Annotated in this window: 45 protein-coding genes, 2 rRNA genes and 1 pseudogene (2 of these 48 only partly in view); 13 read left to right on the top strand and 35 right to left on the bottom strand. The window is 73.5% G+C overall.

Annotation, left to right across the window (positions count from 1 at the left end):
* A protein-coding gene (locus FHX73_RS19350) for a GNAT family N-acetyltransferase (RefSeq protein WP_145906190.1) crosses the window boundary here: on the top strand, nucleotides 1–177 show its 3' portion. The gene continues 1083 nt to the left of window position 1, outside the view; only the last 177 of its 1260 coding nucleotides appear in the window; the start codon falls outside the window, past its left edge; it ends in the stop codon at nucleotides 175–177.
* Nucleotides 178–216: 39 nt separating this feature from the next.
* Here the strand turns inward: FHX73_RS19350 and FHX73_RS19345 are convergent, their stop codons facing one another.
* Nucleotides 217–702: a ribose-5-phosphate isomerase gene (locus FHX73_RS19345; protein WP_145906189.1), complete on the bottom strand. Its 486-nt coding sequence runs from the start codon at nucleotides 700–702 to the stop codon at nucleotides 217–219.
* Nucleotides 703–749: 47 nt separating this feature from the next.
* Complete coding sequence (locus FHX73_RS19340; RefSeq protein WP_145906188.1) at nucleotides 750–1349, bottom strand: biotin transporter BioY; 600 nt, start codon at nucleotides 1347–1349, stop codon at nucleotides 750–752.
* A gap of 255 nt (nucleotides 1350–1604) precedes the next feature.
* Between FHX73_RS19340 and FHX73_RS19335 the strand changes: the two genes are divergently transcribed.
* Together FHX73_RS19335 and pepN are read left to right on the top strand one after the other, a co-directional pair.
* On the top strand, nucleotides 1605–3002 hold the full coding sequence (locus tag FHX73_RS19335; protein WP_145906187.1) for an amino acid permease: 1398 nt from the start codon (nucleotides 1605–1607) through the stop codon (nucleotides 3000–3002).
* 73 nt (nucleotides 3003–3075) lie between these two features.
* On the top strand, nucleotides 3076–5646 hold the full coding sequence (gene pepN / locus FHX73_RS19330; protein ID WP_145906186.1) for an aminopeptidase N: 2571 nt from the start codon (nucleotides 3076–3078) through the stop codon (nucleotides 5644–5646).
* A gap of 72 nt (nucleotides 5647–5718) precedes the next feature.
* Here the strand turns inward: pepN and FHX73_RS19325 are convergent, their stop codons facing one another.
* The 5 genes from FHX73_RS19325 to acnA all read right to left on the bottom strand — a co-directional run bounded on the left by FHX73_RS19325 (nucleotide 5719) and on the right by acnA (nucleotide 12895).
* Complete coding sequence (locus FHX73_RS19325) at nucleotides 5719–6672, bottom strand: carbohydrate ABC transporter permease (RefSeq protein ID WP_145906185.1); 954 nt, start codon at nucleotides 6670–6672, stop codon at nucleotides 5719–5721.
* A 13-nt stretch (nucleotides 6673–6685) separates the two neighbouring features.
* Nucleotides 6686–7618: a carbohydrate ABC transporter permease gene (locus tag FHX73_RS19320; protein WP_145906184.1), complete on the bottom strand. Its 933-nt coding sequence runs from the start codon at nucleotides 7616–7618 to the stop codon at nucleotides 6686–6688.
* Between the two features lie 79 nt (nucleotides 7619–7697).
* Complete coding sequence (gene ngcE / locus FHX73_RS19315; protein ID WP_145906183.1) at nucleotides 7698–9092, bottom strand: N-acetylglucosamine/diacetylchitobiose ABC transporter substrate-binding protein; 1395 nt, start codon at nucleotides 9090–9092, stop codon at nucleotides 7698–7700.
* A 444-nt stretch (nucleotides 9093–9536) separates the two neighbouring features.
* Nucleotides 9537–10178 (bottom strand): maleylpyruvate isomerase family mycothiol-dependent enzyme, encoded by a 642-nt coding sequence (locus FHX73_RS19310; RefSeq protein ID WP_145906182.1) that lies wholly within the window; start codon nucleotides 10176–10178, stop codon nucleotides 9537–9539.
* 71 nt (nucleotides 10179–10249) lie between these two features.
* Nucleotides 10250–12895 (bottom strand): aconitate hydratase AcnA, encoded by a 2646-nt coding sequence (acnA, locus tag FHX73_RS19305; protein ID WP_145906181.1) that lies wholly within the window; start codon nucleotides 12893–12895, stop codon nucleotides 10250–10252.
* 280 nt (nucleotides 12896–13175) lie between these two features.
* On the opposite strand from acnA, the gene FHX73_RS19300 reads away from it, so the two are divergent.
* From FHX73_RS19300 to FHX73_RS19290, 3 genes are all read left to right on the top strand, one after another.
* Complete coding sequence (locus tag FHX73_RS19300) at nucleotides 13176–13694, top strand: SigE family RNA polymerase sigma factor (protein WP_145906180.1); 519 nt, start codon at nucleotides 13176–13178, stop codon at nucleotides 13692–13694.
* A gap of 56 nt (nucleotides 13695–13750) precedes the next feature.
* Complete coding sequence (locus FHX73_RS19295; RefSeq protein WP_145906179.1) at nucleotides 13751–14935, top strand: hypothetical protein; 1185 nt, start codon at nucleotides 13751–13753, stop codon at nucleotides 14933–14935.
* A 276-nt stretch (nucleotides 14936–15211) separates the two neighbouring features.
* Complete coding sequence (locus FHX73_RS19290) at nucleotides 15212–15769, top strand: superoxide dismutase family protein (protein ID WP_145906178.1); 558 nt, start codon at nucleotides 15212–15214, stop codon at nucleotides 15767–15769.
* A gap of 18 nt (nucleotides 15770–15787) precedes the next feature.
* On the opposite strand, the gene argF is transcribed toward FHX73_RS19290, so the two are convergent.
* From argF to FHX73_RS19275, 3 genes are all read right to left on the bottom strand, one after another.
* Nucleotides 15788–16789 carry an ornithine carbamoyltransferase gene (gene argF, locus FHX73_RS19285; protein ID WP_145906177.1) on the bottom strand — a complete coding sequence of 334 codons (1002 nt, stop codon included), beginning with the start codon at nucleotides 16787–16789 and terminating at the stop codon, nucleotides 15788–15790.
* 128 nt (nucleotides 16790–16917) lie between these two features.
* Complete coding sequence (locus FHX73_RS19280) at nucleotides 16918–19629, bottom strand: polynucleotide kinase-phosphatase (protein WP_145906176.1); 2712 nt, start codon at nucleotides 19627–19629, stop codon at nucleotides 16918–16920.
* 12 nt (nucleotides 19630–19641) lie between these two features.
* Nucleotides 19642–21189, bottom strand: coding sequence for a 3' terminal RNA ribose 2'-O-methyltransferase Hen1 (locus tag FHX73_RS19275; protein ID WP_145906175.1), 1548 nt, complete (start codon nucleotides 21187–21189; stop codon nucleotides 19642–19644).
* Nucleotides 21190–21312: 123 nt separating this feature from the next.
* Here FHX73_RS19275 and dapD point away from each other — a divergent pair, with 123 nt between their 5' ends.
* Both dapD and FHX73_RS19265 read left to right on the top strand, forming a co-directional pair.
* Nucleotides 21313–22299, top strand: coding sequence for a 2,3,4,5-tetrahydropyridine-2,6-dicarboxylate N-succinyltransferase (gene dapD / locus FHX73_RS19270; RefSeq protein ID WP_145906174.1), 987 nt, complete (start codon nucleotides 21313–21315; stop codon nucleotides 22297–22299).
* Nucleotides 22300–22600: 301 nt separating this feature from the next.
* Nucleotides 22601–22804: a hypothetical protein gene (locus FHX73_RS19265; protein ID WP_145906173.1), complete on the top strand. Its 204-nt coding sequence runs from the start codon at nucleotides 22601–22603 to the stop codon at nucleotides 22802–22804.
* A gap of 80 nt (nucleotides 22805–22884) precedes the next feature.
* On the opposite strand, the pseudogene FHX73_RS47660 reads toward FHX73_RS19265, so the two are convergent.
* The 7 genes and pseudogenes from FHX73_RS47660 to FHX73_RS19235 all read right to left on the bottom strand — a co-directional run.
* Nucleotides 22885–23286, bottom strand: a pseudogene (locus FHX73_RS47660) (DUF6099 family protein); the annotation flags it as partial.
* Between the two features lie 186 nt (nucleotides 23287–23472).
* Complete coding sequence (locus FHX73_RS19260; RefSeq protein ID WP_145906172.1) at nucleotides 23473–23799, bottom strand: nucleotide pyrophosphohydrolase; 327 nt, start codon at nucleotides 23797–23799, stop codon at nucleotides 23473–23475.
* Nucleotides 23796–25100, bottom strand: coding sequence for an AAA family ATPase (locus FHX73_RS19255; RefSeq protein WP_145906171.1), 1305 nt, complete (start codon nucleotides 25098–25100; stop codon nucleotides 23796–23798). Before FHX73_RS19255 ends, FHX73_RS19260 begins: the two co-directional genes overlap by 4 nt.
* Before the next feature lie 84 nt (nucleotides 25101–25184).
* Nucleotides 25185–26021 (bottom strand): putative RNA methyltransferase, encoded by an 837-nt coding sequence (locus FHX73_RS19250; protein ID WP_145906170.1) that lies wholly within the window; start codon nucleotides 26019–26021, stop codon nucleotides 25185–25187.
* A gap of 72 nt (nucleotides 26022–26093) precedes the next feature.
* Entirely contained in the window at nucleotides 26094–26531 is a 438-nt protein-coding gene (locus tag FHX73_RS19245) for a fic family toxin-antitoxin system, toxin component (protein WP_145906169.1), read from the bottom strand.
* The gene (locus FHX73_RS19240; RefSeq protein ID WP_145906168.1) at nucleotides 26528–26773 is read right to left on the bottom strand and encodes a toxin-antitoxin system HicB family antitoxin; all 246 of its coding nucleotides are present in this window, start codon (nucleotides 26771–26773) and stop codon (nucleotides 26528–26530) included. Before FHX73_RS19240 ends, FHX73_RS19245 begins: the two co-directional genes overlap by 4 nt.
* Before the next feature lie 76 nt (nucleotides 26774–26849).
* On the bottom strand, nucleotides 26850–27785 hold the full coding sequence (locus FHX73_RS19235; protein WP_145906167.1) for an EamA family transporter: 936 nt from the start codon (nucleotides 27783–27785) through the stop codon (nucleotides 26850–26852).
* A gap of 102 nt (nucleotides 27786–27887) precedes the next feature.
* Between FHX73_RS19235 and FHX73_RS19230 the strand changes: the two genes are divergently transcribed.
* Nucleotides 27888–28418: a MarR family winged helix-turn-helix transcriptional regulator gene (locus FHX73_RS19230; RefSeq protein ID WP_145906166.1), complete on the top strand. Its 531-nt coding sequence runs from the start codon at nucleotides 27888–27890 to the stop codon at nucleotides 28416–28418.
* 62 nt (nucleotides 28419–28480) lie between these two features.
* Here FHX73_RS19230 and FHX73_RS19225 read toward each other — a convergent pair whose 3' ends face one another.
* From FHX73_RS19225 to nirB, 3 genes are read right to left on the bottom strand one after another with little or no spacing between them, the layout of a single operon-like run.
* Complete coding sequence (locus FHX73_RS19225) at nucleotides 28481–29845, bottom strand: MFS transporter (RefSeq protein ID WP_145906165.1); 1365 nt, start codon at nucleotides 29843–29845, stop codon at nucleotides 28481–28483.
* Nucleotides 29842–30195 (bottom strand): nitrite reductase small subunit NirD, encoded by a 354-nt coding sequence (nirD, locus tag FHX73_RS19220; RefSeq protein ID WP_145906164.1) that lies wholly within the window; start codon nucleotides 30193–30195, stop codon nucleotides 29842–29844. The genes FHX73_RS19225 and nirD overlap by 4 nt, the downstream gene beginning before the upstream one ends.
* Nucleotides 30192–32753 (bottom strand): nitrite reductase large subunit NirB, encoded by a 2562-nt coding sequence (gene nirB, locus FHX73_RS19215; RefSeq protein WP_145906163.1) that lies wholly within the window; start codon nucleotides 32751–32753, stop codon nucleotides 30192–30194. The genes nirD and nirB overlap by 4 nt, the downstream gene beginning before the upstream one ends.
* Before the next feature lie 222 nt (nucleotides 32754–32975).
* On the opposite strand from nirB, the gene FHX73_RS19210 reads away from it, so the two are divergent.
* Nucleotides 32976–34103 carry a uroporphyrinogen-III synthase gene (locus tag FHX73_RS19210; protein WP_145906162.1) on the top strand — a complete coding sequence of 376 codons (1128 nt, stop codon included), beginning with the start codon at nucleotides 32976–32978 and terminating at the stop codon, nucleotides 34101–34103.
* On the top strand, nucleotides 34100–34777 hold the full coding sequence (locus tag FHX73_RS19205) for a sirohydrochlorin chelatase (RefSeq protein ID WP_145906161.1): 678 nt from the start codon (nucleotides 34100–34102) through the stop codon (nucleotides 34775–34777). The genes FHX73_RS19210 and FHX73_RS19205 overlap by 4 nt, the downstream gene beginning before the upstream one ends.
* Nucleotides 34778–34807: 30 nt before the next feature.
* Here FHX73_RS19205 and FHX73_RS19200 read toward each other — a convergent pair whose 3' ends face one another.
* Together FHX73_RS19200 and FHX73_RS19195 are read right to left on the bottom strand one after the other, a co-directional pair.
* Complete coding sequence (locus tag FHX73_RS19200; protein WP_145908391.1) at nucleotides 34808–36106, bottom strand: class I SAM-dependent RNA methyltransferase; 1299 nt, start codon at nucleotides 36104–36106, stop codon at nucleotides 34808–34810.
* Between the two features lie 347 nt (nucleotides 36107–36453).
* On the bottom strand, nucleotides 36454–38529 hold the full coding sequence (locus tag FHX73_RS19195) for an APC family permease (protein ID WP_170304961.1): 2076 nt from the start codon (nucleotides 38527–38529) through the stop codon (nucleotides 36454–36456).
* 245 nt (nucleotides 38530–38774) lie between these two features.
* On the opposite strand from FHX73_RS19195, the gene FHX73_RS19190 reads away from it, so the two are divergent.
* Nucleotides 38775–39440: a potassium channel family protein gene (locus tag FHX73_RS19190; protein WP_145906159.1), complete on the top strand. Its 666-nt coding sequence runs from the start codon at nucleotides 38775–38777 to the stop codon at nucleotides 39438–39440.
* Complete coding sequence (locus FHX73_RS19185; protein WP_145906158.1) at nucleotides 39440–40111, top strand: potassium channel family protein; 672 nt, start codon at nucleotides 39440–39442, stop codon at nucleotides 40109–40111. The genes FHX73_RS19190 and FHX73_RS19185 overlap by 1 nt, the downstream gene beginning before the upstream one ends.
* A 58-nt stretch (nucleotides 40112–40169) precedes the next feature.
* Here the strand turns inward: FHX73_RS19185 and FHX73_RS19180 are convergent, their stop codons facing one another.
* The 13 genes from FHX73_RS19180 to FHX73_RS19120 all read right to left on the bottom strand — a co-directional run.
* Nucleotides 40170–40901: a DUF3159 domain-containing protein gene (locus FHX73_RS19180; protein ID WP_342795308.1), complete on the bottom strand. Its 732-nt coding sequence runs from the start codon at nucleotides 40899–40901 to the stop codon at nucleotides 40170–40172.
* Nucleotides 40898–41305: an OB-fold nucleic acid binding domain-containing protein gene (locus FHX73_RS19175; protein ID WP_145906157.1), complete on the bottom strand. Its 408-nt coding sequence runs from the start codon at nucleotides 41303–41305 to the stop codon at nucleotides 40898–40900. The genes FHX73_RS19180 and FHX73_RS19175 overlap by 4 nt, the downstream gene beginning before the upstream one ends.
* A 54-nt stretch (nucleotides 41306–41359) precedes the next feature.
* The gene (locus tag FHX73_RS19170) at nucleotides 41360–42040 is read right to left on the bottom strand and encodes a response regulator (protein WP_145906156.1); all 681 of its coding nucleotides are present in this window, start codon (nucleotides 42038–42040) and stop codon (nucleotides 41360–41362) included.
* Nucleotides 42037–44664: a sensor histidine kinase gene (locus FHX73_RS19165; protein ID WP_145906155.1), complete on the bottom strand. Its 2628-nt coding sequence runs from the start codon at nucleotides 44662–44664 to the stop codon at nucleotides 42037–42039. The genes FHX73_RS19170 and FHX73_RS19165 overlap by 4 nt, the downstream gene beginning before the upstream one ends.
* Nucleotides 44665–44894: 230 nt before the next feature.
* A complete protein-coding gene (locus FHX73_RS19160; RefSeq protein ID WP_145906154.1) occupies nucleotides 44895–45509 on the bottom strand; it encodes an LppU/SCO3897 family protein in 615 nt (204 codons plus the stop codon).
* 166 nt (nucleotides 45510–45675) lie between these two features.
* The gene (locus tag FHX73_RS19155) at nucleotides 45676–46341 is read right to left on the bottom strand and encodes an ABC transporter ATP-binding protein (protein WP_425461444.1); all 666 of its coding nucleotides are present in this window, start codon (nucleotides 46339–46341) and stop codon (nucleotides 45676–45678) included.
* Between the two features lie 44 nt (nucleotides 46342–46385).
* Nucleotides 46386–47384: an ABC transporter ATP-binding protein gene (locus tag FHX73_RS19150; protein WP_425461400.1), complete on the bottom strand. Its 999-nt coding sequence runs from the start codon at nucleotides 47382–47384 to the stop codon at nucleotides 46386–46388.
* A gap of 62 nt (nucleotides 47385–47446) precedes the next feature.
* On the bottom strand, nucleotides 47447–50200 hold the full coding sequence (locus FHX73_RS19145; RefSeq protein WP_145906152.1) for a hypothetical protein: 2754 nt from the start codon (nucleotides 50198–50200) through the stop codon (nucleotides 47447–47449).
* Between the two features lie 37 nt (nucleotides 50201–50237).
* Nucleotides 50238–53636, bottom strand: a complete 3399-nt coding sequence (locus FHX73_RS19140; RefSeq protein ID WP_145906151.1) for an FtsX-like permease family protein — start codon at nucleotides 53634–53636, stop codon at nucleotides 50238–50240.
* A gap of 138 nt (nucleotides 53637–53774) precedes the next feature.
* Nucleotides 53775–54716, bottom strand: coding sequence for a hypothetical protein (locus tag FHX73_RS19135; RefSeq protein ID WP_145906150.1), 942 nt, complete (start codon nucleotides 54714–54716; stop codon nucleotides 53775–53777).
* Nucleotides 54709–55413, bottom strand: a complete 705-nt coding sequence (locus FHX73_RS19130) for a SigE family RNA polymerase sigma factor (protein ID WP_342795307.1) — start codon at nucleotides 55411–55413, stop codon at nucleotides 54709–54711. Before FHX73_RS19130 ends, FHX73_RS19135 begins: the two co-directional genes overlap by 8 nt.
* 162 nt (nucleotides 55414–55575) lie before the next feature.
* Nucleotides 55576–55692 (bottom strand): 5S ribosomal RNA (gene rrf / locus FHX73_RS19125).
* A gap of 84 nt (nucleotides 55693–55776) precedes the next feature.
* A 23S ribosomal RNA gene (locus FHX73_RS19120) occupies nucleotides 55777–57671 on the bottom strand; it runs 1225 nt beyond the window's last position.

Genomic DNA, 57671 nt, shown 5'->3' with positions numbered 1-57671 from the left:
GACGCGGCCGACCTGGCGCTGTCGGTGCGCGAGTTGGGGGCCGCCTACCTGGGCGGCTGCACGCTGGCGGCGCAGGCGGCGGCCGGGCTGGTCCGCGAGCTGCGCCCGGGCGCGCTGGCCCGGGCGTCGGCCGCCTTCGGCTGGCCGGTCGCCCCCTGGCTGCCGCACGGCTTCTGACGGGCCGTGCGGCGGCGGGGCGACGGAGGTGACGCAGAATCAGCCCTGCGGGTGGTGGGCCGGGATGGCGGGCAGCTCACCGGTGGTCTCGTAGGCGCTGAGCATCTCGATCCGGCGGGTGTGCCGGGGCTCGCCGCTGTACGGGGTGGCCAGGAAGATCTCGACGAACTTGGTCGCCTCCTCCTGGGTGTGCATCCGGCCGCCGATGCTGACCACGTTGGCGTTGTTGTGCTCGCGGCCGAGCGCGGCGGTCTGCTCGCTCCAGGCCAGCGCGGCCCGCACGCCCTTCACCTTGTTGGCGGCGATCTGCTCGCCGTTGCCCGAGCCGCCGATCACGATGCCCAGCGCCTCGGGGTCGGCGGCGGTGCGCTCGGCGGCGCGCAGGCAGAACGGCGGGTAGTCGTCCTCGGCGTCGTAGATGTGCGGGCCGCAGTCGATCGGCTCGTGGCCGGCCGCGGTGAGCCACTCGACGAGGTGGTTCTTCAGTTCGTATCCGGCATGGTCGGAACCCAGGTAAACGCGCATGGCAGGAAGTCTGGCATGCCGCTCCCCCGCCCCCGTGAAGGACCGGGTCAGACCCGGCCGCGCAGCAGCTTCCAGGTCAGCGGCAGGGCGCCCATCGCCACCGCGGTCTTCAACGCGTCGCCCACCAGGTAGGGGTAGAGCCCCAGGTGGGCCGCCTTGGCCAGCGACACGTGCAGCGAGGCGGCCAGGTAGGGCACGCCGACCGCGTAGATCGCCAGGTTGCCCAGCACCATGGCGGCGGCGGTGCGCAGCGGGCCGCGGTCGGCGCCGCGCCGGGCCAGCAGGCCGGTGACGGCGGCGGCCAGCACGAAGCCGAGCACGTAGCCGAAGCTCGGCATCGACCAGCCGGCCGAGCCCTGGGCGAACCAGGGCAGCCCGGCCGCGCCGGCCAGCAGGTAGAGGCCGAGCGCGGCGACGCCCCGGCGGGCGCCGAGCGCGGTGCCGACCAGCAGCGCGGCGAAGGTCTGGCCGGTCACCGGCACCGGCGAGCCGGGCACCGCCACCGACCACTGCGCAGCCAGGCCGGTGAGCGCGGCGCCGCCGCCGACCAGGGCCAGTTCGCGCAGGGCGGCCCCGGTCCGGCTGCCGGCCGCGGGCAGCAGGTCGGCCAGCACGGGGCGGGACGGGAGCGGGGCGGCAAGGGCCATCGGAGCCTCCGGGAAAGGGATCTGAGTGAACGTTCGTGAACTTACGCTCCTCGTCCCACGCTTTCGATGTCACGACCGACAAACCGTCACCGCCTTCACTTGTGGGGTTCGTCGCCGGTTCTCACCCTGGGACGACCGATCGACTACCCTCCGTACCCAGCCGGTCCGGATCCTGGTCAGGGCCGTGCGGCACCCCGCCGGTCCCCGCATATTGGGACGGGTCGTCCGATTTACGAACCGTCTGGATAACCCCGCATGACCGCGACCACCGCTCCTCCCGAGGCCCCCGAGGCCCCCGAGGCCCAGGCCACGCCCCAGCTGAGCCACGGCCTGAAGCAGCGCCACCTCTCGATGATCGCGCTCGGCGGGGTGATCGGCGCCGGCCTCTTCGTCGGCTCCGGCGCGGGCATCGCGGCGGCCGGACCCGGCATCATCCTGGCCTTCACCGCGGCGGGCCTGCTGGTGATGCTGATCATGCGGATGCTCGGTGAGATGTCCGCCGCGCACCCGGCCTCGGGCTCGTTCTCGGTGCACGCCGAGCGGGAGATCGGGCCGTGGGCCGGGCTGACCGCCGGCTGGATGTACTGGGTGATGCTCTGCTGCGGGGTCGCGGCGGAGGCCACCGCGGCCGGCTCGATCATGAACTCCTGGCTCCCGGGGGTGCCGGGCTGGGGCTGGGTCGCCGTCTTCATGGCGTTCTTCTGCGCCAGCAACCTGACCGCGGTGAAGAACTTCGGCGAGTTCGAGTTCTGGTTCGCGGCGGTCAAGATCACCGCGATCGTCGCCTTCCTGGTGCTCGGCGTGCTCGGCGTCACCGGCGTGCTGCACGCGGCCCCCGGCACCGGCAACCTGACCGGCCACGGCGGCTTCCTGCCGCACGGCACCAGCGGCCTGATCACCGGTCTGCTGGCCTCGGTCTTCGCCTACGGCGGCCTGGAGACCGTCACCATCGCGGCGGCCGAGTCCGACGACCCGCGCCGCAACGTGGCCAACGCGGTGCGCACCGCGGTCTGGCGGATCGCCGTCTTCTACATCGGCTCGATGGCGCTGGTGGTCACCCTGGTGCCGTGGAACGACCCGGACGTGGTCAAGCTGGGCCCCTACGTGACGGTGCTGCGGTTCCTGCACATCCCGGGCGCCGCCCAGGTGATGCAGGCCGTGGTGCTGATCGCCCTGCTGAGCGCGATGAACGCCAACATCTACGGCTCCTCCCGGATGGCGTACTCGCTGGTCTCCCGCGGCCAGGGCCCGAAGGCGCTGGCCCGGGTCAGCGGCGGGGTCCCGCGGCTGGCCGTGCTCGCCTCCTGCGCCTTCGGCTTCGGGGCGGTGCTGGCCGGCTACTGGTGGCCCGACACCGTCTTCACCTGGCTGATGAACACCACCGGCGTGGCGATCCTGGTCGTCTGGCTCTTCATCGGCGTCTCGCAGCTGCGGATGCGCCGCCGTCTGGAGCGCGAGGCCCCCGAGCAGCTGGTGGTCCGGATGTGGGCCTACCCGTACCTGACCTGGGTGGCCATCGCCGGGGTGGTCGCACTGCTCGCCCTGATGACCACCACGGCCGGCAACCGCGACCAGCTGTACGCGGCCGCGGTGCTGGTCGCGGCGCTCGGCGCGGTCGGGTACTGGCGCCAACGACGCGTTCGGGGTGCGTGAAAGGATGCGGGCGGGCAGGACCTGCCCACACAACCTGCACAGCACCGTGCGAGCCGGACAAAGGAGTACCGCAGTGCCGGGCAAGAACCTCAGCCGCGACGAAGCTCAGCAGCGCGCCGGCCTCCTCAGCGTGATCGGTTACGAGGTGCACCTCGACGTCACCAGCGCGCCGGAGGCCGACGCGGCCACCTTCCGCTCCGTGACCACCATCCGCTTCCGCTGCGCCGAACCGGGCGCGAGCAGCTTCGCCGACCTGCTGGCCCCGGCCGTGCGGGCGGTCACCCTGAACGGCCGCGCGCTCGACCCGGCCCAGGTCTTCGACGGCGCCCGGGTGGCCCTGGACGACCTGGCCGCGGAGAACGTCCTGGTGGTGGACGCCGACTGCGCGTACAGCCGCACCGGCGAGGGCATGCACCGGTTCACCGACCCGGTGGACGGCGAGACCTACCTCTACACGCACTTCGAACCGGCCGACGCCCGCCGGGTGTTCGCCAACTTCGAGCAGCCCGACCTGAAGGCGCCCTACCGGTTCACCGTCACCGCGCCGGCCGCCTGGGACGTCTACGGCAACGCCGCCGAGGAGTCCGTCGCCGCCGAGGGCACCGCCCGCACCTGGACCTTCCTGCCGACCCGGCCGATCTCCACCTACCTGACCGCCGTGGTCGCCGGGCCGTACCACGTGGCCCGGGACTCCTGGGCCGGCGAACTGCCGGACGGCAGCACGCTGGAGATCCCGCTCGCCGCCACCTGCCGCAAGTCGCTGGCGCCGTACTTCGACGCCGAGGAGATCTTCGAGGTCACCAAGCAGGGCCTGGACTTCTTCCACCGCGAGTTCGACTACCCGTACCCGTTCGGCAAGTACGACCAGCTCTTCGTGCCGGAGTACAACATCGGCGCGATGGAGAACCCGGGCTGCGTCACCTTCCGCGAGGAGTACGTCTTCCGCTCCAAGGTGACCGAGGCCTCGTACCAGGGCCGGGCCAACACCATCCTGCACGAGATGGCGCACATGTGGTTCGGCGACCTGGTCACCATGAAGTGGTGGGACGACCTGTGGCTGAAGGAGTCCTTCGCCGACTTCATGGGCTCGTTCGGCCTGCAGGAGGCCACCAAGTACCAGTCCGCCTGGGTCACCTTCGCCAACCAGCGCAAGGCCTGGGCCTACCGGCAGGACCAGTACCCGACCACCCACCCGATCACCGCGGACATCCGGGACGTCGAGGACGCCAAGCTCAACTTCGACGGCATCACCTACGCCAAGGGCGCCGCGGTGCTCAAGCAGCTGGTCGCCTACGTCGGGCGGGACGCGTTCTTCGACGGCGCCCGGCAGTACTTCAAGCGGCACGCCTTCGGCAACACGGTGCTCGGCGACCTGCTGGAGGTGCTGGCCGAGACCTCCGGGCGCGGCGCCGCGGCGATGGCCGACTGGTCGGCGGCCTGGCTGGAGACCTCGGGCGTCAACACGCTCACCCCGGTCGTCACGGTCGACGCCGAGGACCGGATCGCCGAACTGATGATCATTCAGGACGGCGAGACGACCCGCCCGCACCGGATCGCCGTCGGCCTCTACGACCGGGAGCCGGACGGCGCCCTGGTGCGCAGCGCCCGGGTGGAGGTGGACATCACCGGCAACTGGACCGCGGTCGAGGAGGTGGTCGGCCGGCCCCGCCCGGCCCTGGTCCTGGTCAACGACGACGACCTGACGTACTGCAAGATCCGGTTCGACGACGACTCGCTGGCCACCCTGCGCGAGTCGCTCGGCGACATCCGGGACACCCTGGCCCGCGCCCTCGCCTGGTCGGCCTGCTGGAACCTGACCCGGGACGGGCTGCTGCCGGCCCGCGACTACCTGGACCTGGTGCTGGAGTTCGCCGGCGCGGAGTCCGACATCGGCGTGCTGCAGACCCTGCACGCCCAGGCGCACGTCGCGCTCGACGTCTTCGTGGACCCGTCCTACCGGGCCGAGGGCGGCCGGCTGATCGCCGACGCCGCGCTGCGCGAGCTGCGCGCCGCCGCGCCCGGCAGCGACCACCAGCTGGCCTGGGCCCGGTTCCTGGCGTCGAGCGCCGACTCCGCCGAGCACCTGCAGCTGCTGGAGGGCCTGCTGGCCGGCACCGCCCGGATCGACGGCCTGGAGGTGGACCAGGACCTGCGCTGGCTGCTCTGGACCGCGCTGGCCGCCGCCGGTCGGGCCGACCAGGCCCAGCTGGACGCCGAGCTGGCCCGGGACAACACCGCCAGCGGCAGCCAGAAGCGCACCCAGGCGCTGGCCGCCCGGCCGACCGCCGAGGCCAAGGCGGCGGCCTGGTCGGCCGTGGTCGACTCGGACGAGCTGCCGAACGCGATGGTCGGCGCGCAGACCGCCGGCTTCCAGCAGGCCGGCCAGCGCGAGCTGACCGCGCCGTACGTCGCGCGCTACTTCGAGCTGCTGGAGACCATCTGGGCCGAGCGCAGCATCGAGATCGCGATCCGCTTCGTCGGCGGCTTCTTCCCGCGGCTGCAGACCGACCAGGCCACCCTGGACGCCACCGGCGCCTGGCTGACCGAGCACCCGCAGGCCGCGCCGGCGCTGCGCCGGCTGGTGCTGGAGTGCCAGGACGAGCTGGCCCGGGCGCTGCAGGCCCAGCAGGCCGACCGCGGCTGACCGGGCGTCACGTCGAACGGCCCGCCCCCACTGCTCGGGGGGCGGGCCGTTCGTGCTGACGGGGCGTTACTCCTACTTCAGGGTGGCCGAGGTCAGACCGGCCTGCACCTGCTTCTGGAAGGACAGGTAGACCACCAGCACCGGCAGCATCGCGATCGTCATGCCGGCGAACAGGCCGGGGAAGTCGCTCGCGTAGCCGCTCTGCACCGCCAGGTTCATCAGGCCCTGGGCGAGCATCGAGCGGTCCGGGTCGGAGCCGCTCTGCTGCTGCATCAGGGTGACCGGCAGCAGGTACTGGTTCCACTGGCCGAGCACGTTGAAGATGAAGACGCTGATCAGACCGGACTTCGCCATCGGCACCATGACCTGGAAGAAGGCCCGGGTGTGCGAGCAGCCGTCGATCATCGCCGCCTCGTGCACCGCGGTCGGCAGCGAGCGGAAGAAGGCGTAGAGGAAGAAGACGGTGAACGGCAGCGAGTAGGCCGTGTAGACCAGGATCAGGCCGAGGTAGCTGTTCAGGCCGAGCAGCGGGCTGATCTGGCCGAGGTTCTTCACCATGAAGAAGAGCGGGACCAGGGCGAGGTAGACCGGGAACATCGCGCCGGCCACGAAGAAGTAGTAGATCGTCCGGTTGCCCCGGAACTCGTAGCGGGCCAGCACGTAGGCCGCCATCGCGCCGAGCAGCATGGTCAGGGTGAGGGAACCCGCCAGCACGATCAGGGTGTTGGCGAAGAATCCGCCGATGCCCTTGTCCCAGGCCCGGGAGAACGCGTCGAAGTGCCAGCTGGTCGGCCAGGACCAGGCGCTGCCGCCGATCTGCGCGTTGCTCTTGAAGGAGCCGAGCACGATCCAGATCAGCGGGCCGATGATCATCACGGCCCAGAGCACCAGGAAGCCGTGCGAGAAGACGTTCAGGATGCCGCCGCCGTCGCCGAACCGCTGGGCGGCGGTGGGCTTGCGCGAGGCGCTCGCCCCGCCCTCGCGCGGCGCCGGGACCGTGGTGGTCGCGTCGGTGTGGGTACTCATGCCGGGGCCCCGCTCAGAACTCGATCTGCTCGCGCCGGGTGACCCGGAGCGAGATCACGGACAGGATGAGGGTGATGAAGAAGATCACCACACCCATGGCGCAGGCGTAGCCGGCCTTGCCGTAGGTGATGAAGTTGCGCATCAGCAGGGTCGCCAGGATCTCGCTGTGGTGGTCCGGACCGCCGCCGTAGTACGACCCGGGGGTCATCGTGGAGACCAGCGCGAAGCAGTCCATCGCGGCGATCGCCAGGTAGACCCAGGCGGTCTGGATGGTCTCCCAGAGCAGCGGCAGGGTGATCTTGAAGAAGGTCTGACCGCGCCCGGCGCCGTCCAGCAGGGCCGCCTCGTAGATGTCCTTCGGCACCGCCTGCATGGCGGCCGAGAACAGCACCAGGTAGAACCCGACGCCGGACCAGATCAGCACGCCGATCACGCACCACAGGCCCCAGTTGGGGTCGGCCAGCCACTGCAGCGGCTTGTTCGGGTCCTCCAGGCCGAGCTTGACCAGCACGCCGTTGAGCAGACCGCCCTGGTCGGTCCGGTAGACGCCCTGGAAGAGCACCGACAGGATCGCCACCGAGAGCACCTGCGGGAAGAAGAAGACCACCTTGTAGAAGCCCGCGCCGCGCACGCCCTTCACCCCGCCGGTGCCGCCCCGGCCACCGACGTTGAGCATGAAGGCGAAGAACAGCGCCAGCAGGATGGTGGCCAGCGGCAGCACGATCAGCAGCAGCAGGTTGTGCTCCAGCGCGGTGACGAAGACGCTGTCGCCGAACAGGCTGGTGTAGTTGCGCAGCCCGATGAAGTTCATCTGCTGCGAGGCCCCGGACCAGTCGGTCAGCGAGTACCCGAAGGTCTGCACGTACGGCCAGATCACCAGCAGCACGTAGAGCGCCACCGGGACGATGAGGAACCCCACGATGAAGGGGTATTTCTTGTGACGCATCAACTGCTCCTGTCGCGGCGGGACACCGGGACCCGCGGGGCCCCGGTGTCCGGTCGGTCCTGCACCCTCTGAGGCCGGGTCAGACCTTCTTGGAGGTGGCGGCCTTCGCCCGGGCCACCCACTCCTGCGGGGTGATCCGGCTGTTGACCAGCTCGTTGGTGGCGTTCTGCAGCTCGGTGTCGAAGGCGGTCTGCAGGTCCGGGTAGGAGTAGTTGAAGGTGTTGCTGCCGGCCGCGGTGACCGCCACCGAGGAGGACTTGGTGCCGGGCTTGAGCACCACGTCCGGGCCGATGCCGTCCTTCAGCACGGAGAGCGAGTTGGCGGCCGCGGCGAACTTGCCGGAGCCCTCCTTGGTCAGCATGATCCGCAGGAACTCCAGGCCGCCGGCCTGGTTCTTCGCCTTGGTCGGCACCACGAAGGGCTCACCGGCGCCGGCCCGCACGGCGGTCTGCGGCAGCTTGTCGCCGGCCAGCGACGGGATCGGCAGGAAGGCCATGTCGAAGTCGGCCGGGGTGACCTTGATCATCTCGTTCTCCAGCCAGGAGCCGGACGGGATGAAGGCGGCCTTGCCCTGGCACCAGGCGGTCTGCGACTCGGTGTGGGTCATGCCGTTGGTGCCGGGCAGCAGGTAGTCGCCCTGCATGATCTTGAAGAACGCGGAGACGCCGGCCAGCACCGCCGGGTCGTCGAAGGCGGTCGGGTCGAGCGCGTCGATCCGGGTCACCAGGTCGGTGCCGCCCTGCTTGGCGATCAGGTCCAGGATCACGTAGTTGGCGTAGTAGGGGTACTTGCCCTGGTGCGCGAACGGGGCGATGCCCGAGGACTTGATGGTGGCGCAGAGGGCGATGAAGTCGTCCCAGGTCTTCGGCGGGGCCCAGCCCTTGTCGGTGAAGAGCTTGTTGGAGTACCAGAGCCCATAGACGGTGTAGACGTAGTTCAGCGAGTACATCTTGCCGTCGATGGTGCCCTGCTCGATGGTGCCGGGCAGCAGCACGTCGCGGATCTTCTTGGTCGGGTCGTCCAGGTACGGCGCGTCGAGCAGCACGCTCAGGTCGGTCAGCTGGCCGGCCTTCTCCAGCACGTCGATCTTCAGCTGCTGGGCGCCCGAGTCGTCGATGACGTCCGGCGGGTTGCCCGCGTTGAAGCGGGGCTGGAGCTTGGGGCTGATGTCCTGGGTGGCCAGGTGGCTGATGTTGGCCCCGCTGTACTTCTGCTTGTACATGGCCTCGAAGGCCTTGGCGTAGCCGTCGCCGTAGCCGCCGTTGAAGATCACCACGTCCAGCGGGTCGTTCGGCTTCACGCCGAACGGGTTGGCCGCGTTGCCGGTGCTGCCCGGCGCGGAGGTCTTGCCGTCACTGCTGCCGCCGCCGGCGGCGCAGGCCGCGAGGAACGAACTGCCGCCCGCGGCCAGCACGGTGACGGCGGCCGCGCGCTTGAAGACGTCACGGCGGTTGAACTCAGTCGCAGAGCCCATCGGTGCCCTTACCCCTCAGTGTCCAGTGATGCGGAGGTGAACCGGCGTCCGCCTCGGAAGTCGTGCTTGACGACCCGTCAACTCCCTTCCCTCAGCCGGGGCTTCAACCGGACAACGGAGCCGGTCAGAGGGGGTTTCGGTCGATGGGCAAAGGTATAGTCCACTGTTCATCCGGCGGCAATAGTCTCCCCACCGGTAACGGCCCTTGGCACTCAAAGCGTTGTCGGCGGTGCAGCATGTGCAATGTTCAGGGAGCCTGCGTATTTCTGCGCGACACCTGGGCGTTGCCTGTGTGCGAGGACGATAGCGTGCGATTGATCGCCTGAACATAGAAATGAGCAGGTTCGTGCAGTTTTGCGCGGATCGCACCGAACTGCTCACAGAGGTGAACGGGAGGCGCCCAACCGGGGTCGGTGCGCCGGGTGGGGAGCCCCTGACGCAGGCTCAGTGCTGCGGCATCCGGTCGGCCAGGACGTCCGCCCCCTCGCCCTCCAGCGCCGCCAACCCGGCCGGGCGACCGGTGATCGCCAGCAGCAGGTCGAGCATCGGACCGCGCACCTCGGGCCCCTCCTCCCCCGCCGTCCAGTCGGCGTCGGTCGCGGCGAACCGCAGGCCGGCCGAGCGCCGCTTGCCGCCGATCAGCAGGTTGGAGCCGCGGTAGAAGTCCGCGCAGGTGGTCAGCGCCGCCACCGGGTACTCGTGCGCGATGCCCAGCGGGCGGCGGATGTCCTCGGCGTGCACCACGGTCTCGCCGAGCCAGCTGGGGTCGGGGCCGGGCGGGTGGGTCACCGAGTCCAGCTCCGCCTCGAAGGCGGTCAGCGTGGCGCTCGGGCGGCCCCGGGTCAGCTCGTGGATGTCCCGGTCGGTCATCCGCTGGAAGTCGAAGCGGGCCCGGGCCAGCTTCCGGAAGAAGCTCCCGGGCGTCATCCGGGCGGTCGCCGTCAGGTGGGCCAGGACGTCACGGACGGTGCGCCCCTCGCAGAGCGAGAAGACCGTCCACTGGGCGGGGGCCAGCTGGCGCACGTCGGCGAGCAGCGCACGCCGCTCGGCGTGGATCAGCGGCCAGAGGTCGGCTGGCGTCTCCATCTCTCCGGCATAGCACAGACCGCGCTCCCCCACCTGGGGGAGCGCGGTCCGGGCGCTACGGGCGTGCTCGATCAGCCGATGAGGCTGCGCAGCACGTACTGCAGGATGCCGCCGTTGCGGTAGTAGTCCGCCTCGCCGGGGGTGTCGATGCGCACGACGGCGTCGAACTCCACGTCACCGGCCTTGACCTTGACGGTCTTCGGGGTGCGGCCCTCGTTCAGCTCGGTCACACCGGTGAACTCGAAGGTCTCCTCACCGGTCAGGCCCAGGCTGTCGGCGTTCTGGCCCTCGGGAAACTGCAGCGGCAGCACGCCCATGCCGATCAGGTTCGAGCGGTGGATGCGCTCGTAGGACTCGGCGATGACGGCCTTGACGCCGAGCAGCGCGGTGCCCTTGGCCGCCCAGTCGCGGGACGAGCCGGAGCCGTACTCCTTGCCCGCCAGGACCACCAGCGGGATGCCCGCGGCCTGGTAGTTCTGCGAGGCGTCGTAGATGAACGACACCGGCGCGTCGGCCTGGGTGAAGTCGCGGGTGTAGCCGCCCTCGGTGCCCGGCGCGATCTGGTTGCGCAGGCGGATGTTGGCGAAGGTGCCGCGGATCATCACCTCGTGGTTGCCGCGGCGCGAGCCGTAGGAGTTGAAGTCGCGCTTCTCCACGCCGTGCTCGGTCAGGTACTGCGCGGCCGGGGTGCCGGCCTTGATGTTGCCCGCCGGGGAGATGTGGTCGGTGGTGACCGAGTCGCCCAGCTTGGCCAGCACCCGGGCGCCGGCGATGTCGGTCACCGGGCTCGGGGTCTTGGCCATGCCCTCGAAGTACGGGGGCTTGCGGACGTAGGTGGACTCGGCGTCCCACTCGAAGGTGTTGCCGGTCGGCACCGGGAGCGACTGCCAGCGCTGGTCGCCGGCGAAGACGTCCTGGTAGCCCTTGTCGAACATGGCCTCGTCGATGGAGCCGGCGACGGTGTCGGCGACCTCCTGCTCGGACGGCCAGATGTCGGCGAGGAAGACGTCGTTGCCGTCGGCGTCCTGGCCCAGGGCGTCACGGGTGATGTCGATGTTCATGTTGCCGGCCAGCGCGTAGGCGACCACCAGCGGCGGGGAGGCCAGGTAGTTCATCTTCACGTCCGGGTTGATCCGGCCCTCGAAGTTGCGGTTGCCGGAGAGCACCGAGACGACCGCGAGGTCGGCCTCGTTGACCGCGGCGGAGACCTCCTCGGGCAGCGGGCCCGAGTTGCCGATGCAGGTCACGCAGCCGTAGCCGACCAGGTTGAAGCCCAGCTTCTCCATGTAGGGGAGCAGGCCGGCCTTCTCGTAGTAGTCCATGACGACCTTGGACCCGGGGGCCAGGGTGGTCTTGACCCAGGGCTTGACGTGCAGGCCCTTCTCCACGGCCTTCTTCGCCAGCAGGGCGGCGCCCAGCATGACGGAGGGGTTGGAGGTGTTGGTGCAGGAGGTGATCGAGGCGATCACGACCGCGCCGTTGTCGATCTGGTACGACGAACCGTCAGGAGCGGTGACGGTGGTCGGCTTCGAGGCCTCGGCCGAGTAGGTCGGCAGCGCCTCGGCGAACTTGGCGGCGGCCTCGGCCAGGATCACGCGGTCCTGCGGGCGCTTCGGGCCGGAGATCGACGGGACGACGGTGGAGACGTCCAGCTCCAGGTACTCGGAGTAGACCGGCTCGACCGACGGGTCGTGCCACAGGCCCTGCTCCTTGGCGTACGCCTCGACCAGCGCGAGCTGCTGCTCGCTGCGGCCGGTGAGCTTCAGGTAGTTGATGGTCTCGGCGTCGATCGGGAAGATCGCGCAGGTCGAGCCGAACTCCGGCGACATGTTGCCGATGGTGGCGCGGTTCGCCAGCGGGATCGCGGTGACGCCCTCGCCGTAGAACTCGACGAACTTGCCGACCACACCGTGCTTGCGCAGCATCTCGGTGATGGTCAGGACCAGGTCGGTCGCGGTGGTGCCGGCCGGCAGCTGGCCGTTCAGCTTGAAGCCGACCACCCGCGGGATGAGCATCGAGACCGGCTGGCCGAGCATCGCGGCCTCGGCCTCGATGCCGCCGACGCCCCAGCCCAGCACGCCCAGGCCGTTGACCATGGTGGTGTGCGAGTCGGTGCCGACGCAGGTGTCGGGGTAGGCCTGGCCGCCGCGGACCATGATGGTGCGGGCCAGGTGCTCGATGTTCACCTGGTGGACGATGCCGGTGCCCGGCGGGACGACCTTGAACTCGTCGAAGGCGGTCTGGCCCCAGCGCAGGAACTGGTAGCGCTCCTTGTTGCGGCCGTACTCGATCTCGACGTTCTGGGTGAAGGCGTCCTTGGTGCCGAACTTGTCGGCGATGACGGAGTGGTCGATGACCAGCTCGGCCGGGGCCAGCGGGTTGATCTTGGCCGGGTCGCCGCCCAGCTCCTTGACCGCCTCGCGCATGGTGGCCAGGTCGACCACGCAGGGCACGCCGGTGAAGTCCTGCATGATCACGCGGGCCGGCGTGAACTGGATCTCCTGGCTGGGGGCGGCGCTCGGGTCCCACTCGCCGAGGGCACGGATGTGGTCCTCGGTGATGTTGGCGCCGTCCTCGGTGCGGAGCAGGTTCTCCAGCAGCACCTTGAGGCTGTAGGGCAGCCGCTCGGAACCCTCGACGGCGGAGAGCTTGAAGATCTCGTACGACTCGTCGCCCACCTGCAGCGAGCTGCGGGCGTCGAAGCTGTTCGCGGACACGACTGACTCCTTCTAGGTACTTCGTGCGGCACGTGGGGTTTCGGCTGCCCACACGAGGAAGCCTGGGGGATCGCCTCTCGGCAAGTATCTTGATGTCGAGATAAATCATAGCTTCGAGTTATCTCGATGTCGAGATAAACCATAGTGCACGGGTGGACCCGGAGTGACCTCGGGCACCCCTCCGGCGCGCCCCGCGCAAGTTCCTCCGGACGGCCCGTAACGCGGCCCCCGGGCTCAGGCGTCCTTACCGGGCGAGAGCGACGACAGCGAGGGGGGACGAGTGGTCGGAAAGCCATGGGGCGGCGGAGATCGCGCCGGCTTCGAGGAGTTCGCACACGCCCGGGGACGGCACCTGTTCCGGACGGCACTTCTACTCTGCGGGGACTGGCACCTCGCCGAGGATCTGACCCAGACCACCCTGGCCAAGCTCTTCGCGGCCTGGAGCAGAGTGCAACGGGCCGATCACCCCGACGCGTACGCGCGCACCGTCCTGGTGCGCACGTACCTCTCCCACCACCGGCTGCGCAGAACGTCGGAGCAGCCGGCACCGGGCGGGTTACCGGAGGAGATCGCCCTGGACGGTGACCCGGCACTGCGGGTCACCCTGCTCGCGGCCCTGGGCGAACTGACGCCCCGGGACCGGGCCGTACTGGTGCTGCGGTACTGGGAGGACCGCAGCGTCGAGGAGACCGCCGCCGAGCTGCGCACCAGCTCCGGCGTCGTGCGCAGCCAGAGCCTGCGGGCGCTGGGCCGACTGCGCAAGGTGCTGGGACCGCAGGCCGACCTGCTGCTCAGCTAGTCGCCGGTCTCCGGCTGGCACTTCGTTGAATCGTGGGACGGCGTGGAAGGGCGGTCATGCACGAATCGGACTGGACGGACAGAGCAGTGGAAGGGGACGGCGACCGGTTGTCGGGCGCGTTCCAACGCACCGTCGGCGGGCTGGAGCCCGACCTCGGCGGGCTGATCGCGGGCGCCGCCCACGAGGGGCGCGCGCTGCGCCGGCGGCGGCGCGGCGCGGCGCTCGGCGCGGTCGCGGTGGTGGTGGCCCTGGCGGCGGGGGCGGCGCAGCTCGCCACCGGCGGCGGGGCGCACAGCACCGTCGCGGCCGGCGGCTCCGCGGGGGGCTCGCCCGCCCCGGTGCTGCCGACGCTGAACGGCAAGCCGGCGCTGACCGGGCAGGACCTGCTCTTCGCCGCGCTGCACGCGATGCCGCAGGGCGTCGAGATGGGCGGGGCCGCGGGGCAGACCACCGCCTTCACGGTGAGCGGCACGGACACCCCGCAGCTGCACGTCGAGGCGATGGCCACGGGGCCGAGCGACCTGCTGGGGACCCAGTTCCTGGCGCTCAGCTACGACAGCGACCTCCCCGGGTACCTGAAGCAGCCCCACGGCTACGACGAGACCGGGCTGGCCGGGCCCGACGGCAAGCTGGCCTGCTCCAACGCCAAGCCCCACCCCGGCAACGACGAGCAGGTGCACTGCACGACGACCGGCGTGATCGGCTCCGGCGAGCTCTACACGGTCACCAGGACCAGCTCGTCGAACCTGATCGTGCAGGCGGTCTACCAGCTGGCCGACGGCTCGGTGGTCTCGGCGACGGAGGACCGGGAGAACCCGGTGCCCGGCATGCCGGGCACCGGGTCGGGCGGGCGCGCCGGGCAGCTGGTGCCCCCGTCGCTCACCATCGACGTCCTCACCGCCATGGTGGAGAACCCGGAGGTGCAGGCCTGGGTGACGCCGCAGTTCCGGGCGGCGGCCGAGGCGACGGTGCGGCCGTACGTGGACAACGGGGCGCCGTCGTGCCCGGCCGGCCCCGACGGCGGGCTGACGGTCATGCCCACGCCGCGGCCCACCTCGGCGCCGGCCTCGACGCCGTACCCGACCACCTACCCGGTGCCGAGCGGGTCGCCGCAGGCCGGCGCGACCGGGGCGGCGGGGGCCAAGGCCTCGCCCTCCGGGTGCCCGTCGCCGAGCCCCTGGCACAGCGGCTCGGGCGGGGGGATGGTGACCGAGACCGCGCCGGTCTGGCCGGCCAACTGACGGCTGACGGCTGACGGCTGACGGCTGACGGCTGACGGCTGACGGCTGACGGCTGACGGCGCATTGGACCCCGACGGGGTGGCACCGCATACACGGGGATGCGGAGCCACCCCGTCGGCGTGTTCAGCGTGTCCGGCGCATCCGGCACCTCCGGCGCGTCCGGCGGTTCCGTACGGGTGACTCCGGGTGGCTCCCCGGCCGGTCGGCCGCGGCGCGCGGGGGCCGGGCGGGACGGTGGGGCTGACGTGTCACCAGCTGACGAAAGGTCCGCCCGCCATGCGTGCTCCGCTCCTCACCGGCTCCGCCGTAGCCGCCGCCCTGGCCCTGGTCGCACTGGGCTCGCCCGGGGCCGGCGCGGCCGAACCCGTCACCGTGGCGGGCGGCGCGTTCGCGCCGGCGGCGGCCGCGCCCGGGCCGACCGCGCTGAGCTTCGCGCCCGACCTGGTGCCGCTCGGTGCGGGGGCCCGGGTGCTGGCGGTCGCCGAGGGCGGGCGCACCCGGCTGACCCTCTCGGTGCGCGGGCTGGCCCCCGACCACGACTACCCGGCGCACGTGCACACCCGCTCCTGCGGCAGTGCGCCCGCCGACTCCGGGCCGCACTACCAGGACCGGGTGGACCCGGTGCAGCCGTCGACCGACCCGGCGTACGCCAACGACCGCAACGAGCTGCACCTGCTGCTGCACACCGACGCCGACGGCAACGGCGAGGCCACCGCCGAGGTGGCCTGGACCTTCCGGCCCGGCGGCGCGAACTCCCTGGTGCTGCACGCCGGTCCGGACGCCGCCGGGCACGCGCCGACGGACCGGGTGGGGTGCGTCAACGCGGCCTTCTGAGCAGCCTGCCGAGCCCGGTCAGCTGCCGAGGGTGGCGACCAGCACCGCCTTGATGGTGTGCAGGCGGTTCTCCGCCTGGTCGAAGACCACCGAGTGCGCCGACTCGAAGAGCTCGTCGGTGCACTCCAGCTCGGCCAGCCCGGTGCTCTCGTGCAGCTGGCGGGCGACGGCCGTGCCCAGGTCGTGGAAGGCCGGCAGGCAGTGCAGGAACTTGACGCCCGGGTTGCCGGTGGCCCGCACCGTGTCCATCGAGACCTGGTAGGGCAGCAGCTCGGCGATCCGCTCGGCCCAGACCTCCTTGGGCTCGCCCATCGAGACCCAGACGTCCGTGTAGAGGAAGTCGGCGCCGGCCACGCCCTCGGCCACGTCCTCGGTCAGCGTGATCCGGGCGCCGCTGGTGCCGGCCAGCTGCTCGGCGGCCTTGCGCACCTCCTCCTGCGGCCAGTACTTGGCCGGCGCCACGATCCGCACGTCCAGCCCGAGCAGTGCGCAGGTGATCAGCAGGGAGTTGCCCATGTTGTAGCGGGCGTCGCCCAGGTAGGCGAGGGTCACCTGGTCCAGCGGCTTGTCGCAGTGCTCCTGGACGGTGAGCAGGTCGGCCAGCATCTGGGTGGGGTGCCACTCGTCGGTGAGCCCGTTCCACACCGGCACGCCCGCGTACTCGGCCAGCTCCTCGACGATCGCCTGGCCGTGCCCCCGGTACTGGATGCCGTCGAACATCCGGCCCAGCACCCGGGCGGTGTCCTTCACCGACTCCTTGTGGCCGATCTGCGAGGCGGACGGGTCGAGGTAGGTGGTGTGCGCGCCCTGGTCGTGGGCGGCCACCTCGAAGGCGCACCTGGTGCGGGTGGAGGTCTTCTCGAAGACCAGCGCGATGTTCTTGCCGCGCAGCCGGGGCTGCTCGGTGCCCGCCGCCTTGGCGGCCTTGAGCTGGGCGGACAGCTCAAGCAGGAAGCGGAACTCCTGGGCCGTGAAGTCGAGCTCCTTGAGGAAGTGCCGGTTCCTGAGGTTGAACGCCATGCCGGGCTCCATGGGTGACGGGGATCGGTCCGGCAATAGTATACGGGTGAAGGAATGAATATGCAGGACCCCTCTCAGTCCGTGGACCGCCCGGTGCGGCGGGGCCGCCCCCGCCGCACCGGCCCTCGTCAGAGCCGCGGGTCCACCGGCTCCGACTCCAGCGCGAGCACGGCGAAGACCGGCTCGTGCACCCGCCACAGCGGCTCGCCCGCGGCCAGCCGGTCCAGCGCCTCCAGACCCAGCGCGTACTCGCGCAGCGCCAGCGAGCGCTTGTGGCCCAGCGCGCGGCCGCGCAGCGCCGGCAGGTGCTCGGTGTACTCCGGGCCGTAGATGATCCGCAGGTACTCCCGCCCGCGGACCTTGAGGCCCGGCTGGACCAGCCCGCCGGGCCGGCCCTCCCCCGCCAGCCCGCGCACCAGCGAGGCCAGCGGCTTGACCACCATGCCCTCGCCGCCGGCCGCGGTCAGCTCCTCCCACCAGTCGGTGGCGGCCCGCACCGAGGCCTCGTCACCGGTGTCCACCAGCAGCCGGCCGGTGGACCGCAGCAGCGGCTGCTCCGGGTGCGCGGCCAGGTCGGCCGCGACCAGCCGGTCGATCCACTCCAGGTGCGCGTCGTGCGGGCGGACCGCCAGGTTCGCCCCCTCGGCGGCGAGCACCTGGAACGGCGCCACCCGAACGCCCGTCAGCCCCTCGGTCGGCCAGCAGTACCGGCGGTACGCCGCGCCGAAGGCCTCGGCGTCGGCATGGCGCTGCTGCTGACGGTCGGTCAGCCCGGCCAGCTCCGGCACGCCCCGGCCGGCGGCCTGCCGCAGCGCGGCGAGCACCTCCGGCAGCACCGCGCCGGCGGCCGCGCCGACCGCCGCGTACTGACGGCGCAGCAGCTCCACCGCCTTGACCGACCAGGGCAGCAGCTCGGCGTCGAGCAGCAGCCAGTCGCTGGCCAGCTCGGCGAAGAGGCCGGCCGCCTCGGCGGCCGCCCGGACCCGGTCGAGCAGGGCGTCGGTCAGCTCCCGGTCGTCCAGGAAGGCGCGGCCGGTCCTGGTCCAGATCGCCCCCGGTCCGGCCAGGCCGAACCGGCGCTCCAGCGCCGCCGCGTCCCGGGCCACCAGCAGCACCGCCCGGGAGCCCATGTGCTTCTCCTGGCAGACCACCTGCGCCACGCCGTCGGCGCGGTAGGCGGCGAAGGCCTCCTCGGGGTGCTCCAGGTAGCCCTCCCGCTGGGTGGTCGGGCTCGGCGCCATGGTCGGCGGCAGCCAGGCGAGCAGCCGCGGGTCCAGCGCGAACCGGCTCATCACCTCCAGCGCGGCGGCGGCGTTCTCCTCCCGCACCGCGACCCGGCCGTGCTGCGCGGTCTCCACGACCCGGCGGCCGGCCACGTCCGCGAGGTCGAGCGGGCGGCCCTCCCGGGCGCCCGGGGCGTCGGCCACCACCCGGCGCACCGGGGCGTACCACTCCTGCTCGGCCTGCACCGAGACCAGCTCCCGCTCGGGGTAGCGCAGCGCGGTCAGGCTGCCGCCGAAGACCGCGCCGGTGTCCAGGCAGACGGTGTTGTTGAGGAAGCTCGGCACCGGCACCGGGGTGTGGCCGTAGACCACCAGCGCCTTGCCCCGGTACTCCTCGGCCCACGGGTAGCGGACCGGCAGGCCGTACTCGTCGGTCTCGCCGGTGGTGTCGCCGTAGAGCGCGTGCGAGCGGACCCGGCCGGAGGTGCGGCCGTGGTAGCGCTCCGGCAGACCGGCGTGGCTGACCACCAGCCTGCCCTGGTCCAGCAGGAAGTGGCTGACCAGGCCGTCGATGAACGCCCGCACCTCGGCGACGAACTCGGGCGGCTCGGCGGCCAGCTGGTCCAGCGACTCGCGCAGGCCGTGCGAGACCGTCACCTGACGGCCCGCCAGCGCCCGGGCCAGCTTGTTCTCGTGGTTGCCCGGCACGCAGAGCGCGTGGCCGGCCGCGACCATGCCCATCACCAGGCGCAGCACGCCCGGGGTGTCGGGGCCGCGGTCCACCAGGTCGCCCAGGAAGACGGCGGTGCGGCCGGCCGGCGGCACCGCGTCCACCGGGCGGCCCAGCGCGTCCCGGACCAGGGCGTAGCCCAGCTCGGTGAGCAGGGCCTCCAGCTCGGCGCGGCAGCCGTGCACGTCACCCACCACGTCGAACGGGCCGGTGCGCTCGCGCAGGTCGTTCCAGCGCTTCTCCAGCACGATCCGGGCCGCCGCGATCTCGGCCGGGCCGCGCAGGTGGTGCACCCGGCGGAAGCCCTCGCGCTGCAGGCCGCTCAGCGAGCGGCGCAGCTCGCGGTTCTGCCGCGGGATCACGTGCGCGCCGAAGTCGCGGTCCGCGCGGGACCGGTTGCGCTCGGCGCAGATGCCGGGCGGCACGTCCAGCACCACGGCGACCGGGAGCACGTCGTGCCGGCGGGCCAGCGCGACCAGCTGCTTGCGGGCGGCGGACTGCACGTTGGTGGCGTCCACCACGGTGAGCCGGCCGGCGGCGAGGCGCTTGCCGACGATGTGGTGCAGCAGCTCGAAGGCCTCGGCGGAGGCGGACTGGTCGTTCTCGTCGTCCGAGACCAGTCCGCGGCAGAAGTCGGAGGAGATCACCTGGGTGGGCTTGAAGTGGGTGCGGGCGAAGGTGGACTTGCCCGCACCGCTGGTGCCGACCAGCACGACCAGCGCGAGGTCGGGGATCCCGTAGGCGCGCGGGGCGGCCCCGTCGGGGACGGCCGGGTCGGAGGCGTCGGTCAGCGTGTCGTCGGTCGGCGCAGCAGCGTCGGTCGGCTCGGCGGCGTCAGTCGGCGCAGCGGCGTCGGCCGCCGCGGCGGAGGTGGTGTCATCGGTCATCGCGGGCTCCTCTCAGCGGGTCGGGGTGGTCAGGCGGAAGGTGGCGAGCTGGGTGGGCGGGCCGACCTCGGCGTCGTCGGGGCCGACCGGGCGGTACGAGACGGTGTAGCCGTGCTCGGCCGCGACCCGCTCGGCCCAGGCCCGGAACTCGGCCCGGGTCCACTCGAAGCGGTGGTCCGAGTGCCGGAACCGGCCGGCCGGCAGGCTCTCCCAGCGGACGTTGTACTCGGCGTTCGGCGTGGTCACCACGACGGTGGCCGGCCGGGCCGCGCCGAACACGGTGTGCTCCATGGCCGGCAGCCGGTCCGGATCGAGGTGCTCGACCACCTCGCAGAGCACGGCGGCGTCGTAGCCCCGGAGCCGGTCGTCGGTGTAGGTCAACGCGCCCTGGACCAGCCGGACTCGGGCGGCCTGACGCTCCGGCAGCCGGTCCAGCCGCAGCTTGCGGGCCGCGATGGCCAGCGCCCGGGCCGACACGTCCACCCCGAGCACCTCGGCGAACTGCCGCTCCTTCAGCAGCGCGCCGACCAGCTCGCCCTCGCCGCAGCCCAGGTCGAGCACCCGCGCGGCGCCCGCGGCGCGCAGCTCGTCGATGATCGCCGAGCGCCGCTGGACGGCCAGCGGCACCGGACGCTCCGGCCCGGGCGCCGGCGCCGCTGACGCCGCGTCAGCCGCGCCGACCGGTTCGGCCCCGTCGACCGGCTCGGCCTCGGCCGCCAGGTCGGCGACCGCGTTGTCCACCTCCTCGGCCTCCTGCCCCTCGGCCTCGGCCAGCCGGACCAGCTCCAGCCGGCGCAGCGCCTCGTTCGCCAGCGTGCGGCGGCGCTGCAGGTAGCGGTGGGTGATCAGGCCGCGCTCCGGGTGCTCGGCCAGCCAGCCGGCACCGGCGGCCAGCAGCTTCTCCACCTCGTCCGGCGCGACCCAGTAGTGCTTCGCCCCGTCCAGCGCCGGCAGCAGCACGTAGAGCTGCTGCAGCGCGTCGGCCAGCCGCAGCGTGCCGGTCAGCTCCAGCCGCAGGTAGCGGGAGTCGCCCCACTCCGGGAAGGCCGGGTCCAGCGGGATCGGCTCGGCCGCCACCCGCCAGCCGAGCGGTTCGAAGAGCCGCTCGGCCAGCGAGCGCTCCCCCGCTGCCGCCGGCTGCCCGCCGCTCGCGACGGCGGGCAGCCGCACGGTCAGCGGGCGGGGCAGCTCGGCCAGGCCGGGCTTCTTCTCGCAGACGCCCTTCATGGCGCTGCGGAAGACGGTGCGCAGCGCTACCGCGAGCAGCGAGGAGGCGGCGTACGGGCGGTCGTTGACGTACTGGGCCAGCGCGGCCGCGCCGGTGGACCCGCCCGGTGCGGTCGGCGCCCGGCCGCGGGCCCGGCGGACCAGTGCGACCGGGTCCACTTCGAGCAACAGGGCGGCCGTGCAGCGCCGCTCGTCGGCCTCGGGGTAGAAGACGTGCGCCTCGCCCTGCGCGGTGCTGAAGCGCTGCGCCTTCTCGGGGTGCTTGTGCAGCAGGAAGCCCAGGTCAGTGGCGGGACGGGTGGAGTCACCTGTGGTGGAGATCGTCATGAACACCCGGTCGAGTATCGCTGGCCCGGCGGCCGCGGAGCATCCGGTTTTGTCCCCGCCCGACGCCGCGTCAGTCCGATCCCCGAGCCGCTTCGGCACCCCGCGGGCGAATTGGTTACGGTTCACGATGTGACTGAAACGACCTCCTCCGCCCCCCGCGGCGCCGTGGCCGCGGGCCTCGCGACCATCGCCGCCGACGGCACCGTGCTCGACACCTGGTACCCCTCCCCCGCGCTGACCGCCGAGGCCGGCCCGTCCGGCACCGTGCGGCTCACGGCCGAGCAGGCCGAGGCCGAGCTCGGGGCCGGCGCCGCGCAGGCGCTGCGCGCCGACGCCCGGCGCGGCGTCGAGGTGGTCGCGGTGCGCACCACCATCGGCTCGCTGGACGAGAAGCCGCTGGACACCCACGACGTCTACCTGCGCCTGCACCTGCTGAGCCACCGTCTGGTGCAGCCGCACGGGCAGAACCTGGACGGCCTCTTCGGCCTGCTGGCCAACGTCGCCTGGACCAGCATCGGCCCGGTGCCGGTGGAGCTGGTCGAGCAGGCCCGGCTGGCCGTCCGCATCGAGGGCGGCGTGCTCGCCGTCTACGGGATCGACAAGTTCCCGCGGATGACCGACTACGTCGCCCCCACCGGCGTCCGGATCGCGCACGCCGACCGGGTCCGGCTCGGCGCCCACCTGGCCGCCGGCACCACCGTGATGCACGAGGGCTTCGTCAACTTCAACGCCGGCACGCTGGGCACCTCGATGGTCGAGGGCCGGATCAGCGCCGGTGTGGTGGTCGGCGACCACAGCGACATCGGCGGCGGCGCCTCGATCATGGGCACCCTCTCCGGTGGCGGCAAGCAGGTCGTCTCGGTGGGCCAGCGCTGCCTGCTCGGCGCCAACGCGGGCATCGGCATCTCGCTGGGCAGCGACTGCGTGGTCGAGGCCGGCCTGTACGTCACCGCCGGCACCCGGGTCACCACCCCGGACGGCGCGGTGGCCAAGGCGGTCGAGCTGTCCGGCCAGGACAACCTGCTGTTCCGCCGCAACTCGCAGTCCGGCGCGGTCGAGGTGATCGCCCGCTCCGGCTCCTGGGGCGGCCTGAACGCCGACCTGCACGCCAACTGACGCCGCGCTGACCGACGCCGGGTCGGCTGACTCCGAGTCGGCTGACTTCGAGTCGGCTGACTTCGAGTCGGCTGACCGGGCGTCAACCTCCGGCTCCCCGGGCCCCGGCCGCGCACCCGCGCCGCCGGGGCCCGTCGCATGCGGTGGATCACCCGGTGGGCTGAGCCGCCCCGGACAGCGGTGACCAGGCCTGACGGCGGTTCGTTGGAGCACCGGGGCCACGGCCCCAGCGGTGCCGACCGGACGAGCGGTGCCGTCGTCCGAGCGCGTCCGAGCGCTCCCGAGCCGGAAGGCCCCGAGCATGTCCGATCCCTCGCAGCAGGCCCCCGCAGCCCCCGTGTCAACAGCCCCGGCCCCGGCCGGCAAGAGCCTGCTGGAGCAGATGCAGGAGCTGCTCGCCTCGGTCAACGCCGACCTGGCCGACCTCGACTCGGACCTGCAGGCGGCGGGCACCCGTGCGGCCGAGCCCCGCGAGCCGGCCGAGGGCACGGGCGGCGCCTGGTAGCGGCCCCCGGACGCGGCGGGCGGCGCGGGCCCGGGCGGCGGCTCGGCCGGGCCGGCCGCGCGCAGCACCCGGAGGAGTTCGCCGACCAGCTCGCGGCACTCGGTGCTGGCGTCCACCCCCTCGACGCTCGCCCAGTAGGCACGCCGGTCGGGCGGGTCGTCGCCGACCGCGACCAGCGCCTGCGCCGCGTTGCCGAGCAACTGCCGCAGCTGTTCCAGCGCGGTCTCGGGGTCGGCCACCCCGCTGAGCCGCTCGGCCCGGCCGGGCGGCAGGGCCTCCACCGCCTCGGCCAGCCGGCCGGCGGTCTGCCGCCCCGCCGAGGCGATCAGCTCCCCGAGGGCGGCCGGCTCGCCCTCCCACTCCCGGCCCAGCCGGTCGCCCACCGCCTCGGTGAGCGCCCCGACCTGCCAGGCCTCGGCCAGCACCTGCTCGCCGGAGCGCGCCTCGGCCAGCCGCTGCCGGGTGATCTTGATCAGTCGCACCGCGTCCACTGCCGTACTCCCGCCCTGCTCGGTCCCCGGGCCGGCCGGTCGGCCGCCCCGCAGGACCGAGCTTGCGCCCGGGCCGGGCGGACCGGGCGGAACACTTCGGTTCCTGTGGACAACCCGGCCCCTGTGGACAACTCGGGCACGGACAGTGCGCTCAGGCCCGGGTCAGCGGCGGCGCGCTCAGCCCTCCGGCAGCGGGAAGCGCGACTCGTTGCGCTCGATCTTGGCCACCAGCGCGGCCAGCGGATCCACCCCCAGCACCGCGCAGAACTGCAGCAGGTAGGCGAGCACATCGGCGACCTCGTCCTCCACCCGGTGCGCGCGCTCCGGGTCGGACATCACCTCGGCGGCCTGCTCCGGGGTCAGCCACTGGAACACCTCCAGCAGCTCACCCGCCTCCACCGTCAACGCCGCGGCCAGGTTCTTCGGGGTGTGGTAGGGCTGCCAGCGGCGGGCGGCCGCGAACTCGGTCAGCCGCTCGGTCAGTTCGTCGATGTTCAAGGTCACGGCTCCCGGTCTACACCATCCGCCGCCCCGCCCTGCTCAGGCACCCTGGGCAGCGGCGGCTCCAGTACGCTGCGCCCGGTCCGCGGGTCCCGCCGGCAGCCGACCAGCACCGCGCCGGGCACCTGCCGGGCCGGCTCCGGATCCTGCACCGCGGCCAGCACCCGGACGGTGTCGGTCGCGCACACCTCCTGGGCCACCCGTAGCAGCGCCGCGGTCTGGTCGGCCGCCAGACCGGCCCCGAGATCCTCCGCCAGCACCGTCAACTGGCGCCGCGCCCACGGCACTTCGGCCGCCGGATCGACCTCCAGCACACCCGCGCCGGTGAGCAGCACGGCGGCGTGCGCGAGCAGCCGGAGCATCCCGTCGGAGGCCTGGTCGGCCCGGGTGCGCCCGAGCACGCCCTCGTCGAAGACGGCCAGCACCCGCTCCTGCGCCGCGACCGTGCGCCGGTCCACGTCCAGCCCGAGCAGCGGGTGCGGCGCCGCGCCCTGCACCGCCTTGAGCAGCCGCCCGTACCGCCGGGAGCACTCGCCCTGCAGCCGGGCCAGCACGGCCGAGACGTTGGCCGCCGTCGGCAGCAGCCGGGCCGCCGGGTCGGCCGGCGCCCACCCCCGCATCAGCGCTGGCACCGGGTGCACGGGGAAGACCTCGCGCAGCGCGGTGAGCAGTTGCTCGGTGGCGGCCAGCACCTTGCGCTCGCCGGGCGAGGCGCCGGCGACCCGCAGCGGGAGCTGGGTGGTGATCAGCGTGCCGCTGGGGAACGGCGCCCGGATGTCGCCCTGCCGGGTGTCGTTGTGCCAGCTGACGTTGACCCGGCCGCCGGCCACGTCCTGCTCGCCGGTCTCCACCAGGGTCTGCCCGGCCAGCACCAGCCACTCCCGGGCCACCCGGACCGGGCCGTCGGTGCGGATCACCAGCTCCAGCCGGATCGGCCCGGCGCAGGAGCGCACGCTGCAGCCGAGGATGACCGCGTTGCGCCCGTGCGGCACGCACCCGAGCAGCCCGCCGCGGATCGGCTGGGCCAGCGGACCGGTCCCGCCGCCGTCGAGCGAGGGCCCGATCTCCTCGCCGAGGGCCAGCCGGGAGAGCACCGCGAGGGCGTCCAGCGCGTTGGACTTGCCGACCCCGGAAGGTCCGTGCAGCACGGTGAGCGGGGCGAGCGGCAGGGTGGTGCGGCGGTAGGACTTGAACGAGGTGAGCCGCAGCTCCTCCACGGTGGGCCGGACGGCGGGGCGGGCCCTGGCGGACGCCCCCGCGGAGGCCGGCACGGGAACGGGGCGCACGACGACTTCGCTGGTCACACGAGGTGACGCTACTGACACCCCGTCGGCTGACGCTCCGCAGAAACGTGACTGCGTGTCGGCATTCATCCCAAAGAGGGGGACCTACCGCCGGTACACCCCGATCCGCACCGAACCCGTCACGCTCACCGGTTCGGGCAGCCGGCCCAGCGCCTCGGCGAGCGCGTCCGGGTCGGTGTGCCAGGCGTTCGGGCCCATGCCGACCACGGCGGCGGCGTCCCGGTGCCCGAGCCGCAGCTCGAACTCCACCTCCTGGCGCCCCTCGGCGGTCAGCCACGGTCCGAGCTTCTCCTCGATCCGCCGGTCCTTCTCCTCGTCGACCGCCAACAGCCCGAGCGTGCCCACCAGTTCGCGCAGGTGCCGGGTGGTCGGCGAGACCACCAGGAGCCGGCCGCCGGGCCGCAGCACCCGCTGGATCTCGGGCCCGTTGCGCGGCGCGAAGACGTTCAGCACCAGGTCGGCGCAGCCGTCGGCGAGCGGCAGCGGGCGCCAGGCGTCGCAGACCACCGCCCCCGCCCTCGGGTGCGCCTTGGCGGCCCGGCGCAGCGCGAACTTGGAGAGGTCGAGCGCGGCGCCGGCCGCCTCGGGCAGCGCGTCCAGCACCCCGGCCAGGTAGTGCCCGGTGCCGGCCCCGAGGTCGGCCACCAGCCGGGCGCCGGGCTCGGCCGCCGCGGCGCCCGCCAGGGCGTCGGCGATCGGCGCGTAGTGGCCGGCGGCCAGGAAGTCGGCGCGGGCGGCGACCATGTCGGCGGTGTCCCCGGTGCCGGGGTTCCCGCCGGCGGGCAGCAGGCTGACGTAGCCCTGCCGGGCCACGTCGAAGGCGTGCCCGGCGGGGCAGCGCAGGGTGCGCCCGGTCGCCTCCAGGGCGAGGCCGAGCGCACAGTGCGGGCAGGTCAGGTACTGCTCGATGTCGCGGAGCACCGACCAACCATACGGGCTGCGACCGGCGCCGGAGCCAGGGCCGGGGCCGCGGCCGGGGCCGGCGCGGGACGGTCAGTCGCCCTCGCCGTCGCTCTCCTCCGGTCCGTCCTCCCCCGCGACGCCCTCCCCCTCGGCCTCGTCCACGATCCACGTGCCGAGCCGCTCGGCGATGCCGTCCACGGCGATCTTGCCCTCCCGGATCGCCCGGGCCAGGCTGCGCACCTCGCGCGCGGTGGTGGCCACGTTGCAGCCGCCGGCCACCAGGTAGGCGTAGGCGACGGCGGTCGCGTAGAGCTCGTTCGAACGCTCCAGCGCGGGCACCCGGATGAGCTGCTGCATCAGCGCGGCGGCCCGGTCCTGCGGCTCGGGGTAGACCGCGATGTCGAAGATCCGTGCCTGGTGCCGGGTGATCGCCGCGAGCAGCGACCCGTAGTCGGTCACCGTGGGATCGCCGGGGGTGTACTGCTCCGCGGTCATGAGCAGCCAGGAGAGGTCGATCTCCAGGTTCAACGGCGTGCGCCCTGTCGGTCGCCGGCCGGGACCGCCTCGCCGAACTCGGCCAGGAAGTCGCTCTCGTACTCCTTCATGAACTGCGCCGCCGCGTCCACGAAACGCCGGCCGGCCTCGCCCATGTCCTGCTGGACGAGCCGCTCGATGTACTGGTTCATGCTGATCCCCTGCTGCTCCGCCCGTTCCCGGGCCATTTCAGCGGTGGTGGCGTCCACCCGCACGTTGAGCTGCTTCTTACCCATGCATTGAAGCTAGCGCTCACCTGCTAGCAGGACAAGGGCGCGAACCGGAGCACTTCGTGCGCCCCGGTTCACCTGTTCACTCCGCCCGGTTCGCCGTCGGTTCACGTCGCAGGTCGGCCGCCGGTCCGATCGGCGGCCGGGGCGCCGGCGTCCGCCCGGGGCGCGGTTGCATCAGCAGCACCGCGCCGAGGATCACCGCGATGCCGAACAGCTGCGGCACCGAGAGCGTCTCGCCCCGGAACACGAACCCGAGGACGGTCGCGACGATCGGACTGCACAGCGCGAGGAACGAGACCGCCGAGGCCGGCAGCATCGAGATCCCGCGGAACCAGAGCGCGTAACTGACCACCGCACCAAAGAGGATCAGGTAGAGGAAGCCCGCGATGTTCTTGCCGCTGACCGAGCCGGGCAGCCCCTCCACGCCGAGCATGAAGGGCAGCGAGACCAGGCCGCCGGCCGCCAGCTGCCAGCCCGTCGCCGAGAGCAGGCCGACGCCCGCCGGGCGCCCCCACCGCTTGGTCAGCGTGATGCCGAAGGCCAGGCAGACCGAGGCGCCCAGCGAGGCCGCGACCCCGAGGCCGTCCAGGGCGACCCGGCCCTTCAGGACCACCAGCGCGACCCCGACCACGGCCAGCAGGCAGGCCGCCAGGTGGGGCGGCCGGATCCGGTCCTTGAAGAACAGCACGGAGAGCACCAGGACGATCATCGGCTGCACGGTCATGATCATCGCGGCGACGCCGCCGGGCAGCCGCTCGGCCGCCACGAACAGCAGGAAGTTGAACGCTGCGATGTTGAGCGCGCCGAGCACCAGGGCGCGCCAGATCCACTGCCCCTTGGGGAGTTGACGGGTGAGGGCGAGCAGGATCAGGCCGGCCGGAAGGGTGCGCACGGTGCTGGCCAGCAGCGGGCGGTCCGGCGGCATCCAGTCCTCGGAGACCAGGTAGACGCTCCCCCAGAGCGTCGGGGCGATCGCAGTGAGGCCCGAGGTGAGGAGGAACCGGCCGCCCCTCATGGCGCGCCGTACGATCGGCTCGCGAAGGTCACCGGTGCCGGGAGGCCTAAGATAGTTTCCATGGAAGAGATATTAGTTTCCACAGAAGGGACCGTCAACTCCATGCCCCAGCACGCCGATTCCGCCCCCGCCGCCACCACGGCCGACGAGCCCGACGCGGTCGACCAGCTGGTCGGCCAGTGGCGCCGCGAGCGCCCCGACCTCGACCCCGCACCGGTGCAGGTGATCGGCCGGATCACCCGGCTGCACTGGGCGCTGGACGAGCGGCTGAACCGGGTCTTCGGCGCCCACGACCTCGGGCGCGGGGAGTTCGACGTGCTCGGCACGCTGCGCCGCTCCGGCGCCCCCTTCGAACTGACGGCGGGTGAGCTGAGCGCCTCGATGATGGTCACCTCGGGGGCCGCCACCAAGCGGGTGGACCGGCTGGAGCGGGCCGGCCTGGTCCAGCGCCGGGCCGCCGCGGACGACGGGCGCGGGCGGCTGATCCGCCTCACCGACCGGGGCCTGGAGCTGATCGACCGGGTCGTCGAGGAACACCTGCGCAACGAGGACCGGTTGCTGCGCGGGCTCAGCACCGCCGAGCGGGAGACCCTGGCCGGCCTGCTGCGCAAGCTGGGCCGGACGCTCCCCTAGCCCCCGAACCCGCCCTGGACGGCCGGAGGGGCCGCACCGTCGCCGGGCGACCCCTCCGTCGCTCAGACGCCCGCCGGCCGCCCGGCCCGGCGCCGCAGGTAGACCGCCCAGGTCAGCACCAGGCAGAGCGCGTAGTAGCCGAGGAAGGCCAGGTAGGCGCCGTCGCCCCGATGGCTGGTCAGGAAGGCCTGCCGGAACGCCATGTTGACCAGCACCCCGCCGAACGCGCCGATCGCGCCGGCCAGTCCGATCAGCGCGCCGGAGCGCCGCCGGGCGGTCCGCTCGGCCTCGGCCGGGTCCTCGCCGCCGGCCACCGCCGCGGCCGCCCGGGCCCGGAAGACCGCCGGGATCATCTTGTAGGTGGAGCCGTTGCCCAGGCCGCTGAGCACGAACAGCGCCACGAACCCGGCCAGGAAGAGCCCCAGCGAGTGCTGCCGGGAGGCCACCAGCACCACGGCCGCGCCGGCCGCCATCGCCACGAAGGTCCAGCAGGTCACCACCGCGCCGCCGTAGCGGTCGGCCAGCCGGCCGCCGACCGGCCGGATCAGCGAGCCGAGCAGCGGCCCGAGGAAGGTGAGGTAGGCGGCCTTCACCGGGGTGTCGAACTGCTCGTGGAACTGCACCTGGAGGACCTGCCCGAAGGCGAAGCCGAAGCCGATGAACGAGCCGAAGGAGCCGATGTAGAGCGTCGAGACGACCCAGGTGTGCGGCTCCCGCAGCACCTCGCGCAGCGCGCTCCGGTCGCCCTTGAGGGTGGCCAGGTTGTCCATCCGCAGCGCCGCGCCCAGCGCCGCCAGCACGATCAGCGGCAGGTAGACCAGCAGCAGCAGTCGCGGGTGGCCGGCCCCGGCGGTGGCCAGCACCAGCAGCCCGATCAACTGCACCACCGGCACCCCGATGTTGCCGCCGCCGGCGTTGATGCCCAGCGCCCAGCCCTTCAGCCGCTCGGGGTAGAAGGCGTTGATGTTGGCCATCGAGGAGGCGAAGTTGCCGCCGCCCACCCCGGCCACCGCGGCCACCAGCAGCAGCGTCGAGTAGGAGACCCCGGGCCGCAGCACCAGGCCGGCCAGCACGGTCGGCACCAGCAGCAGCAGCGCGCTGGCCACCGTCCAGTTCCGGCCGCCGAACCGGGCCACCGCGAAGGTGTACGGGATCCGCAGCACCGCGCCGACCGCCGTGGGCAGCGCGGTGAGCAGGAACTTGCCCGCGGCGTCGATGTGGTAGGCCGGGCCGAGGAAGAGCACCAGCACCGACCAGAGGCTCCAGACCGAGAAGCCGATGTGCTCGGAGAGCACCGAGTAGACGAGGTTGCGCCGGGCGATCCGGGCGCCGGCCTCGGCCCAGAAGGCCGTGTCCTCCGGCTGCCAGTCCTCGATCCGCCGGCGGGCCGGGGCGCCCGTTCTGCTCACCGCCGTCGTGCCGCTCATCGCGCACCCTCCGCCCGGACCGGCCAGGTGCGCAGGTCGGCGCTGCTGCCGTCGGGCGCGGTCGGCTCGTCCAGGCTGCGTCCGCTGCGCAGGTCGAAGGCCTGCTTGAGCATCGGCGAGGTGACCACCGGCACCTCGCCCCGGCTGCCCACCAGGCCGCGGGAGATCACGTAGGCGCCGCTGAACGGATCCCGGTTGTCCAGCGCGAAGAGCTCGCCGGCCCGGGTGCGGAAGACGGCCGCCTGGGTGCCGTCCCGCAGCAGCACCGCCACCCCCCGCCCGGGGATCAGGTCCTCGTAGTCGCAGACCCGGGTCCAGCCCCGGCCGTCGTCGATCTGCACCGTCGTCATCGGGTACGCACCTCCAGGTTGGCACTGCTGATCAGGACCCGGCCGTCCTCGTCGGGCCGGGCGGGGCGGATCTGGTCGCGCTCCGGGACGAAGCGCACCGTCGGGTCGGGGGTCCCGGGGGCGTTGGCGAAGGAGACGAACCGCCGCAGCCGCTCCGGGTCGGCCAGGGTGGCCGCCCACTCGTCCTCGTAGGTCTCCACGTGACGGCCCATCAACTCGTCGAGCTCGGCGCAGATCCCGAGCGCGTCGTCGAGCAGCACCGCCCGCAGGTGGTCGATCCCGCCGTCCAGCCGGGCCAGCCAGGGCGCGGTGCGCTCCAGGCGGTCGGCGGTGCGGATGTAGAACATCAGGAACCGGTCGATGGTGCGGATCAGGGTGTCGTGGTCCAGGTCGGCGGCCAGCAGGTCGGCGTGCCGCGGGGTCATGCCGCCGTTGCCGCCGACGTACAGGTTCCAGCCCTCGGCGGTGGCGATCACCCCGAAGTCCTTGCCCTGCGCCTCGGCGCACTCCCGGGCGCAGCCGGAGACCGCCGACTTGAGCTTGTGCGGGGCGCGCAGGCCCCGGTAGCGCAGCTCCAGTTCGATCGCCAGGGCCACCGAGTCCTGCACCCCGTAGCGGCACCAGGTCTGCCCCACGCAGGACTTGACGGTGCGCAGGGCCTTCCCGTAGGCGTGGCCGGACTCGAAGCCGGCCGCCACCAGCCGCTGCCAGATCTGCGGCAGCTGGTCGACGGTGGCGCCGAACAGGTCGATCCGCTGGCCGCCGGTGATCTTGGTGTAGAGGCCGTAGTCGCGGGCGATCTCGCCGATCACGATCAGGCCCTCGGCGGTGATCTCGCCGCCGGGCACCCGGGGCACCACCGAGTAGGAGCCGTTGCGCTGCAGGTTGGCCAGGAAGTGGTCGTTGGTGTCCTGCAGCGCGGCCTGCTCGCCGTCCAGCACGTGGCCGTTGCCGAGGCTGGCCAGGATCGAGGCGACGGCCGGCTTGCAGTCGTCGCAGCCGTCCCCGGTGCCGTGCTCCTCGATCAGCCGGGAGAAGCTGGTGATGCCCTTGACCCGGACGATCTCGTACAGCTCGGCCCGGGTGTGCGCGAAGTGCTCGCACAGGCCCCTGGCCACCTCGACCCCGGCGGCGGCCAGTTCGGTGTCCACGATGGAGCCCAGCAGCTTGACGCAACTGCCGCAGCCGGTGCCGGCCTTGGTGCACTTCTTGACCTCGGCCAGGCTGGTCGCGCCCTGCTCGGCCACGGCCGCCCGCACCACCGCCTTGCTGACGTTGTGGCAGGAGCAGACCACCGCCTCGTCCGGCAGCTCCAGCCGGGCCGAGCCGGGGGTGCCGGCCGGCAGCAGGAACTGTTCGGCGGGACCGGGCAGTTGGGAGCGACTGGCGGCCAGCGGCCGCAGCGTCGGGTAGGACTCGGCGTCGCCGACCAGCACGCCGCCGAGCAGCCGGTTGTCCGGGCCGATCACCAGCTTCTTGTAGACCCCGGCCGCCGCGTTGGCGTAGAGCACGTCCACCGCGCCCTCGGTGGCGCCCAGCGCGTCGCCGAAGCTGGCCACGTCCACGCCCAGCAGCTTCAGCTTGGTGGAGGTGTCGGCGCCGGTGAACTCGCCGCCGCCGCTCGTCAGTTCCCTGGCCACCGCCTCGGCCATCGCGTACCCGGGGGCGACCAGGCCGTAGACCCGGCCGTCCACCGCCAGGGCGCACTCGCCGATCGCCCAGATGTGCTCGTCCGAGGTGCGGCAGGTGCGGTCCACCGCGATCCCGCCGCGCTCGCCGACGGCCAGCCCGCAGTCCCGGGCCAGTTGGTCGCGCGGGCGCACCCCGGCGGAGAACACCACCAGGTCCACGTCGAGTTCGCTGCCGTCGGAGAGCTCCATCGAGCGCACCCGGCCGTCCTCGCCGGTGCCGATCCGCTGGGTGCCGGCGCCGGTGTGCACCCGCACCCCGAGCTCCTCGATCTTGCGGCGCAGCACCGCGCCGCCGCCCTCGTCCACCTGAAGGGCCATCAGCCGCGGGGCGAACTCGACCACGTGGGTCCGCAGGCCCATCGCGCGCAGCGCCCCGGCCGCCTCCAGGCCGAGCAGCCCGCCGCCGACCACCGCGCCGACCCGGGCGCCCGCCGCCTGCTCGCGGATCGCCACCAGGTCGTCGATGGTGCGGTAGACGTGGCAGCCGGCCGCGTCGTGCCCCGGCACCGGCGGCACGAACGGGTACGAGCCGGTGGCCAGCACCAGGGCGTCGTAGCGCAGCCGCAGGCCGGCCGCGGTGGTCACGGTCCGGGCCGCCCGGTCGATCGCGGCCACCGGGTCGCCGAGCCGCAGGTCGATGCCGTGCTCGGCGATGAACTCCGGCGGGCAGAGTGAGAGTTCCTCCGCCGAGGTGCCGGAGAACCAGGAGGTCAGGTGCACCCGGTCGTAGGCCGGGCGGGGCTCCTCGGCGAGCACGGTGACCCGCCAGCGGCACGGCTGCTCGGCCGTCGGCTGCTCGAACAGGGCTTCCAGGAAGCGCTGCCCGACCATCCCGTGGCCGACCAGCACCAGGTCCTGCACAGTCACGGTCGGTCTCCTTCGGGTGCGGCGGTCATGGAAACCGAGACTGCGGCAACGCGGTTACGCACCCGGGTCACCGGTGTTGCGCCGAAGGTACGGTGCCCTCACCGGGCGGGCCGCCCAGGGTGACCTGGCGGAAATCTGCCGTAACACCGGGCGGCGCTGCGCTTACCACCGCGTGATCGGCGCGCAACCGGCCGGAAACAGCCGCGCCGCACGCTTCACGCCATGAACAGTCCGCAGCTCACCGGCCCCCTGATCGGCTACACCGTCGGGGTCACCGCCGCCCGCCGCCGCGAGGAGCTGACCGCCCTGCTCCGCCGACGCGGCGCCAAGGTGGTCGAGGCGCCGGCGCTGCGGATCATGCCGCTGGCCGACGACGAGGCGCTGCGCCGGGCCACCGAGCGCTGCCTGACCGCCCCGCTGGACTTCGTGGTCGCCACCACCGGGGTCGGCTGGCGCGGCTGGCTGAGCGCCGCCGACGGCTGGGGCCACGGCGCCCGACTGGCCGAGGTCTGCCGCGACGCCACCGTGCTCACCCGCGGCCCGAAGGCGACCGGCGCGGTCCGGGCCGGCGGCCTGAGCGAGGCCTTCTCCCCCGCCACCGAGGCCACCGGCGAGCTGCTCACCTGGCTGCTCGGCCGGGAGCTGCGCGGCACCCGGGTCGCGCTGCAGGAGCACGGCGGGCCGCTGGACGGCTTCGCGGCGGCGCTGCGCGAGCGCGGCGCCGAGGTGATCGAGGTGCCCGTCTACCGCTGGGGCCCGCCCGCGGACCCGCAGCCGCTGCGCCGACTGGTGGAGCAGACCGCCCGGCGCGAGCTGCACGCCGTCACCTTCACCAGCGGACCGGCGATCACCGCCTTCCTGGCCACCGCCGAGGAGTCGGCGCTGACCGGGGCGGTGCTGGAGGCGCTGCGCGCCGAGGTGCTGCCGGTCTGCGTCGGGCCGCTCTGCGCCCGGCCGCTGGAGGACGCCGGGATCACCGCCCACTGCCCCGAACGCGGGCGGCTCGGCGCGATGGTGCGCACCCTGGAGGCGGTGCTGCCGGAGCACAACCGGCGCGAGGTGCACGCCGGCGCGCACCTGCTCACCCTGCAGGGCAACGCGGTGCTGATCGACGGCAGCGCGGCCGCCCAACTCCCGCCGCTGCTGGCCGCGGTGCTGCGGGTGCTGGCCGAGCGGCCCGGGCTGGTGCTCAGCCGCGGCGAGCTGCTGCGCCGGGCCTGGATCGGCGCCCAGGCCGACGAGCACGCGGTGGAGGCGGCGATCGCCCGGCTGCGGGTCGCCCTGGGCGAGCACGCGGGGCTGGTCCGCACCGTGCCCAAGCGCGGCTACAGCCTGCGGGCGCCGGCATGACGGCCACCCTGGTCGCGGTGGCGCACGGCACCCGGGACCCGGCGGGCGCGGCCGCGCTGCACGCGCTGATCGCCGAGGTGCGCACCCAACGGCCCGGACTGCGCGTGGAGTTGTGCTTCCTGGACCACGCCCTGCCACGGCCCGCCGAGCTGCTCGCCGAACTGCGGGGCACGGCCGTGCTGGTGCCGCTGCTGCTCGGCCCCGGCTTCCACCTGCGGGTCGACCTGCCCGCCGCGGCCGCCGCCGCACCCCACCTGCGGATCCGGCCGGCCGCTCCGCTGGGCCCCGACCCGCTGCTGGCCGAGGCGCTGCACGACCGGCTGGCCGAGGCCGGGGAGCCGGCCGACGCCGTGGTGCTGGCCGCCGCCGGCTCCACCGACCCGGCCGGCAACGCGGAGGCCGCGCGGATGGCCGGCCTGCTCACCGCCCGGCTGGACCGCCCGGTCGCCGCCGGCTACCTCTGCGCCTCCTCGCCCAGCCCGGCCGAGGCGGTGGCGGCGCTGCGCGCGGCCGGCCACCGCCGGGTCGCCGTGGCGCCCTACCTGCTCGCCCCGGGCTTCTTCGCCACCCGCGCGGCGCGCAGCGGCGGCGCGCTCACCGCCGCCCCGCTCGGGGCGCACCCGGCGCTGGCCCGGCTGGTGCTGGAGCGCCACGACCGGGCGGCGGCGGGCTGACGCACCGTCAGCCCGCCGGGACCGCCCCGGTCAGCGCTCGGCCGCCGGCTCCAGGATCGCCACGCACTCGAAGTGGTGGGTCACCGGGAACAGGTCGAAGGCCCGCAGCGAGACCGGCCGGTAGCCGCCCTCGGCGAAGAACGCCAGGTCCCGGGCGAGCGCGGCCGGGTCGCAGGCCACGTAGGCGATCCGCCGGGCGCCCAGCGCGACCAGGTGACGCACCGTCTCCCGGCCGGCCCCGGCCCGCGGCGGGTCCAGCACGATCAGGTCGGTCTCGGTGATCCCGGTGCGCGGCAGCAGCGCCTCCACCTTGTCGCACTCGATCCGCACCTGCTCCAGCGCGGCCAGGTTGTGCCGGGCGTCGGCCACCGCCTGCTTGCCCGACTCGATGCCGAGCACCGCGCCCTCCTCACCGACCCGCTCGGCCAGCGCCCCGGCGAACAGGCCCACCCCGCAGTAGAGGTCGAGCGCGTTCTCGCCCCACTGCGGCTCCAGACCGGTCAGCACCGCGTCCACCAGGGTGTCCGGCGCCTCCGGGTGGATCTGCCAGAAGCCGCCGTTGCTCACCCGCCAGGTGCGGTCGCCCGCCCGCTCGCGGACGAAGGTGCGGCCGTGCACCCGGTGGAACAGCTCCTGCTCGTCCACCCGGCCGATCGACACCGGCTTGTCCAGCTCGACCAGCGGCAGCTGCTCTCCCGGCAGCGGACGCAGGATCAGCTGACGGTCCGAGGAGCCGGAGGCGGCGATCGCCTCCACCGACTCCAGACCGGTCCAGTCCCGCGCCTCCACGCCCAGCTCGGTGACGCCCTCGGCGGCGATCAGGCAACGGTCGATCAGCTGCAGCTCGTGCGAGCGGTGCTTGCGCAGCCCGACCCGCCCGGTCTCGGCGTCCACCCGGTACTGCACCCGGCTGCGCCAGGCCGGCACCTGACCGGCCGCCAGCTTGCCGCCGACCGGCTCGACGCTGCCGTCCCAGCCGGCCGCGGCCGGGGTCAGGCCGGCCAGCTTGGCCAGCTGCTCGGTGAGCACCGCGGCCTTGAGCTTGCGCTGGCCGCCGGGGCTGACGTGCTGCCAGTCGCAGCCGCCGCACTTGCCGGGGCCGGCGAACGGGCAGGGCGCCTCGATCCGGTCCTTGGACGGCTCCAGCACCTCGACCGCGTCGGCGCGCAGGAACCGGGAGGTGGTGGTGCCCTCGGTCACCTCGGCCACCACCCGCTCGCCGGGCAGCGCGTGCCGGACGAACAGCACCCGGCCCTCGTGCCGGGCCACGCAGTGCCCGCCGCCGTGCGCGACCGGGCCCACCTCCACCTCGTAGCGGGTGCCGACCAGCGGCTCGCCGCTCGGCTGCCTGGGCGCGCGCGGCGCGGCGGCGGCCTTCGGCGCGCGGGCCGGGCGGGCCGGGCGCTCGGCCCGGGGCGCCTTGGCCGGCTGCTTCTCCTTGTCCGAACGCCGGTCCGACTGTCGGTCCGACTGCCGGGACTGCTGCCGGGCCGGGCGCTCGGCCGGCTGCTCGGCCGGAACGGGCGGCGCCGTCCGCGCGGTCAGGCCCTCCCGGTCGGTGGCCTCCGGGCGGGCCGGCTTGGCGGACCAGCGCGGCCGGGCGACCTGCCCGACCTTGGCGCCCTTGCCACCCTTGCCGGACTTGCCCGAGGCGGCGGAGCGGGGGGTGTTGCGACTCACGTGACGGCATCCTTGTCGGTGCTGACGGGGGGTGCGGGGATTTCGACCGCAGCCCCCGACGGTACCGTGCGCCGACGCGGTTCGCCGCGCCGCACGTCGCCGGGCGCCGAGCGGCCGCGCGCCGGACGGCGCCGCGCGGACGACTCCGACTGCCACGGCACCGAGGTGACCATCACTCCGGGCTTGAAGAGCAGCCGCCCCTTGAGCCGCAGCGCGCTCTGATTGTGCAGCAGGTGCTCGTACCAGCGGCCGACCACGTACTCGGGGATGTAGACGCTCACCACGGTGTGCGGGGAGGAGCCGCGCAGCCCGCGCACGTACTCCAGCACCGGTGCGGTGATCTCCCGGTAGGGCGAGTCCAGCACCTTCAGCGGCACCCCGATCCCGCGCCGCTCCCACTCCTCGCGCAGCGCGGCGGTGTCGGCCGCGTCCACCCCGGCGGTGACCGCCTCCAGCACGTGCGGGCGGGCCAGTTCGGCGTAGGCCAGCGCGCGCAGCGCCGGCCTGTGCAGCCGGGAGACCAGCACGACGGCGTGGATCCGGGTCGGCGCCGCGGCGCCCGCCGGCTCCGGCTCGGCCGCCGGGGCCAGCTCCCCGGCCACCCGGTCGTAGTGCCGCCGGATCGCCTTCATCATCGCGAACAGCACCGCCATGGCGGCGATCGCGATCCAGGCGTGGCCGATCTTGGTCACCAGCACCACGACCAGCACCGCGGCCGTCATCACCAGGCCGAAACCGTTGATCAGCCGGGAGCGCCGCATCCGGCGCCGCTGTCCGGCGTCCGCCTCGGTGCGCAGCAGCCTGGTCCAGTGCCGGATCATGCCGGACTGGCTCATGTTGAAGGAGACGAACACGCCGACGATGTAGAGCTGGATCAGCCGGTTCGGGTCGGCGCCGAAGGCGGTGACGAAGACGACCGCGACCGCCGCCAGCAGGACGATCCCGTTGGAGAAGGCCAGCCGGTCGCCCCGGGTGCGCAGTTGGCGGGGCAGGTAGCGGTCCCGGGCGAGGATCGAGCCGAGCACCGGGAAGCCGTTGAACGCGGTGTTGGCGGCGAGCACCAGTATCAGACCGGTGACGGCGGCGATGAAGTAGAAGCCCGGCGTGAAGCCGGCGAAGACGGCGGCGCTGATCTGCGCGAGCGCCGTCTTCTGGTGGTACCCGGCCGGGGCGCCGAGCAGCTGCCGGGCCGGGTCCTCGGCCATCTGGGTCCCCGTCAGATGGGCCAGGTAGATGATGCCCATGAACATGACGACCGCGATGCCGGCCATCATCAGCAGGGTGCTCGCGGCGTTGCGGCTCTTCGGCTCGCGGAAGGCCGGCACGCCGTTGCTGATCGCCTCCACGCCGGTGAGCGCGGCGCAGCCCGAGGAGAACGCCCGCAGCAGCAGGAAGACCAGGGCGAAGCCGGTCAGCGCGCCGTTGCCGGGGGTCGGCGCCAGGTGGAAGCCGGCGCTCTCGGCGCGCAGCGCGTCGCCGAGCACCAGGTGCCGGAACAGGCCGAAGCCGACCATGCCGATCACCCCCGCCATGAAGGCGTAGGTGGGGACGGCGAACGCGGTGCCGGACTCGCGCACCCCGCGCAGGTTCATCCCCATCAGCAGCAGCACCAGGGTGACGCTGAGCGCCACCTCGTGGCCGCGCAGCACCGGCACGGCGGAGACCACGTTGGCCACGCCCGAGGTGGTGGAGACCGCCACCGTGAGCACGTAGTCCACCATCAGCGCGCTGGCCACCACCAGGCCGGAGTTCGGCCCGTGGTTGACGGTGGCGACCTCGTAGTCGCCGCCGCCGCTCGGGTAGGCGTGCACGTTCTGCCGGTAGGAGGTGACCACCGCGAGCATCACGACGGCCACCACGACGCCGATCTGCCAGGAGAAGCGGATCGCCGAGGCGCCCGCCAGGGAGAGCGTCAGCAGGATCTCCTCGGGCGCGTAGGCCACCGAGGAGAGCGCGTCGGAGGCGAAGACCGGCAGGGCGATCCGCTTGGGCAGCAGGGTCTCGCCGAGCTTGTCACTGCGCAGTGCGCGGCCGATCAGGATCCGCTTGGGGAGCGCGGTCAGTTGGGGCACGTCAAGAAATCGTAAGGGCTCTTGCCTCCCGGGCCGCGCCATGCTGTCGGCTCGTCGAGACCGTGTTCTACAGACCGGATAGTGTCGAGGGACGAGCTTGCGGGCAACACTTCGGTTGCCATGCCGCCAAGCTGATCGGAAGAGCGGCCCATCACACTGGCCCCCGGGGGCCGGGCACGGAAGGACAGATCGAACGGTGTTTGCGCAGGTCAAGACCCCAACGAGCCGGGTGAGGTAAGAACACCGTGCACATCGTGATCATGGGTTGCGGACGCGTCGGCTCGGCGCTCGCCAGAGCCCTGGAGAAGCAGGGCCACTCGGTGGCCGTGGTCGACCAGGACCCGACCGCCTTCCGCCGGCTCGGGGCCGGCTTCAACGGCCGCCGCGTCACCGGCGTCGGATTCGACCAGGACACCCTGCGCGAAGCCGGCATCGAGGAGGCCGGCGCCTTCGCCGCCGTCAGCAGCGGCGACAACTCCAACATCATCGCGGCCCGGGTCGCCCGGGAGACCTTCGGCGTCGAGCACGTCGCCGCCCGGATCTACGACCCGCGACGGGCCGAGGTCTACCAGCGCCTCGGCATCCCGACCGTGGCCACCGTGCGCTGGACCGCCGACCAGATGCTGCGCCGGCTGCTGCCGAGCGGCGCCGAACCGCTCTGGCAGGACCCGAGCGGCACCGTGCAGCTGGCCGAGGTGGCCTACGCGCCGTCCTGGATCGGCCACCGGATCTCCGAACTGGAGGAGGCCGCCGGCGCCCGGGTGGCGTTCGTCACCCGGCTCGGCGAGGGCACGCTGCCCACCGCGCACATGGTGGTGCAGGAGGGCGACCTGGTCCAGGTGATGGTGCGCAAGGCGGAACTGGCCGCGGTCGAGGCCGCGTTCGCCGCCGGCCCGAAGGAGGGTCACTGATGCGGGTAGCGATTGCCGGAGCCGGCGCGGTGGGCCGCTCGATCGCCGTCGAGCTGCTGGAGAACGGCCACGAGGTCCTGCTCATAGACAAGAACCCGAACTCCATCTCGGTGGAGCGGGTGCCCACGGCCGAGTGGCTGCTCGCCGACGCCTGCGAGATCACCTCGCTGGACGAGGCCGCCCTGCAGCACTGCCACGTGGTGATCGCCGCCACCGGTGACGACAAGGTCAACCTGGTGGTCTCGCTGCTGGCCAAGACCGAGTACGGGGTGCCCCGGGTGGTCGCCCGGGTGAACAACCCGAAGAACGAGTGGCTCTTCAACGAGTCCTGGGGCGTGGACGTCGCCGTCTCCACCCCGCGCCTGATGTCGGCGCTGGTCGAGGAGGCGGTGAGCGTCGGCGACCTGGTGCGCCTGATGCGGTTCAGCCAGGGCAACGCCAACCTGGTCGAACTGACCCTGGCCGAGGACGCCGAGCTGGCCGGCACCCGGGTGGGCGACGTCTCCTGGCCGGTGGACACCGCGCTGGTCACCGTGATCCGCGGCGGCCGGGTGCTGGTGCCGACCCGCGAGGACACCCTGGAGGGCGGCGACGAGCTGCTCTTCGTCGCCGCGCAGGAGCGCGAGGAGGAGCTGGAGCTCCTGCTCTCGGCGGGCGCCGGCGCGCAGTAGGCCGGGCGGAAACGGAAAGCGGCCCGGCTCCCCCGCGGGGGAGCCGGGCCGCTTCGCGCTACTCGTCCTCGGCCGGGACCTCGGCCTTGATCGGCGGCGGCGCGGTGAGCAGGATCCGCCAGGTCACGTACATCGCCAGCAGCAGCGGCGGGTAGGCGAGGGCCACCTTCAGCCAGCCCAGCAGGTTCACGTCGCCGGTGAAGTAGAGCGGGAACAGGATCACCGGCTTGAGGCCCATGATCAGCACCCAGGCCCAGGTGGCCTTGGTGTAGGCCTTGAGCCGGCCCGGGTTCTGGGTCCGCCAGGTGAACATCTCGCCGGTGATCGGGCCGAGCATCACGCCGATCAGCGGCCAGCGCGACAGGGCCGAGACCGCCAGCGCCAGGCAGTAGCCGACGCTGTAGAGCAGCCCCGGCAGGTAGAAGTTCTGCGCCTTGCCGGTGCGCATCGCGAAGAACGCGCCGATCGCCACGCCGAAGACGCCGGAGAAGGCGTGCTTGAGGGTCTCCCGCCGCAGCAGCCGGACCACCACGAGCAGCACGCACAGACCGAGCGCGGCCCAGGCGGCGAACGAGACCTTGTGGGTCACCGTGAAGGTGGCGATGAAGACCAGGCCGGGCGCGGTCGTGTCGATCAGGCCGCGGACCCCGCCGAACGCCTGCATGACCGTGTCGGCGGCCTCCTTGGACGCAGCCGCCTGGCGGGCCGCGGCCTGCTCCGGCGTCTCGACCGGCTCGTCAGTGATCAGTGCGTGCGGGGCGGCGTGCTCGCCGCCGGGCGGATTGGTCACTGGTTGTCGCTCCCCTGTCCCACCGGACGAAGCTCGTAGCGAGGGTTGAAGAGCACGCGGCGCCCGCGTGCGCTGCTGATCCGGCCGCTGGCGGTCAGTCGGCGGCCCGGCTCTATCCCGGCGATCGAGCGCCGGCCCAGCCAGACCACGTCGAGCGCCTCGGTGCCGTCGAAGAGCTCCGCCTCCAGGGCCGGCACACCGGCCCTGGGGCGCAGGGTCACGGTGCGCAGGGTGCCGGAGACGGTGACCAGCTCGCGGTCGCCGACCGCGGCGATCGGCTGGCAGCCGGCCTCCGCGGCGTCCTGGCGCAGCTCCTCCGCCTGGAGCTCCTCCTGGCTCGCGGTGAGCCTGGAGAACATCCGGCGCAGTCGGCCCTGCGGCTGGTCGCTGCTGTTACCACTCATGCCGGAAGGGTACCGGCTCGACCCCCTCGAACGGACCTGTCGAACGGCCCGTCGTCACGGTTCGAAGCGGTAGCCCATGCCCGCCTCGGTGATGAAGTGGCGCGGGTGCGAGGGGTCGGCCTCCAGCTTGCGGCGCAGCTGGGCGAGGTAGACCCGCAGGTAGTTGGTCTCGGTGCGGTAGGCCGGCCCCCAGACCTCCTGGAGCAGCTGGGTCTGGCTGACCAGCCGGCCGGCGTTGCGGACCAGCACCTCCAGCAGGTGCCACTCGGTGGGGGTGAGCCGGATGTCCACGCCGTCCTTGTTCACCTTCTTGGCGGCCAGGTCGACCGTGAAGGCGTCGGTGGCGACCAGCGAGTCGTCCTCGCCGGCGACGGGCTCGGCGCGGCGCACGGCGGCCCTCATCCGGGCCAGCAGCTCGTCCATGCCGAACGGCTTGGTCACGTAGTCGTCGGCGCCGGCGTCCAGCGCCTCGACCTTCTCGTCCGAGGCGTGCCGGGCGGAGAGCACGATGATCGGCACCCGGGTCCAGCCGCGCAGGCCCTTGATCACCTCGACCCCGTCCATGTCGGGCAGGCCGAGGTCGAGCACCACCACGTCGGGGTGGCGGGCGGCGGCCAGTTCGAGCGCGCCGGCGCCGTCATGGGCGGCGTCGACCTCGTACTTCCGAGCCTTGAGGTTGATCACCAGGGCGCGGACGATCTGTGGTTCGTCGTCCACGACGAGGACCCGGGTCATGCGAGCTCCGCCTTTCGGGGGGCCGAGGTTGGGTTCACGGGTTCGGGGTCGGCCGGCTGTTCGGGCGGCCGGGCCACGGCGGGCAGCGAGACGACCATGGTCAGCCCGCCGCCGGGGGTGTCCTCCGCGGTGATGCTGCCGCCCATCGACTCGACGAAGCCGCGGGCCACCGCGAGGCCGAGGCCCACGCCGGCGCCGCGCGGCGCGTCGCCGTAGCGCTGGAACGGGGCGAAGATCTTCTCCTTGGCCTCCTCGGGCACCCCCGGCCCGCGGTCCACCACCCGCAGCTCCACCCGGCCCCGGCCGTCGGCCGGGCCGCGCCGGGCGGTCGTGGCGGGGTCCAGGGCGTCCGCCCGGACCAGCACCCTCAGGTCCGGCGGGCTGTACTTCACGGCGTTCTCGATCAGGTTGGCCAGCGCCCGCTCCAGCAGTCCGGCGTCCGCCGAGACCATCGGCAGGCTCTCCGGCACCTCCAGCCGGACCGACTCCAGCGGCACCCCGCCGAGCGCGAACGGCACCACCTCGTCCAGGTCCACCTCCTGGATCAGCGGGGTGACCGTGCCGGTCTGCAGCCGGCTCATGTCCAGCAGGTTGTTGATCAGGTGGTCGAGCCGGTCCGCGCCGGCCTCGATGCCGGCCAGCAGCTCGGCCTCGTCGGCCTCGGACCACTGCACGTCGTCGGCCCGCAGCGAGGAGACGGCGGCCTTGATGCCGGCCAGCGGGGTGCGCAGGTCGTGCGAGACGGCGGCCAGCAGCGCGGTGCGGATCCGGTTGCCCTCGGCCTGCCGGCGGGCGGCGGCGGCCTCCCGGGCCAGCTGCTCGCGCTCGGCCAGCACGGCGGCCTGCGCGGCGAAGGCCCCGAGCAGCCGCCGGTCGGAGGCGGGCAGCATCCGGCCGCAGAGCACCAGGGCCAGCGTCTTGCCGGCCGGGACGTCGACCTGGCCGTCCTCCGGGTGCTCGGGCGGGTTGGGCCCGGTCGCCGCGAGCGCGTGCCAGGGGTCGAACTCGTGCCGGCGCTCCAGCAGGGCGACCGACTCGACCTGGAAGGTCTCCCGGACCTGGTCCAGCAGGGCCTTGAGCATGCCGTCCCCGTTGGGCGAGCCGCCGCGCAGCACGGTGCCGGCCAGCGTGCTCAGGGTCTGGGCCTCGGCCTGGGAGCGGGCCGCCTCGTGGGTGCGCCGGGCGGCCACGTCCACCACGGTGGCGACGGCTATCCCGACCGCGGTGAAGATGCCCACCGCCAGGATGTTCTGCGGGTCGGAGATGGTCAGCCGGTGGATCGGCGGGGTGAAGTAGTAGTTCAGCGCGGTCGAGCCGACCAGCGCCGAGGCGATCGCCGGGAAGAGCCCGCCGACCAGCGCCGCGCAGATCGTCACCGAGAAGAACAGCAGCATGTCGGTGGGCAGCGCGGTGTCGTTCACCTGGGAGAGCAGCAGTGCCAGCAGCGGCGGCCCGGCGACGCCGATCAGCCAGCCGGCCACCGTGCGCGGGCGGCCGAGGTCGGTGACCCGGCGGATCGGCAGCCGGCCGCGGCCGTTGGCCGCGTGCTCGTGGGTGACGATGTGCACGTCGATGTCGCCGGAGTCGCGGGCCACCGTGGAGCCCACGCCGGGGCCGTAGACGTACTGCCAGGGCTTGCGCCGGCTGGAGCCGAGCACGATCTGGGTGGCGTTGACGCCGCGGGCGAACTCCAGCAGGGCGGGTGCCGGGTCGTCGCCGAGCACGGTGTGGAAGCTGCCGCCCAGGCTCTCGACCAGGACCCGCTGCTCGATCAGCGCCTGCGGGGAGCCGCTGCCGGGGACCAGCCCGTCGGAGCGGGAGATGTGCACGGCGAGCAGTTCGCTGCCGGAGCCCTTGGCGGCGATCCGGGCGGCCCGGCGGATCAGCGTGGCGCCCTCGGGGCCGCCGGTCAGGCCGACCACGATCCGCTCTCGGGCCTGCCAGGTGCTGTCGATGCCCTGTTCGGCGCGGTAGCGCTGGAGGTACTCGTCGACCCGGTCGGCGGTCCAGAGCAGCGCCAACTCGCGCAGCGCGGTCAGGTTGCCGGGGCGGAAGTAGTTGGACAGGGCCGCGTCGATCTTCTCCGGCGCGTACACGTTGCCGTGCGCCAGCCGGCGGCGCAGTGCCTGGGGCGACATGTCGACGAGTTCGAGCTGGTCGGCGCGGCGGACCACCTCGTCCGGCACGGTCTCGCGCTGGCGGACCCCGGTGATGCCCTCGACCACGTCGCCCAGCGACTCCAGGTGCTGGACGTTGACGGTGGAGATGACGTCGATGCCGGCGGCCAGCAGTTCCTCGACGTCCTGCCAGCGCTTGGCGTTGCGGCTGCCCGGCACGTTGGTGTGGGCCAGCTCGTCGACCAGCGCGACCTGCGGGCGGCGGGCCAGCAGCGCGTCCAGGTCCAGCTCGGTGAACTCGGCGCCGCGGTGCTCCATCGCCCGGCGCGGTACGGCCTCCAGGCCGTGCAGCAGTTCGGCGGTGTTCTGCCGCCCGTGGGTCTCGACGAAGCCGACCACCACGTCGGTGCCGCGGTTCAGGCGCCGGTGGCCCTCGCACAGCATCGCGTACGTCTTCCCCACCCCGGGGGCCGCCCCGAGGTAGATCCGCAGCCTTCCGCGCGCCATGCGTCCCATTCTTGGTCGAGCCCGCCCCGGGGACCAGCCCCGGACACCTGTTCGTGCTCACGAGACTACGGGGTGAGGGCCGTTCTGCCTTCGATTGGGCTGGTGGGAGGGCAGATTTAGCGGCATCTTGACGTGTCGCTGCGGCCTGTGCGGCGGGCCCGGAACGGCGCTGCCGGGCCGCCCGTGGGCGGCCCGGCAGGGGGCTGGAGCGGCTGTCGGCGCCGCGCCGGTCAGGACCCGGAGGACTGGTCCGAGGGCTGGTCGGTCTGCTTCAGGAACTGCAGGCAGAGCGTGAAGTCGTCGGACCCCTCGCGCTGGGTGTACCAGCCGTCGGCGGTCGGGAACTTCTTGCAGCTCATCTCGGGGAGCAGCGTGCCCGACACCTTGCCGACCACCTTGGCGTCGGCGTTCGGGTCGGTGCAGGCGATGGTGACCAGGTCCGGGTGCTCGGTGGTGGCGCCCGGCGCCGGGTTGCCGTTCTTGTTGTGCACGCAGTCGCCGACCGCGGCGTAGGTCGGGTTGTTCTTGTCGCCGATGTAGTACAGGACACCGACCACCGCGACCACGATGAGGATGAAGATGCTGAGCACCACCTTCCCCCCGCTGCGGCGCTTGACCGGCGGCTGGTTGTAGCCGAAGCCGGGCTGCTGCGGGTACTGCGGCGCGGGCTGGCCGTACTGCGGCTGCGGGTAGCCCTGCTGCGGCGGCGCGTACCCCTGCTGGGGCGGGGCGTACCCCTGCTGCGGCTGCGCGTAGCCCTGCGGCGCGCCGTAGGCGCCGGGCGGGCCGTATCCCCCGCCCTGCGGCGGCGGGTACTGCCCCTGGGGAGGCGGCGGAGTGGACAAGCGGATCCCCCGGTTTGAGGTTGCGTCAACGATCGGCCGGGAACACGCGGCCGAGCCGCGACCCTATCGGTGGCGGCCCGCCGCCCGAAAGCCGGTTCGGCGCCCAGCGGCCCGCTTTACCGAAGCGACGCCGAACCGTGACCAACCGTCACTCCAGCCCCCAGTGTCACTCCAGGATCCGACCGTCCCTCAGCTCCACCACCCGGTCGGCGAGTTCCATCAACTGCGGGTCGTGGGTGGCCACCAGCACGGTGACGCCCTCGCTGCGCACCACCGCGCGCAGCAGCTGCATCACCGCGCGGCCGGTCTCCGAGTCCAGCTGGCCGGTCGGCTCGTCGGCGATGATCAGCGCCGGCTCGTTGGCCAGCGCCCGGGCGATCGCCACCCGCTGCTGCTGGCCGCCCGACATCTCGGTGGGCCGCTGCTCGGCGTGGTCGGCCAGGCCGACCAGCGCCAGCAGGGTGCGCACCCGCTCCTCGCGCTGGGCGGCGGGCACCTTGCGCAGCCGCATCGGCACGCCGACGTTCTCGGCGGCGCTGAGGATCGGGATCAGGCCGAAGGACTGGAAGACGAAGCCGATCCGGTCCCGGCGCAGGGCAAGCCGGCCGGCCTCGTCGAGCGCGGCCAGGTCGGTGCCGTCGAGCAGGATCTTGCCCTTGCTGGGCGCGTCCAGTCCGCCGACCAGGTTGAGCAGCGTGGTCTTGCCGGAGCCGGAGCGGCCGCGCAGCGCGGTCAGTTCGCCCTTGCGGGCGCTGAACGAGACGCCGCGCACGGCGTGCACGGCGCCCGCGCCGCTGCCGAAGCTGCGCCAGACCTCCTCGACCTCGATCATCGGTGCGAGCGTGGCGGCGGTGCCCGCCGCCTCCTGCTGCTGGCTCATCCTTCAGTCCCCTCCCCCTCGGTCTGGTCCGGCCAGACCCCGATGTGATCCGCTTCCAGGAGCAGCCGGACCCGGTCCCGCAGGGCCAGCCGCTCGGTGAACTCGCGGGGCAGTTGCAGCCGCCCCACCCGGTCGAGCACCGCGTACTCCTGCCCGACCAGTCCGTGCGAGCCCGCCCGCTCCCCCTCGTCCGCCCGGCGGCGCAGCACCTCGGTGGAGGTCCGTCCGTCCCGGATCCGCACGGTCCGCCGGACCTGTTCGGACACCAGCGCATCGTGCGTGACGACCAGTACGGTAACCCCAAGCTCGCGGTTTGCCTCCCGCAGTGCGGCGAAGATTTCCGCGGCGGTGGCGGTGTCCAGCTCCCCGGTCGGTTCGTCGGCGAGCAGCAGCCGGGGCTCGTTGGCCAGCGCGACCGCGATCGCCACCCGCTGCTGCTCGCCGCCGGAGAGCTCGGCCGGACGGCGGTGGGCGAGCCGGCCGATGCCCAGCAGGTCGAGCAGTTCGGCCGCCCTGGGAGGCCGCTTGGCGCGGGCCAGGCCGGCGTAGCCGAGCGGGAGTTGGACGTTCTCCCGGGCCGTCAGGTAGGGCAGCAGGTTGCGCCCGGTCTGCTGGCGCACCACGCCGACGGTGCGGCGCCGGTACTCGGTCCTGGCCCGGCGGCCGAGCGCGGCAAGGTCGGTGCCGGCCACCCGCGCGGTGCCGGCGCTGGGGCGGTCCAGGCCGGCCAGGATGGACAGCAGGGTCGACTTGCCCGAGCCGGAGGAGCCGACCACGGCCAGCAGTTCGCCCTCGGCCACCACCAGGTCCAGCCCTTGCAGCGCCTGCACCTCGACGCCGCCGGGGCGGCCGGCCGGGCCGGTGCGGAAGATCCGGACCAGGTTCTCGCAGACCACCAGCCCGTCCCGGGCGGGTGGCCGGGCCCCTTGCAGTGCCGCCGCCCGCAGGTCGGCCAGCTCGGGCGGCGCGGGCGGTGCGGTCTCAGCAGGTGTCACAGGTCCTCCCGTCGGCGGTGCGGCCCGGTCGGGCCCACCAGGTGTCACAGGTCCCCCGGCCGTCACAGCTCCTCCCCCAGCCGCAGCGCGGCGCGCACCCGCTGTCCGCGGCTCAGCGCCGCCTCCAGGGCGACCGCGCCGAGCACCAGGAGCAGCAGTGCGGCGCCGAGCCCGGCGGTGAGCGTCCAGTCGGGCCGGACGGCGGGATCGGCCGGCCCGCCGGTGATCGCGCGCAGCGGCAGCGCCCCGCCCAGCGCGGTCGGCAGCAGCAGCCCGAGGGCGGCCCCGCCGGTCACGGCGGCCAGCAGCAGCGGCAGCGCCTGGAGCAGTCCGAGCCCGGTGGCGCCGCGCCCGCCGAGGCCGAGGGTGCGCAGCCGGGAGAGCGTGCGGCCGCGCTCGCCGGCGCTGAGCAGCAGGTCGAGCAGCACGGTGCCGAGGGCCAGCAGCAGGCCGAGCGCCGTCGCGCCGAGGAAGGCCTGGTCGGTGGAGCGGGCCAGGCCGTCGGCCCGCAGCTGCGTCAGCTCCTGGTCGCGCCAGCGCAGTCGGACGGTCTGGCCGAGCCCGCCGGGCGAGCCGTAGCGGCCGGCGGCGAGCAGCGCCAGGGTGCCGCGGTCGGGCGCGCCGCCGACCAGCAGCGCGGAGTCGTGGCCGCTCTGGTGCGGCAGCAGCGGCACCGCCGGGCCGGCGAACACCAGCAGCGCGGTGTCGCGCGGCTGGTCGCCGAGGACGGGCCCGAGTGCCGGGTCGCCGGCCGCGCCGGTCGGCAGCGTGCCGACCAGCTGGACCAGGAACCCGGCCCGCCCGGCGGCGGCCACCTCGAAGGTGCCGTCCGGGTAGGCGGCCGCCAGTGCCGCGTCGCCCAGCGCGGGCAGCACCGGCTCCTGCCCGGGGGCGCCGCCGACCGGCGCCCGGTCCAGTCCGGCGCCGAGCAGCGCGGTGGCCAGCGCCGAGCCGGGGTCGACGGCGCGCAGGGCGGCCGGGTCGACGCCCACCAGGGTGGCGCGCGGGAAGACCGTGCCGTCCTGTTGGGCCGTCAGGTCGCCGCTCGCCGCGAGCACCGCCGCGGTCCCGCGCGCCCCGGCCGCCCGGCCCGCGGCCGCCGGGTCGGGCAGCCGGTCCACGGGGCCGACGAAGGCGGCGGGGGCACCGCCGGTGCGCCAGTCGGCGACCTGCTGGCGGCCGGCGGAGACGGTGCCGGAGACCAGGCCGCCGAACACCCCGCCGCCCATCGCCAGGATCAGCACCAGCAGGACCGGCACGGCGGCCGCGCCGAGTTCGGTCGCCCGGGCCAGGCCGAGCAGCGGCACCGCGCCGCGGCCGCGGGCGGCCGTCCGGGCCGCCAGTCGGACCAGCGGTGGCACCAGCCGGAGCAGGGCGAGCACCAGCACCAGGGCGAGCAGTGAGGGAGTGAGCGCGAGCTGCGGGTCCGGGCTCGCCGAGTCGCCGCGCAGCCGCACCCCGGCGAGCGCGGCCGCCGTGAGCAGCAGCACCGAGCCCTCCAGTACCAGCCTGCGGGCCTGCGGCCGGCGCGCTGCGGCCGGCGGGGCGAGCAGCAGCACGGCCGCCGGGGCGCAGAGCAGCAGCACGGCGGCGAGCAGCGCGGGCAGCCAGGCGCCGAGCGTGGTCCCGGGCGGCCCGAGCAGCGCGGCCAGCAGCCGGCCGGCGCCCAGCCCGACCGGCACCGCGGGCGCGGTCTCCAGCAGGAGCCGCCCGGCCAGTTGGCCGCGGCCGGCGCCGCGCAGCCGCTGCAGTTCGAAGGCGCCGCGCCGGCGGTGGCCGCCGAGCCGGGCGGCCGCGAAGCCGGTGGCCACGCCCACGGTGAGCAGGCCGGCCAGCGCGAACTGCTGCACCTGCACGGTGCGGGCCCGCCGGTCGGCGAAGTCCGTGAGCACGGGGGTGAGGCCGTCCTGGACGGTCAGCGTGGTGAGCCGCTGGCCGGTCAGTTCGCAGCCGACGCCGGGGGCGGCGTCGCACAGCGCGGTCGGGTCGAACTGGGCGAGTTGGGCGAGCCGGCCGCGCAGCCCGTCGACGGTGCCGTCGCCGGGCCCGGGGGTGACCGTCCAGTCCCAGCCGAGCGTGAGCGGCGTCCGGTCGCCGGAGCGCACCTGGGCGAGGCCGTCCCGGCTGGTCAGCAGTTCGCCGTCGAGCTCCTTGCCGACCTCGGCGTTCACTGTCAACGGTGCTACGGCCAAGGGTAGTTGACGCCAGGTCCGGGCGTCCGCCGGGTCGGTGCGGAAGACGCCGACCAGCACGACGCGGGCGGACCAGCCGTCGCTGCTCGCCAGTTGGACGTGCTGACCCAGGGTCAGCCCGAGCCCGTCCCGGGTCGCCTCCGAGACGGCCACCTCGACCTGCCCGTCCGCGCCCGCGCCCGGCGCCCGGCCCTGGACGTACGGCAGGTCGGCCTGCTGACGGTAGGCCAGCCGCACTATCGGGGCGTGCCCGTACGGCATGCCCAGGCCCTGAACGGCGGCCGCGCCGGTCTCGGCCTGGCCGCGCCGCTCGCCCAGCCACGGGCCCGCATGCTGCTCCATCGCCCGGCCGACCCGGTCCAGGTCGTCGTCCTGGGAGGCCGGGGTCCCCGGGTCGCTCCGCCAGGCCGACAGCGCCGGCTCCGTCTCCCCGTGCGCGCCCACCAGGGTGGCCAGGCTCTGCGCCTGCCCGACCTCGGCGGCCAGCGCCCGGTCGGTCAGCCGGTCGAACCGCGCCGGCCAGCCGAGCACCACCGCCGTCAGCACCGCGATCAGCCCGGCCAGGACGCCGACGACGGGCCAGGCGGCCCCGGCCTCCCGCCGGACCAGCCACCACTGGATCATCGCCGCCCTCCCCGAGCCGCTCCGCCGTGACGCACCGTCACCCCTGCTCCCCCGCCCGCAGCGCCCGGGCCAGGTCCACCCGGGCCAGCAGCCGCGCCAGCACCACGACCGCGACGCAGAGCACCGCTCCGGCCGCCAGCGCCACCAGCACGGCGGCCGGCCGGCCCGGGGCGGTGCGCAGTGCGGGGAAGACCGGCCAGGAGTTGTCGTCCACCACCAGCAGCGGCAGCAGCAGCCCGGCCAGCAGCACCCCCAGCGCCCCGCCCAGCACCGCCGGTACGGCGGCCAGCGCCACCTGCTCCACCCGCAGCAGCGCGGCCAGTTGCCGCCGCCGCGCCCCGAGCGCCCGCAGCACCGCGAACTCCCGCTGCCGGGACCGTGCTTCGGCGACGGCGTGCAGGGTGACGGCGGTCAGCGCGAAGAGCGGCGCCACCACCAGGGCGAGCAGCCAGGCGGTGCGCTGCCCGGCCCGGAACGGGTCGGCCGCGTACTGGCGGGCCAGCTCGCGGGCGCTGCGGCCGGTGCCCAGCTCGGGGTGCGCCGCCAGGGCGGCGGCCGTCGCGTCCGGGTCCGCCGAGGCCAGCCACCACCCGGCAGGCGACACCTCGGGCCCGCCGGAGACCGCCCGGTCCACCGCCAACTGCCGCAGGTCCAGCACCAGGTGGCCGGCGCCGCGGTCGTACCCGGGCAGCGCGTCCAGCCGTCCGACGATCCGCACCCGGGTGGCGGTGGCGTCCGGCCCGCTGCGGTCCCAGAGCAGCCGCAGGGTGTCGCCCACCTTGGCGTGCAGCCCGGTCAGCAGCGCGGCGTCCGCCAGCGCGGGCAGCGGCGCGCCGGACGAGGCGGCGGGCTGGGCGGCGGGCGAGGCCTGGAAGAGCACCGACCGCTCGCCCAGCGGACCGACGTCCGCCTGGGTCCGCACCACCGCGTGCAGCAGCGCGTCGCCACCGCCGTCCACCGTGCAGGCGCCGGGCGCCTGGAGCTCCGCGGGCAGCCACTGGTCGTTGCCGGGCAGGTCGCCCGCCCCCGGGCACCCCAGGGTGACCGGATCGGCGGCCGCCACCGCCGAGTTCCACCACCGCACCCCGGTCGGCAGGGTGACGGCGGCCGGGCCAGCGCCGCCGCCGACCGCGGACAGCCCCGTCACCCGCAGGTCCAGGGTCTGCCGCGGCAGGACCGGATCGGTCGGCTTCGGCGGTTCGAAGCGCAGCCCGAGCCGGGCGAGCCGCAGCGGATAGGCGGTGGGCGGCAGGCCCGCGAGCGTGAGGCGAAGCATGTGGGAGGCTCCATCGGGTTGCAGGGGCGCCGTCAGGACATCGGTCAGGCCGTCCGCCGTCCGGACGGAGAGGCTCAGTTCCACCGGGGCGAGCAGCGGGTGCTCGGCGCCCAGCCGCGCGGTGACCTCCAGCGCGTCCGGCCGGCCGGGCAGCGCCAGGCCCTGCTCGGGCAGGCCCGCCCCGAGCGAGCGCAGCAGGTCGGCGGCCGCGCCTCGGGCCAGGTCGGGCCGGACGGCCGGCAGTCGGCCGGGGTCGGCGGCCGCGGCGAAGGCGACGGTGCGGACCACGGTGCTGCCGACGTACGCCGACTGCTCGGCCACCCCGCTCACCGCCGTCACGCCCGGCAGCGCGGCAAGGGGACCGCCCTGCCGCTCGGCCGGGCGCTCCGGGTCGGTCCCGTCCACCCGCAGGTCGCCGCCGACGGCGAAGACCGCCCGGTCCCGGTCGCTGACCGGCAGCGCGGCGAGGGTGCCCGCCGCCAACGAGGCGGTGGCCAGCGCCAGCAGGGTGACCAGCACCGGCACCAGCTGCCCGGCCGGGTCGCGGCCGACCCGCCAGCCGCTCATCGGCAGCACCAGCCCGGTGCCGCGCCGGGCGCCGCGCTCCAGCAACCGGGCCAGCGCGGGCAGCAGCCGCAGCAGCAGCACGGCGCCGGCCAGCGCCATCACGACCGGCACCAGCACCAGCACCGGGTCCACCGGGTCGGCGAAGGAGCCGGCCGTGTCGTCCGGCACCAGGCTGCCGTAGTGGCGCAGTTGCAGGTAGCCGAGCACGGCGAGGGCGAGCAGCGCCAGGTCCAGGCCGGCCCGCTGCGCCGCCAGCCGGCGCGGGTTGCGCGCCCGGGCGCCGTTCGGGTCCGGGTCGAGGGCCAGCCGGGCCACCGGGAGCAGCGCGGCCGCGCCGTGCACGAGCAGGGCGAACGCGACGGGCAGCAGCGCCGTCCGCCAACCGCCGGGCAGCGCCGCCGTCGGCCGGCCGGCCAGCCGGAGCGCGCCGCGCAGCAGCGGGCCGGCCGCGAGCACGCCGAGCAGGGCGGCGGGCAGCGCGGTGACCGCCCACTCGCCGGCGCTCTGGGCGAGCAGGCGGGCCCCGCCGACGCCCCGGGAGAGCCGCAGCAGGTGCTCGGCGCGGCGCTGCACCGCCATCCGACGGGCCGTCAGCACCAGCACCACGGCGGCCAGCACGGCGAGCAGCGCGGTCGGCACCGCCAGCCCGGCGCGGGCCGCCAGGGCGGGCCGGGCCAGCGAGTCGAGCAGGTCGGGCAGGCCGGTGTGCACGGCGGTGTCGGTGAGCGCGGGGGGCGCGCCCCGGTAGACCGAGCGCGCGGGGTCGCCGCCGGCGAAGGCCGTGGTGCGGGTCCGCAGCGCCGTCAGCTGATCCAGGGTCAGGCCGGACACGTCGGGCAGCGCCAGCCAGGCGGCGCGCGCGTTGCCGGCGAGGCCGCGGTCCGCGAGCAGCTGCCGACGGTCCATCAGCAGCAGGTCGTCGACGGTCCGGCCGGGCGCGCCGATACCGTGCCAGTAGGCGGCGGCAGCCGCGTCCGGTCGGAAGATCCCGGTCACGGTGAGGTCCAGCCGGCCGGGGCCGAGCGGGGCCGGCACGTCGAGCACGGTGCCGACCCGGGCGTGCAGCAGGGTGGCCGCCCGCTCGGGCAGCGCGACGGCCGGCGGCCCGCCTCCCGGTGCCGCATCCGGCCAACTGCCGTCCAGCAGCCGGGCGTAGCGGCCCGGGTCGGGCACGGCGAGCGGGAAGAGCGGCGCGCTGGCGGGGACGCCGGCGGTGCCGGTGTCCCCGCTGCCGGTCGGCTGCCCCGGCAGCGGCGCGGCCAGCGAGCCGGCCGCCCGCAACGCGGTCTCGGTGCGGTGCGGCACCCCGGCGAGCGCCCGGTCCAGCGCGGCTCGCACCAGCGGGTCGGCGGCCGTGTCGCCGGCGCCTTGCTGGGCGTCCACCTCGACGCCGAGCGCCTGGTCGGCGGCCAGCCGGTGCCGGATGCCGTCGGTGGCGGCGAGCTCGGTCAGGCCGCCGAGCGCGGTGAGCACGGCCACGGCCGCGACCAGTGCGCCCGTGGCGGCGGCCAGCGCCACACCGTGCCGCCCGAACAGCCGCGCACCGCGCGGCAGCCTGGGGGCACGCTCGTTACCTGGGGAGCTGGTGCGCATCGGCCGCCCTCGCCGCCCTTCCCACCGCGGCCCTCCCCGGCGGAGGGCGCTTCGCACACCTCACGTGTCCCAGGCGGTTCGGGTTGCAGAACAGTTGGGAAAGTTTCCGATCGACCGCTGGGCGGCCCCGGCGCACCGCTATCCGGTCGCCAGCCGGTAGCGCAGCATGTCGGCCGCCGCACTGAACTGCTGGTCCACCCCGAGCGGGGTGCCGAAGCCGAGCTCACCCGGCCGGTAGACCCGCCGCACCCCGATCACCCCGACCCGCACGCCGCTCACCGCCACGCTGAACTCCTCGACGTAGCTGAGCGGGTGGCCCGCAGCGTCGGAGTAGACCTCGTGCAGCACCGTCGAACGGGAGTCGCCGGCCGCCTTGGTCAGCCCGCCGTGGCCGCCCTTGCAGCCGTACGCGCCGGACAGCACCCGGCCCGCCTGGTCGGCTGCCGCGCTGTCCATGAAACCCAGCACGTACTGGTAGGCCCGCACCTGGCCGGCCTGGTCGCCGAACTCGGCCGGTACGGCGGGCTGGTAGTCGGCGCCCTTCGCCTCCCAGGCACCCAGCGCCTCGACGGGGCCGGCCAGGCAGCCGGGGTGGTCGGTGGCGAACGCGGCCACCGCCGGCGCGCCGTCCACCGACGCGACCGCCGACCACGGGCCGTAGGCCGCCCAGATCGACGGCATCTCGTTCGCCGCCAGCGGCAACTGCGCGGACGTCCAGGCCACTTGCGCCGGGCCGCTGGGCAGCGGCGACGGCGTGCCCTCCACCGCGCTGGCGACCACCCGGGACGGGTGGGACAAGGTGCTGCCGGGCAACAGCCGGGGCAACTGGTTCACCGTCAGGGTGCCGACCAGCACGGTCGCCCCCACCGCGGCCGAGGAGAGCACCCGGCGGCGACGACGGCGACGGCCCGCCAGCCGCAGCACGGTCTCCACGCCCGGGGTGACAGGCCCGCCCAGCAGCTCGACCCGCAGCCGGTCGAGGCCCTCGTCCAGCAGGGCCGCGGTCGGCGTGCGCCGAACCGGCGGCTCGGCGGGCAGCGGTGACGGGTGCTCAGGGGATTCACCACGGTGCTCAGACACGGCTCTTCGCCTTCGTCTCGGTGGGGGGCTGATCTTGGTCCCGCCGCTGCTCGGGCACGGACGGCGCGGACGGCTTCGCGGGCGGGGCCGGGATCGCGGGCGGCGCGGGCGGCGCGGGCGGAGTGGGCGGGGCAGTCGGCGCGGGCGGTGCCGGGTCGACCGGGGCCGCGGGGTCGCCGAGCAGGCCGGCCAGGGCGGCCCGGCCACGGTGCAGCCGGGCCTTGATGGTGCCCAGCGCGACGCCCTCCTCCGCGGCGATCTCCGCCACCGTCAGGCCGCCCATGTGGTGCAGCACCACGGCGCGTCGCTGCGCCTCGGGCAGTTCGCGCAGGGCGGCCACCAGTGCCACCGACTCGGGGCCCGGGCCGGGCTGCGGGTTCACCGGGCCGTGCCGCACCCAACTGCGCAGGGCCGTGCGGGCGCGCCGCCACCGGCTGATCGCGATCCGCTGGCCGGTCAGCCGGACCCAGGCCACCGGGTTCTCATGGCTGCTCAGCCGCGGCCAGTGGTTCCAGGCCCGGATGAACGCCTCCTGCGCCGCGTCCTGGGCCTCGCCGAGATCGCCGGTCAGAGCGTAGAGGTGCGCGACCAGTTGGCCGTGCGCGGCCTCGTAGAAAGTTCGGAACTCCCCGCTGCCTGCCGCGATCCCGTCCGGCGGGCCCTCCCGAGGCTGCTCCGCCAGAGGCCGTCTCGCCACAGGCCGCTCCCTCCCCGTCGGCTCCCCCAGTCTTCCGGGGAGTCTGGCGAACGCCGACGAGTTCCGCAAGGTCTAGACCAAAGATCGGGCCGTCCGGAAATGCGAACCGGAAACGCGAAGAAGCCCCCATCACCAAGTGATGGGGGCTTCTTCTGAAAGATTGTTCGGCGGCGTCCTACTCTCCCACAGGGTCCCCCCTGCAGTACCATCGGCGCTGTAAGGCTTAGCTTCCGGGTTCGGAATGTAACCGGGCGTTTCCCTCACGCTATGACCACCGAAACACTATGAAACTGTCAACCGCACCCACCCAACACTAACGGTGGGGGTCGTTGTTTCAGAACAACACAGTGGACGCGAGCAACTGAGGACAAGCCCTCGGCCTATTAGTACCGGTCAGCTCCACCCCTTACAGGGCTTCCACATCCGGCCTATCAACCCAGTCGTCTACTGGGAGCCTTACCCTCTCAAGGAGGTGGGAGTGCTCATCTCGAAGCAGGCTTCCCGCTTAGATGCTTTCAGCGGTTATCCCTCCCGAACGTAGCCAACCAGCCATGCCCTTGGCAGGACAACTGGCACACCAGAGGTTCGTCCGTCCCGGTCCTCTCGTACTAGGGACAGCCCTTCTCAACACTCCTACGCGCACAGCGGATAGGGACCGAACTGTCTCACGACGTTCTAAACCCAGCTCGCGTACCGCTTTAATGGGCGAACAGCCCAACCCTTGGGACCTACTCCAGCCCCAGGATGCGACGAGCCGACATCGAGGTGCCAAACCATCCCGTCGATATGGACTCTTGGGGAAGATCAGCCTGTTATCCCCGGGGTACCTTTTATCCGTTGAGCGACGGCGCTTCCACAAGCCACCGCCGGATCACTAGTCCCTGCTTTCGCACCTGCTCGACCCGTCGGTCTCACAGTCAAGCTCCCTTGTGCACTTACACTCAACACCTGATTGCCAACCAGGCTGAGGGAACCTTTGGGCGCCTCCGTTACTCTTTAGGAGGCAACCGCCCCAGTTAAACTACCCACCAGACACTGTCCCTGATCCGGATCACGGACCCAGGTTAGACATCCAGCACGACCAGAGTGGTATTTCAACGGCGACTCCACAATGACTGGCGTCACTGCTTCAAAGTCTCCCACCTATCCTACACAAGCCGAACCGAACACCAATATCAAGCTATAGTAAAGGTCCCGGGGTCTTTCCGTCCTGCTGCGCGAAACGAGCATCTTTACTCGTAATGCAATTTCACCGGGCCTATGGTTGAGACAGTCGAGAAGTCGTTACGCCATTCGTGCAGGTCGGAACTTACCCGACAAGGAATTTCGCTACCTTAGGATGGTTATAGTTACCACCGCCGTTTACTGGCGCTTAAGTTCTCAGCTTCGCCTGGACGAATCCAAGCTAACCGGTCCCCTTAACGTTCCAGCACCGGGCAGGCGTCAGTCCGTATACATCGCCTTACGGCTTCGCACGGACCTGTGTTTTTAGTAAACAGTCGCTTCTCGCTGGTCTCTGCGGCCGGCCCCAGCTCAAGCAGCAAGTGCCATCACCAGTTCCGGCCCCCCTTCTCCCGAAGTTACGGGGGCATTTTGCCGAGTTCCTTAACCATAGTTCACCCGAACGCCTCGGTATTCTCTACCTGACCACCTGAGTCGGTTTGGGGTACGGGCCGCCATGAAACTCGCTAGAGGCTTTTCTCGACAGCATAGGATCATCCACTTCACCACAATCGGCTCGGCATCAGGTCTCAGCCTCAATGAGTGGCGGATTTGCCTACCACTCGGCCTACACCCTTACCCCGGGACAACCACCGCCCGGGCTGGACTACCTTCCTGCGTCACCCCATCGCTCACCTACTACCCTGTTGGATCAGCGGCTCCACCACGTCCCTTCGTCCGAAGACTCCAGGCCGGCTTCACGGCTTTAGCATTCAGAGGTTCAGCGTTGGCGCTTCAAAGCGGGTACGGGAATATCAACCCGTTGTCCATCGACTACGCCTGTCGGCCTCGCCTTAGGTCCCGACTTACCCTGGGCAGATCAGCTTGACCCAGGAACCCTTGGTCAATCGGCGCAAGAGTTTCCCACTCTTGTATCGCTACTCATGCCTGCATTCTCACTCGTATACCGTCCACGACTCGATTCCTCGGCCGCTTCACCCGGCACACGACGCTCCCCTACCCATCACAGCGGGCGTTGGCCCTCATGCTGCAATGACACGACTTCGGTGGTGTACTTGAGCCCCGCTACATTGTCG

It is taken from the genome of Kitasatospora viridis (genome assembly GCF_007829815.1).
Classification (GTDB): domain Bacteria; phylum Actinomycetota; class Actinomycetes; order Streptomycetales; family Streptomycetaceae; genus Kitasatospora; species Kitasatospora viridis.
Note: the sequence above shows the minus strand (reverse complement) of the source record. Positions and strands in the feature narration are given on the sequence as shown.

Excerpts from the sequence above, each read along its gene's own strand:
- FHX73_RS19345 (WP_145906189.1), bottom strand. The coding sequence starts at position 702 with ATGCGCGTTTACCTGGGTTCCGACCATGCCGGATACGAACTGAAGAAC.
- FHX73_RS19210 (WP_145906162.1), top strand. The coding sequence starts at position 32,976 with ATGAACAGTCCGCAGCTCACCGGCCCCCTGATCGGCTACACCGTCGGG.
- FHX73_RS19280 (WP_145906176.1), bottom strand. The coding sequence starts at position 19,629 with ATGACCGATGACACCACCTCCGCCGCGGCGGCCGACGCCGCTGCGCCG.
- FHX73_RS19290 (WP_145906178.1), top strand. The coding sequence starts at position 15,212 with ATGCGTGCTCCGCTCCTCACCGGCTCCGCCGTAGCCGCCGCCCTGGCC.
- FHX73_RS19265 (WP_145906173.1), top strand. The coding sequence starts at position 22,601 with ATGTCCGATCCCTCGCAGCAGGCCCCCGCAGCCCCCGTGTCAACAGCC.
- argF (WP_145906177.1), bottom strand. The coding sequence starts at position 16,789 with ATGGCGTTCAACCTCAGGAACCGGCACTTCCTCAAGGAGCTCGACTTC.
- FHX73_RS19230 (WP_145906166.1), top strand. The coding sequence starts at position 27,888 with ATGCCCCAGCACGCCGATTCCGCCCCCGCCGCCACCACGGCCGACGAG.
- FHX73_RS19340 (WP_145906188.1), bottom strand. The coding sequence starts at position 1,349 with ATGGCCCTTGCCGCCCCGCTCCCGTCCCGCCCCGTGCTGGCCGACCTG.
- FHX73_RS19310 (WP_145906182.1), bottom strand. The coding sequence starts at position 10,178 with ATGGAGACGCCAGCCGACCTCTGGCCGCTGATCCACGCCGAGCGGCGT.
- FHX73_RS19320 (WP_145906184.1), bottom strand. The coding sequence starts at position 7,618 with ATGCGTCACAAGAAATACCCCTTCATCGTGGGGTTCCTCATCGTCCCG.
- FHX73_RS19240 (WP_145906168.1), bottom strand. The coding sequence starts at position 26,773 with ATGGGTAAGAAGCAGCTCAACGTGCGGGTGGACGCCACCACCGCTGAA.
- ngcE (WP_145906183.1), bottom strand. The coding sequence starts at position 9,092 with ATGGGCTCTGCGACTGAGTTCAACCGCCGTGACGTCTTCAAGCGCGCG.
- FHX73_RS19335 (WP_145906187.1), top strand. The coding sequence starts at position 1,605 with ATGACCGCGACCACCGCTCCTCCCGAGGCCCCCGAGGCCCCCGAGGCC.
- FHX73_RS19325 (WP_145906185.1), bottom strand. The coding sequence starts at position 6,672 with ATGAGTACCCACACCGACGCGACCACCACGGTCCCGGCGCCGCGCGAG.
- FHX73_RS19175 (WP_145906157.1), bottom strand. The coding sequence starts at position 41,305 with ATGAGTGGTAACAGCAGCGACCAGCCGCAGGGCCGACTGCGCCGGATG.
- FHX73_RS19170 (WP_145906156.1), bottom strand. The coding sequence starts at position 42,040 with ATGACCCGGGTCCTCGTCGTGGACGACGAACCACAGATCGTCCGCGCC.
- FHX73_RS19140 (WP_145906151.1), bottom strand. The coding sequence starts at position 53,636 with ATGCGCACCAGCTCCCCAGGTAACGAGCGTGCCCCCAGGCTGCCGCGC.
- FHX73_RS19295 (WP_145906179.1), top strand. The coding sequence starts at position 13,751 with ATGCACGAATCGGACTGGACGGACAGAGCAGTGGAAGGGGACGGCGAC.
- FHX73_RS19155 (WP_425461444.1), bottom strand. The coding sequence starts at position 46,341 with ATGATCGAGGTCGAGGAGGTCTGGCGCAGCTTCGGCAGCGGCGCGGGC.
- FHX73_RS19225 (WP_145906165.1), bottom strand. The coding sequence starts at position 29,845 with ATGAGCGGCACGACGGCGGTGAGCAGAACGGGCGCCCCGGCCCGCCGG.
- FHX73_RS19205 (WP_145906161.1), top strand. The coding sequence starts at position 34,100 with ATGACGGCCACCCTGGTCGCGGTGGCGCACGGCACCCGGGACCCGGCG.
- FHX73_RS19235 (WP_145906167.1), bottom strand. The coding sequence starts at position 27,785 with ATGAGGGGCGGCCGGTTCCTCCTCACCTCGGGCCTCACTGCGATCGCC.
- nirD (WP_145906164.1), bottom strand. The coding sequence starts at position 30,195 with ATGACGACGGTGCAGATCGACGACGGCCGGGGCTGGACCCGGGTCTGC.
- FHX73_RS19185 (WP_145906158.1), top strand. The coding sequence starts at position 39,440 with ATGCGGGTAGCGATTGCCGGAGCCGGCGCGGTGGGCCGCTCGATCGCC.
- FHX73_RS19145 (WP_145906152.1), bottom strand. The coding sequence starts at position 50,200 with ATGATCCAGTGGTGGCTGGTCCGGCGGGAGGCCGGGGCCGCCTGGCCC.
- FHX73_RS19165 (WP_145906155.1), bottom strand. The coding sequence starts at position 44,664 with ATGGCGCGCGGAAGGCTGCGGATCTACCTCGGGGCGGCCCCCGGGGTG.